Consider the following 46,911-nt stretch of genomic DNA (forward strand, 5'->3'; position numbering starts at 1 on the left):
ACGGTCGAGGGTGCGAACATCAGTCTGCGGATCGAGTTACCGCCCAACGTCGATCAGGCGACCCCGCCCGGCCCGAACCGGCCCGGTACGCCACCCGGCGCCGCCCGGCCGGGGAGCGACGGGGACCGACCCGATCCGACCTCCGAGGCGGGCCACCGTTCCGGACCGCCGGGGATCGCCCGGGCGGCCGCCCCGGCACCCCGCCCCGGACCGGACGACCGCGCCGCCGGTCGTGCGGTCCCGCCACACCGTGAGCCCGGGCGGCCGGACCCGTCGGGCGTGTCGCCCGTACCGCCGCAAGGGGCCCCGGCCGAGCCGGTGGTGGCCCGGGCCGCCGCGGCGGTCGTACCCTCCGCCGATCCGCCGGCGGACGGACCGGCGCTGCGCCGCTCGGCGGAGTCGGAGTCGGAGTCGGACGACCACGCTGCCGGCCCGGGCGGACTGCGCGGCGCGCGGTCGGAACTGCGTCGCCAGATGCGCGAACGGCGGCGGCTGCGGATGGGCGTCCTCGCCCTGGTCAGCGTGCTGCTGCTCGGCGCGGTCCCGCTCTACTTCGGCATCCGTACGCTCAGCCGCGACCCGGTCTTCGACACCCTCGACGCGCTGGACGTGCCGGGCTGGGCGGCGGAGAAGACCGTCGACGACGTGAGCGGCAGCCGGTGGTGCCTGCTCGACTGCCGGCTACGCGAACGCACCGCCTCGTCGCAGCGGTCGCCGCAGGAGACGGCCGAGGCCTACGAGCGGGCGCTGACCGCCGACGGTTGGCGGCCGTGGCAGGTGACCCGCTGCCCCGAGCAACAGGCGAAGGGGAGCTACACCTGCTGGCGCCGGGACGAGCTGACCCTCGACCTCTGGGTGCGCGAACCGAGCTGCGTGCCGCCGCCGGTGGACGGGGCGCCGGCGATCGTCCCGTCGCCCGACCCCTCGACCGCTGCGGAGCAGTGCTCGGGCTCGTTGGTGTCGGTGAAGGTCCGCAACGCGATCGACGACGAGCGGACCCGCCCCCAGCCCAGCACCGACCCGTCGCTCACGGGCGAGGATCCCTTCCCGACGGTCAGCGAGGACCCGCTCCAGGAGCCGACACCCTCACCGTCCTGAGCCGGTTTCCATCACGGACGGTAGGGTCTGGGGCTGGCGGGTCCGCCGCCCCCGCAGGCCCCACCGGTCGCCGGGCGGCGGCGAGGGATTGACGGTCGCGCGTTCCGGGAACGTCGGGTTCCCGGAACTCTGCATGAGGAGGACAGGCGTGGGCTTTTTCGAGGTCGCGGCGCTGATCGCGGCGATCGCGTTCGCGATGCTGGTGCTGATCCTGACGCTGCCCATCCTGCGGCTGCGGCACACCGTGGACGCCACCACCCGGATGATCAACGACCTCAACGACCGGACCGCGCCGCTGCTCGGCGACGTGAACACCACGGTGAAGAACGTCAACACCGCGCTGGAGCAGGTGCAGACCTCCCTGGACGGCGTCAACCTCCAGCTCGCCAAGGTCGACACCATGACCAGCCACGCGCAGAACGTCACCGCCAACGTCGCCAACCTGGCGACTGTCGTCTCCGCCGCCGCCGCGAACCCGCTGGTGAAGGTGGCCGCCTTCGGCTACGGCGTCCGCAAGGCCGCCGCCGCGCGCCGGCACGCCGAGACGGAGCGCGAGGTGCGCGACACCATCAAGCAGCAGCGCCGCGCCGCCAAGCGCGGCAACCGCTGAGCCACCGGAGCAGGAGGGGCGTCGAAGATGAGGCGATTGTTCTGGCTCGGCATCGGGCTGGCCGTCGGCGTGGTGGTGGTCCGCAAGGCCACCCGGACCGCGCAGTCGTACACCCCGGCCGGGATCGCCAGCACGTTGACCGAATCCGCTGGCGGGCTGGCGGAGTCGCTGCGTAGCTTCGTGGAGGACGTCCGGATCGGGATGGCCGAGCGCGAGCAGGAGATTCACGAGGCGTTCGCCCAGGGCGAGGCGTTCGACGACCAGTTCGCCGAGCTGCGGGAGGACCCGCGCATCGGCGACCGAGAGATCTTTCCGGAGGAACACCAGCGATGAAGACGGCGGAGATCAAGCGGCGGTACCTCGCCCACTTCGAGGCGAACGGGCATACCGTGGTGCCGTCCGCTCCGCTGCCTGCCATCAGTGATCCGAACCTGTTGTTCGTGAACGCCGGCATGGTGCAGTTCGTTCCGTACTTCCTGGGACAGCAGGCTCCGCCCTACCGGCGGGCGGTGAGTGTGCAGAAGTGCATTCGTACGCCGGACATCGACGAGGTCGGCAAGACGAGCCGGCACGGCACGTTCTTCCAGATGAACGGCAACTTCTCGTTCGGTGACTACTTCAAGGACGGGGCGATCCCGCTCGCGTGGGACCTGGTCACCAAGTCGCAGGAGCAGGGCGGGTTCGGCCTCGACCCGGAGCGGATCTGGCCGACGGTCTACCTCGACGACGACGAGGCGTTCGGGATCTGGCGCTCGGTGGGTGTGCCGGCGGAGCGGATCGTGCGGCGGGGCAAGGCGGACAACTTCTGGTCGATGGGCATCCCCGGCCCGTGCGGGCCGTGCTCCGAGCTGTTCTACGACCGGGGCCCGGAGTACGGGCGTGAGGGCGGGCCGGCGGTCGACGAGGACCGCTACATGGAGTTCTGGAACCTCGTCTTCATGCAGTTCGAGCGGGGGCCGGGCACCAGCAAGGAGGACTACCCGATCCTGGGTGACCTGCCGGCGAAGAACATCGACACCGGCATGGGCCTGGAGCGGATGGCGTCGATCCTCCAGGGGGTCGACAACCTCTACGAGATCGACGAGGTCCGGCCGATCCTCGACAAGGCCGCCGAGCTGACCGGCAAGCGCTACGGCGCCCGATCGGGCCAGGTGGCCAGCGAGTCGCACCCGGACGACGTCCGGCTGCGGGTGATCGCCGACCACGTGCGTACGGCGCTGATGCTGATCGGTGACGGGGTGACCCCGAGCAACGAGGGCCGGGGCTACGTGCTGCGGCGGATCATGCGCCGGGCGATCCGGTCGGTGCGGCTGCTGGGCTGGCAGGAGCGGGCGCTGCCGGAGCTGTTGCCGGTGGCGCGCGACTGCATGGCGCCGTCGTACCCGGAGCTGGCGACCGACTTCGACCGGATCGCGGACTACGCGTACGCGGAGGAGGACGCGTTCCTGTCGACGTTGCGCGCGGGCACGACGATCCTCGACACGGCGATCACGGAGACCCGCACCGCGGGCAAGCAGGCGCTCTCCGGCGAGAAGGCGTTCCAGCTGCACGACACGTACGGCTTCCCGATCGACCTGACGTTGGAGATCGCGGCCGAGCAGGGCCTGACGGTCGACGCCGAGGGCTTCCGCCGGTTGATGGCCGACCAGCGGGCCCGGGCCAAGGCCGACGCCCAGGCCCGCAAGACCGGGCACACGGACGTGTCCGCCTACCGGGCGGTGCTCGACTCGGGCGGGCCGGTCACGTTCACCGGCTACGGCGAGGTGTCCCGGGAATCGACGGTGCGGGCGGTGCTCGGCGTCGACGGCGCCCGCCAGGCGGCGATCGAGGGCGACACGATCGAGCTGGTGCTCGACGCCACCCCGTTCTACGCCGAGGGCGGCGGGCAGCAGCCCGACCTCGGCATGATCACGGTGGCCGGCGGCCAGGTCGAGGTGCTCGACGTGCAGCAGCCGGTGCCCGGCCTGATCGTGCACCGGGCCCGGGTGGTCCGGGGCGAGGTGCGGGCCGGCGAGACCGGCTTCGCCGAGATCGACACCACCCGTCGGCGCGCCATCTCCCGGTCGCACACCGCGACCCACCTGGTGCACCAGACGATGCGCAACTTCCTCGGCGAGTCCGCCACCCAGGCCGGTTCGCTGAACGCGCCGGGCCGGCTGCGGTTCGACTTCAACACCCCGACGGGGGTCGCGCCGAGCGTGCTGCGCGACGTCGAGCAGCAGGTCAACGAGGTGCTCCTCGCCGACCTGGAGGTGCACGCGTTCGTCACCTCGCTGGAGGAGGCGCGGCGGATCGGCGCGATGGCGCTGTTCGGCGAGAAGTACGGCGAACAGGTGCGGGTCGTCGAGGTCGGCGACTACGCCCGGGAGCTGTGCGGCGGCACCCACGTCTCCCGCTCCGGCCAGCTCGGCCTCGTCAAGATCCTCAACGAGTCGTCGATCGGCTCCGGGGTGCGCCGGGTCGAGGCGCTGGTCGGCATGGACGCCTTCAACTTCCTGGCCCGGGAGCACCTGCTGGTCTCCCGGCTCGCCGAGCTGTACCGGGTGCCCAACGACCAGGTCGCCGACCGGGTCGAGCAGACCGTGACGCAGTTGCGCGACGCCGAGAAGGAGTTGGAGAAGCTCCGCGCCCAGTTGGTGCTCGGCGGCGCGGCGGCGCTCGCGGCGCAGGCCAAGGACGTGCGCGGCGTCGCGTACGTGGGCACCGAGGCGCCGGAGGGCGCGGCCGGCAACGACGTGCGGACCCTCGCGCAGGAGGTCCGCGGCAAGATCGACCCGGCCCGGCCGGCGGTCGTCGCGGTGGCGGCCCGGGCGGGCGGCAAGGCCTCGCTGGTCGTCGCGGTGAACCAGGCCGCCCGCAGCCGAGGCCTGGCCGCGTCGGACCTGGTCAAGGCGGCCTTCTCCGGGCGCGGCGGGGGCAGCCCCGACCTGGCCCAGGGCGGCGGCCTGCCGGCCGCCGAGGCGCCGAACCTGCTCCTCACGGTCGAGAAGGCGATCGCCGAGGCGTGAGGCGAGACCGTAGCGACCAGGGCGGGCCTGTGCGGTCCGCCCTGGTTCGCCGTTCAGGGGGAGTTGTCGCGCGTGAGTGAGTTGTCCCTGGGTGTCCGGCTCGGGGTCGACGTCGGGCAGGCCCGGGTGGGGGTGTCCCGCTCCGATCCGCACGGCGTGCTGGCCACCCCGCTGGTGACCCTCGCCCGCGACCTCGACGCGGCTCCGGACGCGGTACCGGCCGACATCGCCGCGCTCGCGGCGCTGGTGACCGAGCACGAGGCGGTGGAGGTCGTCGTGGGCCTTCCGGTCAATCTCGCCGGCAAGCACGGTCCCGCGGCCGTACACGTGAAGGCGTACGCTGGCCGACTGGCCGATGTAATAGCGCCCGTTCCGGTGGCGCTGACCGACGAGAGGATGTCCACGGTCGTGGCGTCTCGTAGGCTTGCCGAGCGTGGGATCCGGGGGAAACGGCAACGGGCGGTGGTCGACCAGGCCGCCGCGGTGGAGATTCTGCAGAGCTGGCTGGACGCGCAGCGGAGGCGGACGTAATGATCGACGATCTTGACCTCGGGTTCGACGAGCAGGACCGGGGGGAGAAGGGCAAGCACCGGCGCGGCGCCGTGCGCAAGCGCCAGGGGCGCTCGGGCGGCGGCGGGCGGGGCAAGACGTTCCTGGCCCTGCTGCTCGCGCTGGTCCTGCTGGGCGGGATCGGCGGCGGCGCCTTCTACGGCTTCGACCGGATCCAGGGCTACTTAGTCACCCCCGACTACGACGGCGCGGGCACCGGTGAGGTGACGGTCGAGATCAAGCAGGGCGCGCTCATCGCCGACATGGCCAACGCGCTGGTCACCGCCGGCGTGGTGAAGAGCGCCAAGGCGTTCATCGAGGCCGCCGAGGGGAACGCCCGCAGCAAGAACATCCAGCCGGGCACCTACAAGCTGCGCAAGCAGATGAGCGGCGAGAGCGCGGTCACCGCGATGCTCGACCTGAAGAACCGGATCGTCAACGGGGTCACCATCCCGGAGGGCCGGACGGCGAAGAACGTCTACAAGCTGCTCTCCGACAAGACCAAGATCCCGGTGAAGGACTTCGAGGCGGCGGCGAAGGACCCGATCGCGCGGGGCGTACCGGACTGGTGGTTCAAGCGCACCGACAACAAGAAGGTCAAGCCGTCGATCGAGGGCTTCCTCTACCCGGACACCTACGAGATCCCGCCGAAGGCGACCGCCGAGTCGATCATCGAGCTGATGGTCGAGAACTTCCTCAGCGTCACCCAGGAAATGCAGTTCGCCGACCGGGTGCAGAAGGAGCGCGGCGGCATCAGCCCGTACGAGGCGCTGATCGTGGCGTCGCTGGCCCAGGCCGAGGCGGGGAACCCCGACGACCTGGGCAAGGTCGCCCGGGTGGCGTACAACCGGGTGTTCGGCGACTTCAACTGCAACTGCCTGGAGATGGACGTCACGGTCAACTACTACCTGGAGTCGATCGGGAAGCCGACCAAGCGGTCCGCGGACATGACCACGGCCGAGCTGGACGACCCGAAGAACCCGTACAACCGTAAGCTGAAGGGACTTGTGCCCACCCCGATCAACAACCCGGGCAAGCTGGCCATGGAGGGCGCGATGGACCCGCCGCCCGGCAAGTGGCTCTTCTTCGTGGCGATCGACGACAAGGGTCACTCGGCCTTCGCCGAGACCTTCCCGGAACACGAGAAGAACATGGCCAAGGCCAAGGAGGCCGGGATCATCTGATGGCGGCCGTACGGCGGGCGGGGGTGCTCGGCAAGCCGATCGCGCACTCCCTGTCCCCGGTGATCCACCACGCCGGCTACGCGGCGGCGGGGCTGACCGGGTGGTCGTACACCCGGATCGAGTGCGCCGCCGCCGAGCTGCCGGACGTGGTCGCCGGCCTGGGCCCGGAGTGGGCCGGGCTGTCGGTGACCATGCCGGGCAAGGAGGCGGCGCTCGCGGTGGCCGCCGAGGTCTCGCCGCTCGCCGCGGCCGTCGGTGCCGCCAACACGCTTGTGCACCGGCCCGATGGCTCCTGGTACGCCGACAACACCGACGTGGTCGGCATGGTCGAGGTGCTCGGCGAGGCCGGCGTGCGGCCGGGCGCGGCGGTGACCGTGCTGGGCGCGGGCGGCACGGCGCGGGCGGCGGTGGCGGCGGCCGGCCAGCTCGGCGCCCGCGCGGTGACCGTGGTGGCCCGCCGGACGGTGGCGGCCGAGGAGATGCGCCCGGTGGCCCGCGCCGTCGACGTGCCGATGCGCGCGGCGGCCTGGGACGACGACGCGGCAACCCACCTCGGCGCCGACCTGGTGATCTCGACCGTCCCGAAGGGGGTCGCCGACCCGCTGGCCGTCGTGGCGCACTGGCGGCCCGGCACGGTGCTCTTCGACGCGCTCTACGACCCGTGGCCGACGCCGCTGGCGGCCTCTGCTCAGGCCGCCGGCTGCCGGATCGTCTCCGGGCTCGACCTGCTCCTGGCCCAGGCGGTGGGCCAGTTCGAGCACTTCACCGGCGTCACCGCGCCCCGGGCCGCGATGGCCGCCGCACTGGCGGCCGCCCGCGCCGCCTGAGATGCTCCCGGGGCAGCGGAGCGTCCCGTGTGGACGCCGGTGGCATCCTTAGCCGACGGTTAAGACGCGCTTACGTCCCGCTGTCGTCCCCACGTCACGCCGTGGCCGTGGTTACGCTGCTGTCCGTCACCGCCAGACACACAAGGAGTTCACCTTGGCCCGGCACGGACTGCACCGCATCCCCCGGCACCCCGGCCCACGGCGCAAGGCCGTCATCCTCGGGGTGGTCGGCAGCACGGTCGTCGCCGGCATCGTGGCCACCACGATGCCGCTGCTGGCCGCCGACGACGTGTCGGTCCGGGCGAGCGCGGACACCACCGCGACCATGGTGCCGCAGGACGGGGACAACGGCGCGAAGACGACGCTGGCGACCTGCCCGGCCCGCTGTGACGGCAACCCCCGGGGCAACCGGGAGGCGGTCGTCCAGTTCGCGGTGACCACGCTGCCGGCGTCGGCGGTCAACGTGCGGGCCACGCTGCGGGTGCACGCGTGGCAGGAGTTCCCGGCGACGGTGACCGCGCACGCGTCCCCGGTGGACGCCCGCGCGGCACGGCCGACGCCGGCGCTGCCGGGCGCCGCCCTGGACACGGTCTCCCCGGTCACGCGGGGCTTCAACGAGTGGGACGTCTCGGCCCTGGTGCGGGGCAACGGCACCTGGACGGTGTCGCTGGCGCAGACGGGCCTGGAGACCCGGATCTACTGGGCGTCGACGGAGAACCGCGACCCCGACCTGCGTCCCCGTCTGGAGATCAGCTACGAGGTCGCCACCCGGCCCACGCCGGTGGTAACCAGCGCCGCGCCGTCGCCGAGCCCGACGGTCGCGCCGAGCCCCGCGCCCCGGCCGACGCCGAGCGTCAGCCCCACCCGGCCCGCGCCGAGCCCGACGGCGAGCCCCGCGAGCGGGTCGGGCCGGTGCGGCGAGGTGTCGGACCTGCTGGTGCCCTCCTGCGGCGCCTGGTGGGGGATGTACTCCCCGGCCGGGCCGGGCGACGGGTGGGACCACGGCGCCGCCGTCGCGCGGGTGGAGGAGCAGGTCGGGCGGAAGTTCGACGTCGTGCACCGCTACCACGACTTCTCCAACTCCGGCAGCAACGGCGCCTTCCCGGACGCCTACCAGCGGCAGCAGATGCGCGAGGGGCGACTGATGTTCTTCGCCTGGGAGTCGCGGATCTTCTCCTCCGGCACGGTGCTGACCTGGCAGGACGTCTACAGCGGACGGTACGACGCCACCATCGACGCGGTCGCCGGCCGGATCCGGGACACCGGCGTACCGGTGTTCATGGGCTTCGACCACGAGCCGGAGGACGAGCCGGCCAAGGGCAGCGACGCCGACTTCGTCCGCGCCTGGCGGCACGTGCACGACCGGTTCGCGGCGGCGGGCGCCGACAACGCGGTCTGGGTCTGGACGATGATGGGCTGGTCCGGCCACTACGGCCGCTACGCCGGCCTCTACCCCGGCGACCGGTACGTCGACTGGGTGGGCTACGACCCGTACAACTTCCACGTCTGCAACGGCAGCACCGTGTGGAAGAGCCCGGCCACCACCGTCGGCGGCTTCTACCGGTGGCTGGACGAACACCGGATCGGCGCCGGCAAGCCGCGGATGCTCGCCGAGTTCGGCACCAACTTCGACGCCGTGGACCCGGACGCGAAACGGCGCTGGTTCGAGGAGTTCCCGGCGGCGCTGAAGGCACACCCGAAGATCAAGGCGGCGATCTACTTCAACTCCCCGGGGATGACCAGCCGGACGCGTACCTGCGACATGACCATGAACCACGACGCCTCGGCGGTGGCGGGGTTCGCCCGCGCGGGGCGCGACAGCTACCTGCGGCAGCCCACCGGGGGAGGCCGCTGACACCTCGGACGAGGGCGCGGCGGCGGGTCGCAGCGCGATTCGGGCGAGTCGGTCATCCGACCTCCTGCGTGCGCTGTCGTCTTGCTGATCCGGTGACCGCCCAATCGGTGGATATCGCCACCCAGGGTCGGCAAGGCACGCTACGCGGGTTCTCTCCCGACATGGAGGCGTAGCGTGCCCGAAATCCCGCTCTCTCGGCGATCCGCCGGATTCCGCACCCGGGCGGGGGTGGTCGCTCTGCTGACCGCCGCCGCCGTGCTGGCCGTCCCCACCGGGACCTCCGCCGCCGTGGTGCCGGCTCCCGAACCGGCGACCCTGGTCTCGGCGAACCCCGCCGACGCCACGCCCCACGCCAGGGACGGCGAGACCCGCGCCTTCGCGCAGGTCGGCTCCATGGTGTACGTCGGTGGCAGCTTCACCCAGATCCGGCAGACCGCCAGCGCGGCGTGGACGACCCAGCGCTACCTCTTCGCGTACGACCGGGTCACCGGGACGATCTCGACCAGCTTCCTGCCCGTGCTGGACGGCGCGGTCAACACGCTGGTCGCCGGGCCGGGCGGCACGGTGATCGTCGGCGGCGCCTTCAAGAACGTCAACGGCGTCGCCCGGCGGAACCTGGTGGCGCTCGACCCGGCCACGGGCGAGATCGTCGACAGCTGGGTCGGCCGCTCCGACGGCGGCACCGTCCGCGACCTGGCGCTGCACGGCAACTGGCTCTACGTGGCCGGCGCGTTCAACTGGCTCAACGGCACCGCGCACACCGGCCTCGGCCGGCTCAACGCCACCACCGGCGCGATCGACCCGACCTTCAACGTCAACGCGACCGTCGGGCGGCACAGCACCACGTCGTACGTGTGGACCATCGACGTCTCCCCGGCCGGCGACACCCTGGCCGTCGGCGGCAACTTCCTCTACGTCAACGACCTGCCGCGCAACCAGATGGCGCTTGTCGACCTCTCGGGCACCCCGACGGTGCGGGACTGGAGCACGGAGAAGTTCGTCCCGCCGTGCGCGTCCCCGGCGACCTTCGTGCACTACGTGCAGGACGTCAAGTTCGGCGCCGACGGCAGTTGGTTCGTCGTCGGCACCAACGGCGGCTCGGGCTGGCCGGCCGCCTACTGCGACGCGCTGGTGCGGTTCGAGACCGCCGCACAGGGCGCCGGTCAGCTCGGCACCTGGGTCGACTACACCGGCAACGACACCATCACCTCGGTCGAGGTCGCGGACAACGTCATCTACCTCGGCGGGCACTTCCGCTGGCTGAACAACCCGAACGCCAGCGACACCGCGGGCAACGGCGCGATCGACCGCCTCGGCATCGCCGCGGTCACCCCGGCCACCGGCCTGCCGGTCAACTGGAACCCCCGCCGCAGCGGCAGCGCGTCGATGCCGGCCGGCACCAGCAACTGGGGCTCCTCGGTGCCGGTGCTCTGGCGCGGCAGCGACGGCCTCTACTTCGGCCACAACTCCGACGGCATGGGCAACGAGTACCACGGCCGGCTCGGCATGTTCCCGCTGACCGGCGGGCGCACCATCACCCCGAAGAACGCGCCGACCGCGACCAGCGGCAACCTCTACGTCGGCACCGGGGCCGGCGAGGTGGCCAAGGTGCCGTTCGACGGCACCAGCCTCGGCACCCCGACCACGGTCAGCCAGCCCAACTACACCGGGGCCGGCGCGACCTGGCGGGTGGCCGACCGGATCTACTGGTCGCACACCGTCGCCGGCACCCCGACCGGCAGCCGGATCGACATCTCGCTGTTCAACGGCGGCGCGATCGGCGCGCCGTGGGAGGCGTCCGGCTACAACGACTGGTTCAACGCGGCGGCGATGACCGGCGCGTTCTACCTCGACGGCCGCCTCTACTACACCCGGACCGGCGCCAACGCCCTCTACTACCGCTACTTCGAGATCGACGGCAACTACCTCGGCGCCACCGAGTTCACCCTGCCCACCACCGGGGTCACCTGGTCCGCCGTGCGGGGCATGGCGTGGGTCGGCGGCCGGATCGTGTACGGTGCCACCGACGGGACGCTGCGCAGCGCGCCGTTCGACCCGACGACCGCCCCGGCGGTCAACGGGGCGGCGGCGACGGTGGTCCCGGCGGCGGCCGGCGTGACGTGGTCCACGCCATCGACCTTCTTCTCCGTACAGTGACGGTGCACCGATCGTGACGGAGCATCGGTAGATTGTTCATGTTGGGCCGGCGATGGATCAACTGTCGCCGGCCCGCACGACTTGGGGAGGGTCGTTGGTCGGCGCGGGTGGCAACCGCCGAGGGCTCGCGGTGCGGGCCGTCTTCGCGGTCAAGCGCGGCTGGTACACGCTGCGTTATCCCCGGCTGACACTGGGCCGGGGCGTGGAGATCCGCGGCCGGATCCGGCTGCGTCGGGGCGTCCGGGTGAGCATCGGTGACCGCACCCGGATCAACAAGCTGGTCCGCTTCGCCGGTCCCGGCGAGGTGCGGGTCGGCGCGGACTGCCTGCTGAACGCCACCTGGATCGGCACCTGGACGTCGGTCACGATCGGCGACCGGTGCCTGCTCTCCGACTGCGAAGTGCTGGACAACGACTTCCACAACCTGCCGCCCGACCAGCGGCACGACCCGCCCGTCCCGGCCACCCGCGCCCCGATCACGATCGAGGAGAACGTGTGGATCGGGGCGCACGCCCTGGTGATGAAGGGCGTGCGGATCGGCCGGGACAGCGTCGTCGGCGCCGCCACGGTCGTCCGTACGGACGTGCCGCCGCGGGTCGTGGTCGCTGGAAATCCACAACAGACGGTGAAGAAGTTCCATGACTGACACGACTCCCGGCTCCTGGCCCACCGACGCGCCCGGTGGCCCCCCGAGCCGCACCGTCACGCTTACCGACCTGCTGCGCGTCCCGCTGCACCGGATCCGGCTGGTCGCCGGCACCGCCGCGGTCGGGCTGGTCGCGGCGGTGGGCTACGTGCTCCTCGTCCCCACCGCCGTGAGCGCGAGCGCGGTCGTGGCCGTCCGCCCCGTCGTCACCGACGCGTTCACCCCCAGCGGGGCCAACGCCGACCGGGCGGTCAACATGAACGTGGAGAGCGGCATCGCCACCGGCACCGACGTGGTGCAGCGGCTGGCCGACTCGGGCGGGCTCGACCCGCGCGCGGTGCGCGACGCCCTGGAGGTGGAGGTGCCCACCGGCGGGCAGATCCTCCGCTTCGTCTACCAGGCCCCCACCGCCGAGCAGGCGGTCGACGGCGTCAACCTCGCCGCCCAGGCCTACATCGACGTGCGCCGGGCGATGTACGAGAAGCAGCGGGCGGAGATGCTGCGCTCGTACGACGAGAGCATCGCCAAGGTCGCCATCCAGCAGGCCGCACTCCAGAAGCGGGTCAACAACGCCCGGGAGGGCGCCGTCGACGCCGCGGTGACCGAGCTCGCGGGAATCAACAACCAGCTCACCCAGCTCAACGCCGCGCGTACCGAGATCGCGGCGGTCGACGTCAACCCCGGCTGGGTCACCCAGACCGCCGAGCGGGCCCTGGCCTCCTCCGCCGGCAACGGCCCGCTCATCGTGCTCGCCGGCCTGCTCGGCGGGACGCTGCTCGGCGTGGTGCTGGCGTACGCCTGGGAGTCGGTCGACCGGCGGATCCGGTCCGTCGACGACGGCCGGGACGCCACGGGGATGCCGCTGCTGGGCACGGTCCGCAGCCGCCGGTGGCGCGGCCGCAAGGAAGCGGTCGACGCGGACATCCGGTACGTGGCGATGGCCATCGCCGAGCGGGTGCGCCAGCCGGCCCGGGTGTCGCTGCTGACCGCCCGCGAAGAGGATCCGACGGCCATCACCGCCGGGCTGGCGGTGGCCCTGGCGGCCGTCGGCCGGGAGGTCTTCGTCGCCGACGACAGCGGCCGTGCCGAGCGGCTGCGCGGCAACGTGCTCGCCGACCGGGAACGGCTGCCCGCGGCGGCCGACCCGTCCCGCCCGGCCGTCCCGAAGCCCCGGCCGGCCGGCTCGACGACGGACGCCGCCGGCACCCCGGAGCCGGCGGCAGCCCGCCGCCCGTCGCCGCACCCGATCGGCGCCCGCCCCTCCACCGACCCCGACGCGACCGTGACCCTGCCCCGGGTCTCCTCCGGCGCGGCCGCCGGCAACGGCCGGGTGACCGCCACCGACCCGGTGACCGTGGGCGCGGGCAGCGTCCGCTTCGGCACCTGGCGGCAGGGCGCCGACCACGGCCTGGTGCTGTTCAACGCCCCGCCAGCCGAGTCCGACGAGCGCGGTGTCGCCGTCGCCCGGCAGGGCACCGCGGTCGTGGTGGTCGAGCAGGACCGCACCCGGCAGGGCGACCTGCGCCGGCTCGTGGAGCGGCTGCGCGCCGCCGGGGTCACCCCGATCGGATTCGTGCTGACCCGCAGCGGCCGAGGCTGACCGTGCCGGTCACCCGCGCGCCGGCCACGAGCGAGCCGGCCGGCGGCCCGGACGGCGCCCCCGCGGCCCTGCCGCAGCCGCCGTCCCCGCCCCGGCTGCCGCTCTGGCCGCTGGCGTTGATGTTCGGTCTGGTGCCGGTGTGGTGGCTGGCCGGCGCGTTCTACCTCGGGTGGCCCCTGCTCGGGGCGCTGCTGTTCGCGCTGCTCGTCATCCGGGGGCGGGTGCCGCTGCCCCCGGCCGCCGGGATCTGGCTGCTCTTCCTGGCCGTCGTGGTGCTCAGCGCCACCCAGCTCCAGACGCCGGCCTCGATGCTGACGTTCGCCCTGCGGTTCGCCTTCTACCTCACCGCGCTGGTGGTCGGCGTCTACGTCTACGCGGTCGCCCGGGAGCGCCCCGACCAGGCCGCGGTGCTCGTCCCGCTCTGCGCCTTCTGGTTCGCCCTGGTCGCGTTGGGCTGGCTGAGCGTGCTCGCGCCCCGGTTCGCGCTGACCACCCCGATGGAGGTGCTGCTGCCGGGCGGGGTGGCCCGCACCCCGTTCATCCACGACATGGTCCACCTGACCACCGCGGAGTACAGCGCCCGGTCGCTGAACCCGATCTACCGGCCGGCGGCGCCGTTCGCGTACACCAACAACTACGGCAGCGCGTACGCGATGACCCTGCCCTGCGTGGTGGCCTTCACCATGCTGCGCCGGCGCGGCGTGCTGCGCTGGGCGCTGCTGGCCTCGCTGCCGCTGTCGCTGGCCCCGGCCTTCCTCACGCTCAACCGGGCGATGTTCCTCAGCCTCGGCGCCGGGCTGGCCGTGCTCGGCGTCCGGGCCGCCCTGCGCGGCAACGTCCGGGTGGCGGCGTCGATCGTCGGCGTGGTGGTCATCGGCGGCCTCACCACCCTGTTCATCCCCGTCGCCGAGCTCATCGGCAACCGGGTCGAATCCAGCGACACCAACACCGACCGGCTCTCCCTCTACCTGGAGGTGATCCGCCGGGTGCGGGAGTCGCCGTGGCTCGGCTACGGCGCGCCGGTGAACGTCGACACGGTCAGCGCCCAGGCCCCGATCGGCACCCAGGGGCAGCTGTGGATGGTGCTGTTCAGCCACGGCGTACCCGCGCTGTTGTGCTTCCTCGCCTGGTTCGTGGTCGCCGCGCTGATCTGCGCCCGGGCGACGTCGGCCGCCGGGCAGTGGCTGGCCGTGGTGCCGGTCGTCTGCCTGGTGCAGATCCCCTTCTACGGCATGGCCAACCAGAACCTCGCGGTCGCCTTCTTCGCGGTCGCCTTCGCGATGGCGCTCACCGAGCGGGAGGCGGCGGCCCAGCGGTACCGCCGCCTCCTCCCGCGCACCGCGGTGGTGCCCGCATGACCGCCGCCACGAGCCCGCCGCCGGGGCCGACCCCGGCCTCCCCGCCGACCGGGCCGGCGGCCACGGCCGCGCCGACGACCGGGCCGGCGACTGGCGGCTCGCCGGGAGCCGACCGGCCGGCCGACGACACGGAGACCCGGCGCAGCGTGCGCAGCGGTGTCGCCGGGCTGATCGGGGCGGCCACCAGCGGGCTCTTCGGCTTCCTGCTCGCGGTCGTGATCACCCGTGGCTACGGCACGGTCGGCTCCGGCGCCTTCTTCGCTGCGATCGGGGTGGTGACCGTCGCCACCGCCGTGTGCACCCTCGGCGCGGAGACCGGGCTCATGTGGGCGCTGCCCCGCCGGCGCCTCGGCGCCCGGGGAGACGCCGCCCGGGTGCTTCCGGTGGCGCTGGCCCCGCCGCTGCTGGTGGCGGTCGCCGTCGCCGTGGGCGGGGCGCTCGCCGCCGACGCGCTCGCACCGCGCCTGCTCGGCGGCGCCGGCGTCGACGGCACGGCCCTGCTGGCGGTCAGCTTCGCCGCGGTGCCGGTGGTGGTGGCGATGACCCTGCTGCTCGCCGCGCTGCGCTGCGTACGCCCCATCCGGGCGTACGTCGGGGTGCAGTTCTTCCTGCTCCCGGTCGCGCGGCCGGTGCTGGTCGGCGCGGCGGCCCTGGCCGGCGGCGGCCTGCTGGCCGGCATGACCGGCTGGCTGGTGCCGGCGGCGCTCGCCCTGCTGGCCTGCCTGACGCTGGTCGCCGGCCCGCTCGGGGTCGGTCGGGGCGCGGCGCTGCGGCCCGGGCGGGGCGACTGGTCGGCGTTCTGGCGCTTCGCGCTGCCCAGGGCCGCGTCGGCGGCGATCGACGCCGGCAACATGTGGGTGGGGGTGCTGCTCACGTCGGTGCTCGCCGGGCCCGCCGACGCGGGGGTGTTCGGCGCCGTCGGCCGCTACATCCTCGCCGGCCAACTGGCCATGCAGGGGCTCCGGGTGGCGGTGTCGCCGCAGCTGTCCCGGCTGCTCGGGCGGGGGGAGCGGGCCGCCGCGGCAGCCGTGCACCGGCAGTTGACCACGTGGGGGCTGGTGCTGTCCTGGCCGGTCTACCTGCTGCTCGCCGTCTTCGGGCTGGCCTTCCTCCAGCTCTTCGGGCCCGAGTTCACCGCCGGCGCTCCCGCGATGACGGTGCTCGCGCTGGCCATGCTGGTCAACACCGGGGTCGGCAACGTGCAGAGCATGCTGTTGATGGGCGGGCGCAGCGGGCTGCACCTGGCGGCCACGCTGGCCGGGCTGCTGGTCACCGTCTCCCTCGGTCTGTGGCTGATCCCGGGGCACGGCGCCACCGGGGCGGCGGTGGCCTGGGCGGTCGGCATCGCCACCGAGAACCTGACCGCGGTCGCCTGCGCCCGGGTCGTGGTCGGCCAGCCGCTGGTCGACGCGGCGATGCTGCGCGCCGCGGCGGCCACCGTCGTCGGGGTCGGCGCCGCGGCGGCGGTCGGCGTGCTGGCCGGCGGCCGGGGGATCGGTGGCCTCGTGGTGGCCGTGGGCGTGCTGGCCGCCGGCTGCGTCGGCTTGTTGACGTTGCCCCGGGTGCGGCGCCGCATCCGGGTGACCATGGTGCAGGTCCGGGGCGGGCAGGGGGCGGCCCCGGCGGCCGCCGGGCCCGTCCCGGAGGAACCGAAGGGCAGGTGAGGTCCGCAGTGTCGTCCATCCGTGACCGGGTGAAGCAGCTCGTCCCGACCCAGGTGACAGACCGGGTGAAGGAGTCCCTGGTCGAGTACGGGGTGCGCACCAGCGACCGGCGACCGCTGCCGGACTTCCTCATCATCGGCACCAAGCGGGGCGGCACCACCTCGCTGTGGAACTACCTCATCCAGCACCCGCTCGTGCCCCGGCTCTTTCCGGCCTGGAACACCAAGTCCTCGCACTACTTCGAGGAGCACTGGCGCCGCGGCGAGGCCTGGTACCGGTCGCACTTCCCGACGCACCGCCAGCGGGAGGCGCTGGAGAAGCGGCACGGCGGGCCGGTACGCGTCGGCGAGGCGGCACCGCTCTACATGTTCCACCCCCTCGCGGCGCAGCGGGTCGCCGCGCTGATGCCCTCGGTGCGGCTGATCGTGCTGCTGCGCGATCCGGTCGAGCGGGCGTACTCGCACTGGAAGGAGCGGCGGACGCACGGCATCGAGCCGCTCGACTTCGCCGCCGCGCTGGCCGCCGAGGACGAACGGACGGCGGGGGAGCGGGACCGGCTGATCGCCGAGCCGGAGCACTTCAGCGAGCCGTACGACTGGTACACGTACCGGGCCCGGGGCCGCTACCTGGAGCACCTCCAGCCGTGGCTGGAGCGGTTCGACCGCCGGCAGATCCTCTTCCTGCCCAGCGAGGACCTCTACCGCGACGCCCGGTCCACCTACCGCCGGACGCTGGACTTCCTCGGCCTGCCCCCGCACGAGCTGCCCGACTTCAAGGTCTACAACGACCGCCGTTCGGCCCCGCTGGAGCCGGCGGTGCGCGCCGAGCTGACCGCGTACTACCGCCCGTACAACGACGCGTTGCGGCAGCGGCTGGGGCTGGACCTCGACTGGCCGGACCGGGCCGCGTGACGACGCCGGCAACCGTTCCCGCCGACCCCCGGTCCCGGGACGACGGGCTCGGCTGGGTCACCCGGGCGGTGTTCGGCGACGAGCGGATCGCGTTGACGGTGGGCGCTCCGCCGCCGCCCGGCCACCGCGCCGTCGCCCGGTACGCGGTCGTCCCGTCGCTGGCCCGGGCCAGGTTCCTGCTCCCGCTCGGCGCGCCCCGGGCCACGGCCGCCTCGCTGCTGTCGTACAACGCGCTGCGGCCGCCGAAGGTGCGGGCGGTGCGGGCGGCGCTCGGCGCGCTGGCCCGGGTCGGGGCGGTCGACCTGGCCCCGTTCCCCCGGCTCACCGTGGCGCTGCCCGAGGGGGTCGCGGCCGGTGAGGTGCTGCTGGCCGGTCGGCTGGGCGCCACCCTCGGCGCGGCGTCGGTGTACGCGGCCTGCGGGGTCCGCCCGCCCGATCCGAACCACAAGCCGACCCTGCAACTGTTCGCCCCGGACGGCCGGGCCCTCGGTTACGCGAAGATCGGCTGGAACGGGGCGACCCGGGCGCTGGTGACCGCCGAGGCGGCGGCCCTGCGCGAGCTGCCCAGGGCGACCGGCGCGCCCCACCACCCGGCGGCGCCCCGGCTGCTCGCCGAGGAGGCCGACGCGGGGCAGGTGGTCGCGCTCGTCGAGCCGCTGCCGCCGGCGGTGCGCGGGGTGTCCGCCGGCGAACCGCCGCGGGTCGACGCGCTGCTCGCGGTGGCCCGCCGGGGCCGCCCACCGGCACCGCCGCGCCCGCTGGCCGGGTCGACGTTCGCGGCGCGGCTCGCCGCCGAGGCCGGCCGCGCCGCCGCCGGTACGCCGGACGGGGCCCGGGCCGTCGCCGCCGTGGCCGCGTTGACGGCCGGGCACGGCGACACGACTGTCGAGTTCGGGCACTGGCACGGCGACTGGGTGCCCTGGAACCTCGGCGTGCACGCCGGCCGCCTGGTCGCCTGGGACTGGGAGCACAGCGGGCCGGACGTGCCGCTCGGCTTCGACCTGGCGCACGACGCGTTCCAGCGGGCCCTGGTGCTGCGGGGCGAGCCGGCCGCCGCGGCGGCGCGAGCCGTCGACGCCCACCTCGACCGGTACGGCGCGGGGCTGGGTCTCGGCCCGGCGGCCCGGCGGCTGGTGGCCGACGCCTACCTGCTGGAGATGTGGCTGCGCACCTGGCGGCTCGCCGACGCCGGTGCGGGGTGGAACGCCGCGCTGCATCCCGCCCTGCTGGACGTCATCGAGAAACGACATAGCGGCTGATCCGCCCGAAACGCCGAGGCGCACGGTCCGCCGTCGGCTCCGGACGGTGACGACGAAACTCCAGGTCGTGACGATCGTCGATGTCGGCGATCGGCCCGACGTGCCCGATCCGCCACCCGCGGAGATCGACTTGTCGACCGGTCACCCTATTCACCGGCCGGTTGACCTGTGATCTGCTGTCGCGTGGCGGCCACCGAAAGTCCAAGCGAACTTGTGGGGAGTCGCGTGGAAACGACAACCGAGGAAGCCGGCGAGCCCGGCGTCCTGCTCCTGGTGGGCTCCAGCGGCGGCCACCTGGCCCAGCTGCTCGCCCTGCGCCCGTGGTACGAACGCTGGCGGCGGTGCTGGGTCACCTTTGACACACCCGAGGCGGTATCGCTGCTCGCCGGCGAGGAACTCGTCCCGGCGCACCACCCGACCACCCGCAACGTGCCGAACCTGCTGCGCAACGCCGTCCTCGCCTGGCGGGTGCTGCGGTCGCGCCGGGTCGCCGCCGTGGTGACCACCGGCGCGGGGGTCGCCGTCCCGTTCGTGGTGCTGGCCCGGCTCCGGCGCATCCCGACCGTCTACATCGAGGTGTACGACCGCATCGACACCCCGACCCTGACCGCCCGGCTCTGCCGGCCGTTCCTCTCCGTGATGCTCGTGCAGTGGGACGAGCAGCGCCGGCAGTACCCGGAGGCCACCGTCGTGGGGACCCTGTTGTGAGCGTCGAGAACACCGGAACCGCCCCCGCGCACCGGGTCGCCCCCGGTCGCCCCCGGGCCGCGCAGGGCACCCGGGTGCCCCGGCCCCGCCCCGGCGACACCGGCGTGGCCCGGCTGCTGGTCGCCGTCGGCACCGACAAGCACCCGTTCGACCGGCTGGTCGGCTGGCTGGAGGAGTGGCACCGCACCGTCGCCGACGACGTCGGGCCGACCGTCCAGCACGGGCACACCCGGGCACCCCGGATGCCCGGGGCGGTGGCCTTCCTCGGCCACGACGAACTCCAGACCGCGATGGCCGAGGCCGACCTGGTGGTCTGCCACGGCGGGCCGGCCACCATCCTGGAGGCCCGCCGGCACGGTCACCTGCCGATCGTCGTTCCCCGCGATCCGACCCGGGGTGAGCACGTCGACGACCACCAACTGCTCTTCGCCCGCCGCCTCGGCACGGCCGGCATGGTGGCGCTGGCCGAGACCCGGGAGGCGCTGTTCGAGGCGCTCACCGCCGGCGTCGCCGACCCGTCCCGGTTCGCCGTCGCGGCCGACCCGGACGCGTCCGAGACACGCCGGGCGGCGGTCGAGCGGGTGGGGCGGATCGTGGAGGAACTGGTGGCCGCGTCGGCCGGACGGCGGCGCGCGAGGTGGCGGCCGTGGGCGCGGCCGGGCCGGAACGGAGAGCGGCGATGAGCGAACACCCGACCGTCAGCGTGGTGGTGCCCACCCGGGACCGCCCGGAGCTGCTCCGGGCCGCCGTGCGCGCGATCCTCGACCAGGACCACCCCGGCCCGGTCGAGGTGGTGGTGGTGTACGACCAGTCCGAACCGGACGCCTCGCTGGCCGAGCTGTCCCGCCCCGACCGGCTGGTCCGGGTGATCCGCAACGAGCGCGCACCCGGCCTGGCCGGCGCCCGCAACTCCGGCGTACTGGCCGCCACCGGCGAACTCGTCGCGTTCTGCGACGACGACGACGAGTGGCTGCCCGGCAAGCTGCGGGCCCAGGTCGAGGCGCTCGCCGCCCACCCGGAGGCGGAGTTCGTCAGCTGCGGCATCCGGGTCAGCTACGACGGGCACACCGTCGACCGGGTGCTGCCGAAGGATTCGGTCACCCTGGCCGACCTGCTGCGGGACCGGATGACGGAGCTGCACCCGTCCACCTTCCTGATCCGCGCCGCCGCGCTGCGCGACGGGTTCGGGCTGGTCGACGAGGAGATCCCGGGCAGCTACGCGGAGGACTACGAGTTCCTGCTCCGGGCCGCCCGCAGCGCGCCGTTGGTCAACCTGCGTACGCCGTACGTGCTGGTGCGCTGGCACAAGCGGTCCTACTTCGCGCAGCGCTGGGACACCATCTCCGAGGCGTTGCAGTGGCTGCTGAAGCGCTACCCCGAGTTCGGCACCCAGCCGTCCGGCGAGGCGCGGGTCACCGGGCAGATCGCCTTCGCCCGCGCCGCCTCCGGCGACCGGCGGGGCGCGATGCGCTGGGCCCGGCGCACCATCCGGCGCAACCCGCGTGAGCCACGTGCCTATCTGGCCCTCGCCGTGGCCGGGCGGGTGGTCCGCGCCGACGCGGTGCTGCGCACCCTGCACAAGCGGGGCCGGGGCATCTGAGCCCCGCATCGCGTCCGCAGGGCGGGACGCGGCGGGCACCGTACGGCGGCAGCCACCGGGCGTGACAGACTGACCGCTGTGTTGCGCTGGTTGACTGCAGGGGAATCGCACGGTCCCGCCCTCGTCGCGATGTTGGAGGGCGTGCCCGCCGGCATCGAGGTGACCACCGGGGAGATCGCCGGCGAGTTGGCCCGACGCCGGCTCGGCTACGGCCGGGGCGCGCGGATGTCGTTCGAGCAGGACGAGGTCGAGATCATCGGCGGGCTCCGGCACGGGGTGACCCTCGGCAGTCCGGTGGCCATCCGGGTCGGCAACTCCGAGTGGCCCAAGTGGCGCACCGTCATGGCCGCCGATCCGGTCGACGCGGAGGAGCTGGCCAGCCAGGCCCGCAACGCGCCGCTCACCCGCCCGCGCCCGGGCCACGCCGACCTGGCCGGCATGCAGAAGTACGGCCACACCGACGCCCGGCCGATCCTGGAGCGGGCCAGCGCGCGGGAGACCGCCGCCCGGGTCGCCGTCGGCACGGTCGCCAAGGCGCTGGTCCGGCAGGCCCTCGGCATCGAGATCGTCTCCCACGTGGTGGAGCTGGGCCCGGTCGCCGCCAAGCCGGGGCTGCGCCCCACCCCCGCCGACGCCGATCGCATCGACGCCGACCCGCTGCGCTGCCTCGATCCCGAGGCCAGCGCCCGGATGGTCGCCGAGGTCGACGCCGCGAAGAAGGCCGCCGACACCCTGGGCGGCGTGGTCGAGGTGCTGGCGTACGGGGTGCCGCCGGGCCTCGGCAGCCACGTGCAGTGGGACCGCAAGCTCGACGCCCGGCTCGCCACCGCGCTGATGTCGATCCAGGCGATCAAGGGCGTGGAGATCGGGGACGGCTGGCAGCAGGCGCGTTCCCGCGGTTCCGAGGCGCACGACGAGATCATCCCCACCGCCACCGGGGTGCGGCGGGTCACCGACCGGGCCGGTGGGCTGGAGGGCGGCATCACCACCGGCGAGCCGCTGCGGGTGAAGGCCGCGATGAAGCCGATCTCGTCGCTGAACCGGGCCCTCGCGACGGTGGACGTCACCACCGGCGAGCCGGCCACCGCGATCAACCAGCGCTCGGACGTCTGCGCGGTGCCCGCCGCCGCCGTCGTCGCCGAGGCGATGGTGGCGCTGGTACTGGCCGAGGCCGCGACCGAGAAGTTCGGCGGCGACTCGGTGGCCGAGATCCGCCGCAACCTGGCCGGCTACCTCGACGAGCTGGTGATCCGGTGAACGCGGGCCCGCGAACGCGGCCCGCGGCCGGCCGGCGGTGCCGCTGATGGCGCCGGTCTGCGTGCTGGTCGGGGCACCCGGCTCCGGCAAGACCACGGTCGGGCTCGTGCTGGCGGAGCTGCTCGGGGTGGAGTTCCGCGACACCGACACCGACATCGAGCAGCTCGCCGGCAAGCCGATCCCGGAGATCTTCATCGACGAGGGCGAGGAGCACTTCCGTGCCCTCGAACGGGCGGCGGTGGCGGCGGGCCTGGCCTCGTGCGCGGGCGTGCTCGCCCTCGGCGGCGGTGCGGTCCTCGCCGAGGAGACCCGCGCCGCCCTGGTCGGTCACCCCGTGGTGCACCTCTCCGTCGAGCTGCCCGACGCCGTGCGACGGGTCGGGCTCGGTGCGGGCCGGCCGCTGCTGGCGATCAACCCGCGGGCGACGCTCAAGCACCTGATGGACCAGCGCCGCCCGCTCTACACCGAGGTGGCCACCGCGACGGTGACCACCGACGGCCGGGCCCCGGAGGAGATCGCCGCCGAGATCGCCGCGCTGCTGCGGCGCTGAGTGGCAGCGGGGCCGTCGAGTGTCACGGCGGCCACGAAGTGGACAGATCCCGCCCGGGACCTGACGGCTGGACTAGGCTGCCCGCGATGGACGAGGTGACCCGAATTCCGGTCGGCGGCGAGCGCCCGTACGACGTGCTGGTGGGACGCGGCCTGCTCGACGCGCTGCCAGGGCTGCTGCCCGACGCGACCCGCGTGGCTGTGCTGCACGCGCCCCCGCTCAAGGAGTTGGCCGACGCGATCGGTGGGCGGCTGCGCGCCGCCGGCGTCGCGCCGCTGCCGATCGAGGTGCCGGACGCCGAGGCGGGCAAGCACATCGAGGTCGCCGCCGCCTGCTGGGACCGGCTGGGCGAGGCCGGGTTCACCCGTACCGACGCGGTGGTGGGCGTCGGCGGCGGCGCGGTGACCGACCTGGCCGGTTTCGTCGCCGCCTGCTGGCTGCGCGGGGTGCGGTGGGTGCCGGTGGCGACGTCGCTGCTGGGCATGGTCGACGCCGCCGTGGGCGGCAAGACCGGGATCAACACCGCCGCCGGTAAGAACCTGGTCGGGGCGTTCCACCCGCCGGTCAGCGTCCTCGCCGACCTGGCGACGCTGGACAGCCTCCCCGCGGCCGACCTCGCCGCCGGCCTGGCCGAGGTGGTCAAGTGCGGGTTCATCGCCGACCCGGCGATCCTCGATCTCGTCGAACGGGATCCGGCTGCGGCCACCGACCCGGCCGGTCCGGTGACCCGCGAGTTGATCGAGCGGGCGATCCGGGTGAAGTCCGACGTGGTCTCGGGTGACCTGCGGGAGTCGGGCGTCCGGGAGGTGCTCAACTACGGTCACACCCTCGCTCACGCCATCGAGAAGGCGGAACGCTACCGCTGGCGGCACGGGCACGCGGTGTCGGTCGGCCTCGTCTACGCCGGCGAGCTCGCCCGGCTGGCCGGCCGGCTGGACGCGCCGACCGCCGAGCGGCACCGCACGGCCATGGCGGCCCTCGGCCTGCCCACCAGCTATCCGGCGGACGCCTGGCCGGGCCTGCTCGCCACGATGCGGGTGGACAAGAAGACCCGGGGCAGCCAGCTGCGTTTCGTGGTGCTCGACGGGCTGGCCCGGCCGGCAATCCTGGAGGGGCCGGGCGACGACCTGCTGGAGGCGGCCTACCGCGAGGTCGCGGCATGAGGGTGTACGTGCTCAACGGCCCGAACCTCGGCCGGCTCGGCACCCGGCAGCCGGACGTCTACGGGGCGACGACCTACGCGGACCTGGTGGCGCTCTGCGAGTCGACGGGGCGGGAGCTGGGCCTGGCCGTGACGGTCCGGCAGACCGACGCCGAGCACGAGCTGCTGGGCTGGCTGCACGCGGCCGCCGACGAGGGCGCCGCAGTGGTGCTCAACCCGGCCGCCTGGTCGCACTATTCGTACGCCGTCAGGGACGCCTGCGCGATGCTGCGCGGGCCGCTGGTCGAGGTGCACATCTCCAACATCCACGCCCGCGAGGAGTTCCGGCACCACTCCGTCGTGTCGGCGGTGGCGACCGGCGTGATCTGCGGCCTCGGCGTCGACGGCTACCGCCTGGCCCTGCACCATCTGGCCGCCCGGGCCCGCTGACGCCCTCGTCCCGCTGACGCCCTCCCGTCCGCCGCGTGGCGACCCCTCGGGCTACGGAAAGTGACACGCGATCCTGTTACTCCGGGTGACTGGCTCCCCGCCGTCGGCGACATGCCTTCCGGACGCTTTGCTCTGCAGCCACATACGCACCAGTGGTGTGAGCTGGGAGGGCGTCGCCACTAGCAGTCGACGGCAGTTTGGAGATCGCGACTGTGCGTGGCTGGTGCGTCCGTGGCTGCAGAGCAAAGGGGGAGTGGGGAGGGGCGTCCGGCGGCGGCCATCGCTATACGCAGGGTGATGGTGGTGGCGGTGTTCGGTCCGGCCGGGGACCGGCAGCCGTCCTCACCGCGCCGGCTGCGTCGGGGCGCCTGCGGGGCAGCGGCAGGCAGCGGCGGGCAGCGGCACTCGACGCAACTAGTAGACTTGCCAGGTCTGTCCGCCAATTGATGATCAAGGCAGGAAATGGCCTCCACCAACGACCTGAAGAACGGCCTGGTACTCAACCTCGACGGAGAGCTCTGGGCCGTCGTCGAGTTCCAGCACGTCAAGCCCGGTAAGGGTGGTGCGTTCGTGCGCACCACGCTGAAGAACGTGCTGTCCGGCAAGGTGGTCGACAAGACCTTCAACGCGGGCACCAAGGTCGAGACCGCGACCGTGGACAAGCGCACCATGCAGTACCTCTACGCCGACGGTGAGGACTACGTCTTCATGGATCTGGAGACGTTCGACCAGATCACCGTGCCGGGTGGCACCGTCGGCGAGGCGGCGAACTACCTGCTGCCCGAGGCCGAGGCGACCGTGGCCACCCACGAGGCCGTCCCGCTCTACATCGAGCTGCCGACCAGCGTCGTGCTGGAGGTCACCTACACCGAGCCGGGCCTGCAGGGCGACCGGTCGACCGGCGGCAACAAGCCGGCCACCGTCGAGACCGGCGCGACCGTGCAGGTGCCGCTGTTCATCACCACCGGCGAGAAGATCAAGGTCGACACCCGCGACGGCCGTTACCTCGGCCGCGCCTGATGGCCGAGGGGCCCAAGCAGCAGATGCCGGCGCGCCGCAAGGCGCGCAAGCGGGCGCTGGACGTGCTCTTCGAGGCCGATCTGCGGGACCGTCCGCCGGTCGAGGTGCTCGCCGGCTACATCGAGCGGATCGAGAAGCCGCGTCCCGAGCACCTGGGATACGCGGTGAGCCTGGTCGAGGGGGTCGCCGCCCACCTCGACCGGATCGACGAGGTGATCGCCAGCTACGCCGAGGGGTGGACGCTGGAGCGGATGCCGGTGGTGGACCGCAACCTCGCCCGGATCGCGGTCTACGAGCTGCTCTACGTCGACGAGATCGACGACGCGGTGGCCATCAGCGAGGCCGTCGAGTTGGCCCGGCAGATGTCGACCGACGACTCGCCGCGCTTCCTCAACGGCATCCTCGGTCGCATCGCCGAGTACGCCACCCGCTGACGCGACGCACGTCACACCCGACGTGCGTCACACCCGACGGTGACCGTCGCGCGGTGGCCGCGACCCGAACGCGCCGAAAGGGCCCGTGCCGGACGGCACGGGCCCTTTCGCGGTGTCGCGAGTCAGCTGGCGAAGAACGCCCGCGGGTCGGCGACCAGCACGCCGTGCTCGGTGAGCCGCTCGATCAGCCCGGACGGCGAGGCGTCGTAGACGATCGCGAGCGCGCGCAGGTCGTCGGCGCGGATGGAGAGCACCCGGCCGTTGTAGTCGCCGCGCTGCTGCTGGATGGCGCGGGCGTAGCGGGCGACGTAGGCCAGGTCCTCGGAGGCCTCGTCGTACAGCCGTTCGAGGTCGAGGACGATCTTGCTGGTGGGCTCGTGGCGTACGCCGCTGCCGTCGGGCAGCAGCTCCGACACGGGAACGCGGTAGAAGTCGGCGAGCTCGGCCAGGCGCGACACCGTGACGGCGCGGTCACCGCGCTCGTACGAGCCGACCACGACCGCCTTCCACCGCCCGTTCGACTTCTCCTCCACCCCCTGCAGGGACAGGCCCTGCTGCTGGCGGATGGAGCGCAGGCGGGCGCCCAGAGACTTGGCGTATTCAGAGGGCATTCGGACACTCCCAGTGCTGCTCGGGTTCTCCCAGCGATCGCTACGGAGCGTGACGGTACGGGGATTGCCACAACTGGTCAAGTGGTCGTGACCTTACCGTTGGGATCACCGGGGGAGATGTCCGCATTTCGCCGGGCTGACCGTGGGGTCAGCGGCCGACGGCGGTCTGCGCGGTGACCACTGGTAACGTGGCGTGAAGCCCCGGTCCGGGCCGCTCGCGGTCCGGCGCCGGCATCCGACGTCCTTTAACGACCCGTCCCGTGAGGCGGGGAAGGAGGTCCGCCGTGGCCTACCCACCTGCTGCCCAGTCCTCGCCGGCGCGACAACCCTCGGTGAAGGTGATCCTGGCCAGCGCCGACGTCCAGCGCGTCGTCGACCGCATCGCCCACCAGATCCTGGAGAAGACCCAGGGCGCCGCGAACACGGTGCTGCTCGGCATCCCCACGCGGGGCGTCCCGCTCGCGCGGCGGCTCGCCGCCCGGATCAGCACCTTCGAGGACGTGACCGTCCCCGTCGGCGTGCTCGACATCACCCTCTACCGCGACGACCTGCGTCGCAACGCCACCCGGGCGGTCGGGCCGACCCAGGTGCCGCCCGCCGGCATCGACGGGAGGCGGGTCGTCCTCGTCGACGACGTGCTCTTCTCGGGCCGTACGGTGCGGGCCGCGCTCGACGCGCTCAACGACGTCGGACGGCCGGCGTCCGTCCAGCTCGCCGTCCTGGTCGACCGCGGCCACCGCGAGCTGCCGATCCGCGCCGACTACGTCGGCAAGAACATCCCGACCTCCCTCGCGGAGAGCGTCAAGGTCACCCTCGCGGAGACCGACGGCGCCGACGAGGTCAGGTTGTACGGGGGTGTCAACCCGTGATCAGGCACCTGCTCTCCGGCGCCGACCTGGACGCCGCCACCGCCACCCAGATCCTGGACACGGCCGCCGAGATGGCCACCGTCGCCGGCCGGGAGGTCAAGAAGCTCCCCGCGCTGCGCGGACGAACCGTGGTCAACCTCTTCTACGAGGACTCCACCCGGACCCGGATCTCGTTCGAGGCGGCGGCGAAGCGGCTCAGCGCCGACGTGCTGAACTTCTCGGCCAAGGGCTCCAGCGTGGCCAAGGGCGAGAGCCTGAAGGACACCGCGCTGACCCTGCAGGCGATGGGGGCCGACGCGGTGGTCGTCCGGCACCCCGCCTCCGGTGCCCCGCACCGGCTCGCCGACTGGGTCGACGGCTCGGTCGTCAACGCCGGCGACGGCACCCACGAGCACCCGACGCAGGCGCTGCTCGACGCGTACACGATGCGGTCCCGGCTGGGGCGGCTGGCCGGCCTGTCGGTGGCGGTGGTCGGGGACGTCCTGCACAGCCGGGTGGCCCGCTCCAACGTGCTGCTGCTGTCCACCCTCGGCGCCAAGGTCACCCTGGTCGGCCCGCCGACCCTGATTCCCGTGCACATCGGCCAGGCGCTCGCGCCCGGCACCGACGTCTCCTACGACCTCGACGCGGTGCTGCCGCAGTCGGACGTGGTGATGATGCTGCGGGTGCAGCGGGAGCGGATGAACGACTCCTACTTCCCGTCGGCCCGCGAGTACACCCGCCGCTACGGTCTGGACGGGCCCCGGATGGGCCGGCTGCCCGAGCACGCGATCGTCATGCACCCCGGCCCGATGAACCGGGGGATGGAGATCACGCCCGAGGTGGCCGACTCGCCCCGCTCCACCATCGTCGAACAGGTCGCCAACGGGGTCTCCGTGCGGATGGCCGTCCTCTACCTGCTGCTCGGGGGGAACAACCGGTGAGCTCGTACCTCATCTCCAACGTCAGCGTCGTCGGCGCCGCGCCGACCGACCTGCTGATCCGCGACGGCGTCGTCGCGGCCGTCGGCGCCGGGCTGACCGCGCCCGACGCGACCGTCGTGGACGGCACCGGGCTGGTCGCCCTGCCCGGCCTCGTCGACCTGCACACCCACCTGCGCGAGCCCGGCCGGGAGGACGCCGAGACCGTCGAGTCCGGCTCCCGGGCGGCGGCGCTCGGCGGCTACACCGCGGTCTGCGCGATGGCCAACACCTCGCCGGTGGCCGACACGGCCGGCGTGGTCGAGCAGGTCTGGCGGCTCGGCCGGGAGGCCGGGCTGGTCGACGTGCAGCCGATCGGGGCGGTCACCGTCGGCCTGGCCGGCGAGCGCCTCGCCGAGCTGGGCGCGATGGCCGACTCGGCGGCCCGGGTGCGGATCTTCTCCGACGACGGGCACTGCGTCGCCGACCCGAAGCTGATGCGCCGGGCGCTGGAGTACGTGAAGGCGTTCGACGGGATCATCGCCCAGCACGCCGAGGAGCCCCGGCTCACCGAGGGCGCGCAGATGCACGAGGGCGAGGTGTCGACCCGGCTCGGCCTGATTGGCTGGCCGGCGGTCGCCGAGGAGGCGATCATCGCCCGGGACGTGCTGCTCGCCGAGCACGTCGGCAGCCGGCTGCACGTGTGCCACGTCTCCACGGCCGGCAGCGTCGAGGTGCTGCGCCAGGCCAAGGCCCGGGGCGTCCGGGTCACCGCCGAGGTGACCCCGCACCACCTGCTGCTCACCGACTCCCGGGCCGAGACCTACGACCCGGTCTTCAAGGTCAACCCGCCGCTGCGGACGGCGGCCGACGTCGCCGCGCTGCGGGCCGCCCTGGCCGAGGGCGTGATCGACATCGTCGCCACCGACCACGCCCCGCACGCGGTGGAGGACAAGGAGTGCGAGTGGGCGTACGCCCGGCCGGGCATGCTCGGCCTGGAGACGGCGCTCTCCATCGCCCTCGACGTGCTCGGCCCGCAGTGGGACCTGATCGCGGAGCGGATGTCGCGCGTCCCGGCCCGGATCGCCGGGCTGGAGGGCCACGGCGTCGACCCCGCGCCCGGCGTGCCGGCCAACCTGACCCTGGTCGATCCGGCCGCCCGCCGCACCATCGAGCCGGCGGAGCTGGCCAGTCGCAGCCGCAACACCCCGTACGCCCGCATGACGCTGCCGGGTCGCATCGTGGCGACCTTCCTGCGTGGCGAGCCGACGGTCCTGGACGGAAAGGCAGTGCTATGACCAAGCGGAGGCCCGCGATCCTCGTACTCGAGGACGGGCGCACCTTCCACGGGGAGGCGTACGGCAGCGTCGGGGAGACCTTCGGCGAGGCGGTCTTCAACACCGGCATGACCGGCTACCAGGAGACCCTGACCGACCCCTCCTACCACCGGCAGGTGGTGGTGCAGACCGCACCGCACATCGGCAACACCGGCGTCAACGGCGAGGACGACGAGTCGGGCCGGATCTGGGTCGCCGGCTACGTGGTCCGCGACCCGGCCCGGATCGGCTCGAACTGGCGCGCCACCGGCGGGCTGGAGGACCGGCTGGCCGCCGAGGGCGTCGTCGGCATCAGCGGCGTGGACACCCGGGCGCTGACCCGGCACCTGCGCGAGCGCGGCGCGATGCGGGTCGGCATCTCCAGCGTCGAGACCGACCCCCGCGCCCTGCTGGCCAGGGTGCGGCAGGCGCCGGAGATGGTCGGCGCGGATCTCTCCGCCGAGGTCACCACCGAGAAGCCGTACGTGGTGGCGGCCGAGGGCGAGCACCGGTTCACGGTCGCCGCCCTGGACCTGGGCATCAAGCGCAACGTGCCGCGCCGGCTCGCCGCCCGCGGGGTCACCACCCACGTGCTGCCGGCCGGCTCCACCATCGACGACCTGCTCGCCACCGGCGCGGACGCGGTCTTCTTCTCGCCCGGCCCGGGCGACCCGGCCACCGCCGACGGCCCGGTCGGGCTGGCCCGGGAGGTGCTCAGCCGGCGGATCCCGCTCTTCGGCATCTGCTTCGGCAGCCAGATCCTCGGTCGGGCGCTCGGCTTCGGCACCTACAAGCTCGGCTACGGCCACCGGGGGATCAACCAGCCGGTGCTCGACCGGGTCACCGGCAAGGTCGAGGTGACCAGCCACAACCACGGCTTCGCCGTCCAGGTGCCGGGCGCCGTGGCCGGCGCGGTCGTCCCCGACCAGGTGATCGAGACCGAGTTCGGGGGCGTGCAGGTGTCACACGTCTGCCTCAATGACAACGTGGTCGAGGGGCTGCGGGCCAAGGACGTGCCCGCCTTCACCGTCCAGTACCACCCGGAGGCGGCGGCCGGCCCGCACGACGCGGACTACCTCTTCGACCGCTTCGCCGAGCTGATCGAGGGCCGGACCCAGAGCGAGGGGCGCACACATGCCTAGACGGACCGATCTCAAGCACATCCTGGTGATCGGCTCCGGGCCGATCGTGATCGGGCAGGCCTGCGAGTTCGACTACTCCGGCACCCAGGCCTGCCGGGTGCTGCGCAGCGAGGGCATCCGGGTCAGCCTGGTCAACTCGAACCCGGCGACGATCATGACGGACCCGGAGTTCGCCGACGCCACGTACGTCGAGCCGATCACCCCGGAGTTCGTCGAGCTGGTCATCGCCAAGGAGCGCCCCGACGCGATCCTGCCCACCCTCGGCGGGCAGACGGCCCTGAACACGGCCGTCGCCCTGCACGAGGCGGGCGTGCTGGAGAAGTACGGCGTCGAGCTGATCGGCGCCGACATCGAGGCGATCAACCGCGGCGAGGACCGGCAGCTGTTCAAGGACATCGTCGCCAAGGCCGGCGTACGCCTGGGTCTCGACGACCCGGCGGGCCTGGTGCCCCGCTCCCGGGTCTGCCACTCGATGACGGAGGTCGAGGCCACGGTCGCCGAGCTGGGCCTGCCGGTGGTGATCCGGCCGTCGTTCACGATGGGCGGCCTCGGTTCCGGCATGGCGCACACCCCGGAGGACCTGGCCCGCATCGCGGGCGACGGGCTGGCCGCCAGCCCCGTGCACGAGGTGCTCATCGAGGAGAGCGTGCTCGGCTGGAAGGAGTACGAGCTCGAACTGATGCGCGACCGGCACGACAACGTCGTGGTGGTCTGCTCGATCGAGAACCTCGACCCGATGGGCGTGCACACCGGCGACAGCGTCACCGTGGCCCCGGCCATGACGCTCACCGACCGGGAGTACCAGCGGCTGCGCGACCTCGGCATCGCGGTGCTGCGCGAGGTCGGTGTGGACACCGGCGGCTGCAACATCCAGTTCGCCGTCAACCCGGCCGACGGCCGGATCGTGGTGATCGAGATGAACCCCCGGGTGTCCCGGTCGTCGGCGCTGGCCTCCAAGGCCACCGGCTTCCCGATCGCGAAGATCGCCGCGAAGCTGGCCATCGGCTACACCCTCGACGAGATCCCCAACGACATCACCCTGAAGACCCCGGCGGCCTTCGAGCCGACCCTGGACTACGTGGTGGTGAAGATCCCCCGGTTCGCGTTCGAGAAGTTCCCGGGCGCCGACCCGGAGCTGACCACGACGATGAAGTCCGTGGGCGAGGCGATGAGCCTGGGCCGCAACTTCAGCGAGGCGCTGAACAAGGCGATGCGGTCGCTGGAGACCAAGGCGGGCGGCTTCTGGACGGTGGCGGACTCCGTCGTCGCCGCCGCGACGGGCGTCGCCCCGGCCGAGGTGACGAAGGAGAACACCCTCGCCGCGCTGCGGGTGCCGCACGACGGCCGGCTCTACACCGTCGAGCGGGCGTTGCGGCTCGGCGCGTCGATCGCCGAGGTCGCCGCCGCGTCCGGCGGGATCGACCCCTGGTTCCTGGACCAGATCGCCGCGCTGGTCGAGCTGCGCGCGGAGATCGTGGACGCCCCGGTGCTCGACGCGGACCTGCTGCGCCGGGCCAAGCGGGCCGGCCTGTCGGACCGGCAGCTGGCCGCGCTGCGCCCGGAGCTGGCCGCCGAGGACGGCGTACGGACGCTGCGGCACCGCCTCGGCGTCCGCCCGGTCTACAAGACGGTGGACACCTGCGCCGCCGAGTTCGAGGCGACCACGCCCTACCACTACTCGACGTACGACCAGGAGACGGAGGTCGTGCCGTCGGCCCGACCGAAGGTGATCATCCTGGGCTCCGGGCCGAACCGGATCGGCCAGGGCATCGAGTTCGACTACTCCTGCGTGCACGCGGTCCAGGCGCTGCGAAGCGCGCCGATCGGCACGGCCGCCGCGTCCGCTGCCGGTGGCGGTGCGTCCGCTGCCGGCGCGGCAGGCGTCGGTGTGTCCGCCTCCGGCGGCGCGGTCGGCAGCGGTGGCGCCGGCTACGAGACCGTCATGGTCAACTGCAACCCGGAAACCGTCTCCACCGACTACGACACCGCCGACCGGCTCTACTTCGAGCCGCTCACCTTCGAGGACGTGCTGGAGGTCTGGCACGCCGAGGACTCCTCCGGGAAGGCGGCCGGCGGGCCGGGCGTGGTCGGGGTGATCGTCCAGCTCGGCGGGCAGACGCCGCTGGGCCTGGCGCAGCGGCTCAAGGACGCGGGCGTGCCGGTCGTCGGCACCTCCCCGGAGTCGATCCACCTGGCCGAGGAGCGGGGCGCGTTCGGGGCGGTGCTGGCCCGGGCCGGCCTGCGCGCGCCGGCGCACGGCACGGCCACCTCGTACGACGACGCGAAGGCGATCGCCGACGAGATCGGCTACCCGGTGCTGGTCCGGCCGTCGTACGTGCTGGGCGGGCGGGGCATGGAGATCGTCTACGACGACGCCACGCTGCGCGACTACATCGGGCGGGCCACGGAGATCTCCCCGGACCACCCGGTGCTGGTCGACCGGTTCCTCGACGACGCCATCGAGATCGACGTGGACGCGCTCTGCGACGCCGACGGCGAGGTCTACCTCGGCGGGGTGATGGAGCACATCGAGGAGGCCGGCATCCACTCCGGCGACTCGTCCTGCGCGCTGCCGCCGATCACCCTGGCCGGCTCGCACGTGGCCCAGGTCCGCCGGTACACCGAGGCGATCGCCCGGGGCGTCGGCGTGCGCGGCCTGCTCAACGTGCAGTACGCGCTGAAGGACGACATGCTCTACGTGCTGGAGGCGAACCCGCGGGCGTCCCGCACGGTGCCGTTCGTCTCCAAGGCGACGGCGGTGCCGCTGGCGAAGGCGGCGGCCCGGATCGCGCTGGGCGCCACCATCGCCGAGCTGCGCGCCGAGGGGATGCTGCCGGCCACCGGGGACGGTGGCTCGTTGCCGGCCGGCGCCCCGATCGCGGTCAAGGAGGCGGTGCTGCCGTTCAAGCGGTTCCGCACCCCCACCGGCAAGGGCGTGGACTCGCTGCTCGGCCCGGAGATGAAGTCCACGGGCGAGGTGATGGGCATCGACACCGCCTTCGGGCCCGCGTTCGCCAAGTCGCAGTCGGCCGCGTACGGCTCGCTGCCGACCGGCGGGAAGATCTTCGTCTCGGTCGCCAACCGGGACAAGCGCGGCATGATCTTCCCGGTGAAGCGCCTGGCCGACCTCGGCTTCGAGATCGTGGCCACCACCGGTACGGCGGAGGTGCTGCGCCGGCACGGCATCGCGTGCGAGCAGATCCGCAAGCACTACGAGTCGGGCGGCGGCGAGGACGCGGTGTCGCTGATCCTCGGCGGCGACGTGGCGCTGGTGATCAACACTCCGCAGGGCTCGGGAGCGAGCGCCCGCTCGGACGGCTACGAGATCCGCAGCGCCGCCGTCACGGCGGACCTGCCGTGCATCACCACGGTGCCGGGCGCTGCGGCGGCGGTGATGGGCATCGAGGCGCTGATCCGGGGCGACATGCAGGTCCGCCCGCTCCAGGAGCTACACGCCGCCCTCCGGGCCGCCGAATGACCCCCCACCCCCACCCCTACGCGTTGATCATGACGTTGGCGGCGGCCGGCACGGCGTGTCGCAGCGGTAACTCCATGATCAACGAGGGTGGCCGAACGTGATCTTCGAGCGGGTGGTCCGGCCGGGGTTGTTCCGGATCGGGGGCGGGGACGCCGAGGCCGCGCACGAGTGGACGCTGCACAGGCTGGCGGCGTTGTCCGGGCGGCCCGCGGCGTTGGCCGTGCTGCGGGCCCGGTACGCCGTGCGCGCCCCGCGCACCGTGTTCGGCGTCGAGTTCCCCAACCCGGTCGGGCTCGCCGCCGGGATGGACAAGGACGGCGTGGCACTGCCGGCCTGGCCCGCGCTGGGCTTCGGCTTCGTCGAGGTCGGTACGGTCACCGCGCGTCCGCAGCCGGGCAACCCCCGGCCCCGGCTGTTCCGGCTGCCGGCCAGCGAGGCGGTGGTCAACCGGATGGGCTTCAACAACGCCGGTGCCGAGGCCCTCGCGGCCCGGCTCACGGCGCTGCCCCGCCCGATCGGGGTGCCGCTGGGCATCTCGCTGGGCAAGTCCAAGGTGACCCCGCTGGACGAGGCGGTGGCGGACTACCTCGCCTCGTACCGTGCGCTGCGCGAACACGGCGACTACTTCGCGGTCAACGTCTCCTCGCCGAACACCCCGGGGCTGCGCTCTCTGCAGGACCGGGCGCACCTGGACGCCATCCTGGCGGCGCTGGTGGGGGAGAAGCCGGTGCTGGTGAAGATCGCTCCGGACCTCAGCCTGCCGGCGATCGCCGAGTTGCTGGAGGTCTGCCTGGACCGGGGTGCCGCCGGGGTGATCGCCACCAACACCACGCTCAGCCGCGACAACCTCGCCCCGCCCGACCGGGCGCGCGGCGCGGAGACCGGCGGCCTCTCCGGCCGGCCGCTCGCCGACCGGGCCCGCGAGGTGGTCGCCTTCGTACATCAGGAGGCCGGCGGCCGGCTGCCGGTGATCGGGGTCGGGGGCATCGTCGACCCGGACGCCGCCGCGCGGATGTTCGACGCGGGCGCCGCCCTGGTCCAGCTCTACACGGGTTTCATCTACCGGGGCCCGACGCTGGTCCGCGCCGCCGCCCACGCCACCCTCCCGTCCCCCACCCCGTGACCCCGTCGGCCCCGCCCGCTCCGCCGCCCCGCACTCCCGACCCTTCCCGCGATCTTGCACTTTCTGCCCCGACGTATCGCCCTTAACGGGCATGTCGCGGGCCGCAAGTGCAAGATCGCCGGGGCCGGGGCCGGGGCCGGGGCCGGGGCCGGGGCCGGGGCCGGGGGCGGGGGCGGGGATGGGGTAGGGGGTCGGGCGGGAGCAGAGGTTTGGGCTGGGGCGGGGGAGAGAAGGGGGTGGGGCAGGTGACGCCGGAGGAGATCCTGGCCGTGGACCGGGCGCATGTCTGGCATCCGTACGGGGCGCTGCCGCCGGCCAGTCCGCCCTACGTGGTGGACGGCGCCGAGGGCGTACGGCTGCGGCTGGCCGACGGCCGGGAGCTGGTCGACGGGATGTCGTCGTGGTGGGCGGCGATCCACGGCTACCGGCATCCGGTGCTCGACGCGGCGGTGACCGACCAACTCGGCCGGATGAGCCACGTGATGTTCGGCGGGCTCACGCACGAGCCGGCGGTGCGCCTGGCGGCCACCCTGGTCGAGCTGGCGCCGGACGGGCTGGAGCACGTCTTCCTGGCCGACTCCGGCTCGGTCGGTGTCGAGGTGGCGATCAAGATGTGCCTCCAGTACCAGCGGTCGATTGGCCGGCCGCAGCGTCGCCGGCTGGGCACCTGGCGGGGTGGCTACCACGGCGACACGTTCCACCCGATGAGCGTCTGCGACCCGGAGGGCGGCATGCACCACCTCTGGGGCGACGTGCTGCCCCGGCAGGTCTTCGCTCCCGTGCCGCCGGGCGGCTTCGACACGCCGCCGGACCCGGCCTACGAGGCGGCCCTGGTCGAGGCGGTCGAGCGGCACGCCCACGAGTTGGCCGCCGTCGTCGTGGAGCCGGTGGTCCAGGGCGCCGGCGGGATGCGCTTCCACCACCCGCACTACCTGCGGGTGCTGCGCGAGGTGACCCGGGCGCACGGGGTGCTGCTGATCTTCGACGAGATCGCCACCGGCTTCGGCCGCACGGGCGCCATGTTCGCCGCCGAGCACGCCGGGGTGGCGCCCGACGTGATGTGCGTGGGCAAGGCGCTCACCGGGGGGTACCTGACGCTGGCCGCGACGCTCTGCACGGCGGAGGTCGCCCGGGGCATCTCGGCCGCCGGGGTCCTGGCGCACGGCCCGACGTTCATGGGCAACCCGCTCGCCTGCGCGGTCGCCAACGCCTCTCTCGGCCTGCTGCGCGCCGGGGACTGGGCCGGGCGGGTGGCGGGGGTGCAGGCGGGGCTGCGGGCGGGGCTGGAGCCGTTGCGCGGCGCGCCGGGGGTGGCCGACGTGCGGGTGCTCGGCGCGATCGGGGTGGTCCAGCTCGACCACGAGGTGGACCTGCCGGCCGCCACCGCCGCCGCGGTCGCCGAGGGGGTCTGGCTGCGGCCGTTCCGCGACCTGGTCTACACCATGCCGCCGTACGTCACCGCGGACGCGGACCTGGCCCGGATCGCCGCCGGGGTCGCCGCCGCGGTGCGGGCGGGCTGAGCCGCCAGGTCGCCGTCGCACCGGCGGCGGACCGAGCCCGCCGGTCACGCTCCGGCGGGAGTACGCGGGCGGCGCGCCGCCCGACCGACGAGATGCTCCGGTGGTGGACGCCCCGGGGCGCCGAGGAGAGGGAGACAACCGGATGGAGAGCTTCGGAGCCCGCCTGCACCGGGCCGTGGCCGAGCGGGGACCGCTCTGCGTCGGCATCGACCCGCACCCCGGGCTGCTGGCCCGCTGGGGGCTCGACGACGACATCCGGGGGCTTGACCGGTTCGCCCGGACGGTCACGGAAGCCCTCGGTGACCGGGTCGCGGTGGTCAAGCCACAGTCGGCCTTTTTCGAGCGGTTCGGCTCGAAAGGTATGGCGATTCTAGAGTCAACTATCCGACAGTTACGCGAAGCGGGCTCACTCGTTCTGCTCGACGTCAAGCGCGGGGACATCGGCTCCACGGTCGCCGCGTACGCCTCCGCGTACCTCGACCCATCCAGCCCCGTCCATGTCGACGCGGTGACCGCCAGCCCGTATCTCGGCGTCGGCGCGCTCGCGCCGATGTTCGATCTGGCCGCCGAGCACGGGGGTGGAGTGTTCGTTCTGGCGCTCACCTCGAACCCCGAGGGCGCCTCGGTGCAGCGGGCCCGTACGGCCGACGGGCGCACCGTGGCGCAGGCCGTAATCGACGAGATTTCCCAGCTCAACGCGGGTGCGCAGCCGCTCGGCAGCGTCGGGCTGGTGGTCGGCGCCACCATCGGTGACACGGGTCACGACCTGTCCGCGGTGAACGGCCCGCTGCTCGCCCCGGGCCTCGGCGCGCAGGGCGCCACCGCGGCGGATCTCCGCGTCGTCTTCGGCTCCAGCCTGCCCGCCGTGCTGCCCTCGTACTCGCGCGAGGTGCTGGGCGCGGGCCCGGATCCCGAGGCGCTGCGGAGGGCCGCCGACCGGGCGTTGAGCGACTGCCGGGCGGCCCTCGCCGGCAACTGACTGACTGACGGCTCGGTCACTTTGCGGTGATCATCGCGCGCCCACGTTGCCGAATGCGTCGTTGACCGCTAGTTTTCCCCGCGCTGGGAACCACGGACCCCTTGGTTCACAGCGACACCACGTTTCACAGATGCGGCGGCGCGTCCCGCCCGTCGCGATAGGGACCTGAGGAGAACTGGTGCCGCTCCCGTCACTGACCCCCGAACAGCGCGCTGCCGCGCTGGAGAAGGCCGCGGAGATCCGCAAGGCCCGTGCTGAGCTGAAGGAGCAGCTCAAGCAGGGCAAGACCACCCTCGGAGCCGTCCTCGAGCGTGCCGAGTCCGACGACGTCGTCGGCAAGCTCAAGGTCTCCGCTGTGCTGCAGGCGATGCCGGGTATCGGCAAGATCCGGGCCACCCAGATCATGGAGCGGCTCAAGATCGCCGACAGCCGTCGCCTGCGTGGCCTCGGCGAGCAGCAGCGCAAGGCACTGCTTGGAGAGTTCGCCGCCAACTGAGACTGGCTGCGTGTAGAAACAAGCAGTGAGCACGGATGACGAGGCGCGCCCGGCGGCTCGGCTCACTGTCCTGGCGGGGCCTTCGGGCTCCGGCACGGAGAGTGTCGTCGAGCGCGTCCGGGCGCGTTCGCCGTCCGTCTGGATTCCGGTGCCGGCCACCACGCGCCCCCGCAGGGAGCGCGAGTTGGACGGCGTCGACCGGCTCTTCCTGTCCCCGGCCGAGTTCGACCGGATGGTCGCCGCCGGGGAGCTGCTGGAGTGGAGCCGGGCGGGGCCGCACCGACGCGGCACCCCCCTCGCACCGCTGCGCTCCCGGCTCGACGCCGGTCAGCCGGTGCTTGTCGGTCTCGACCTGTCCGGCGCGCTGCTGGCCCGGGCGGCACTGCCCGACGCCCGGCTGGTGCTGTTGCATCCCCCCGGGGTCGTGCCCCCGCCGGCCGTCCTGGCCGTCTTCGCCCACACCCTCGCGCACGACCTGACCGGGCGGGTCGTCGACGAGCTGGTAGGCTTGTCCGGTTCTTCTTTCCTGGCTCCGGCGCCACCGCACCTGCGCGGTTGACCGCCAGCACCGCCCAGCGGTGCGATAGACGCAGAGGTTAATTCGTGGGATCCATCGCAAACCCCGAAGGCATCACCAACCCGCCGATCGACGAGCTCCTCGAGAAGACGACCTCGAAGTACGCGCTGGTCATCTTCGCCGCCAAGCGCGCGCGCCAGGTCAACGCCTACTACAGCCAGCTCGGTGAGGGCCTGCTGGAGTACGTCGGCCCGCTGGTCGAGACCACGCCGCAGGAGAAGCCGCTCTCCATCGCCATGCGCGAGATCAACGCGGGCCTGCTCACCGCCGAGCCGACCGACCAGCCGTAATCCGCCGCGCGCCGATGTCCCCCCGGATCGTCCTCGGGGTCGGCGGTGGCATCGCCGCCTACAAGGCGTGTGAGCTGCTGCGACTCTTCACCGAGTCGGGCCACCAGGTCCGAGTCGTGCCGACGGCGTCGGCGCTCCGCTTCGTCGGGGCCCCGACCTGGGCCGCGCTCTCCGGTCAGCCGGTCGCCGACGACGTCTGGTCCGACGTGCACGAGGTCCCGCACGTCCGGCTCGGCCAGCAGGCCGACCTCGTCGTGGTCGCGCCGGCCACCGCCGACCTGCTGGCCAAGGCCGCCCACGGCCTCGCCGACGACCTGCTCACCAACACGTTGCTGACCGCCCGGTGCCCGGTGGTGCTGGCCCCGGCCATGCACACCGAGATGTGGGAGCACCCGGCCACCGTCGCCAACGTCGCGACGCTGCGGTCCCGGGGCGTGCGGGTCGTCGAACCAGCCGTCGGCCGGCTCACCGGCGCGGACACGGGCAAGGGCCGGCTGCCCGACCCGGCGGAGATCTTCGCGGTCGCCCGCCGGGCGCTGGCCCGGGGCGTCGCGGCTCCCGCCGACCTGGCCGGGCGGCACGTGGTGGTGACGGCGGGCGGCACCCGCGAGCCCCTCGACCCGGTCCGTTTCCTCGGCAACCGCTCCTCGGGCAAGCAGGGCTACGCCTTCGCCCGCTGCGCGGTGGCCCGGGGCGCCCGGGTCACCCTGGTCGCGGCCAACGTCTCGTTGCCCGATCCCGCCGGCGTCGACGTGGTCCGGGTCGGTACCACGATCGAGCTGCACGACGCCACGCTGGCGGCGGCCGCCGACGCCGACGCGCTGGTGATGGCGGCGGCTCCGGCCGATTTCCGTCCCGCCACCTACGCGCCTGGCAAAATCAAGAAGTCGGACGACGGCAGCGCGCCCACCATCGAGCTCGTCACCAATCCGGACATCGCGGCCGAGTTCGGCCGGCGCCGTCGACCCGAGCAGGTGCTGGTGGTGTTCGCCGCGGAGACGGGCGACGCCGAGGCCAACGGCCGGGCCAAACTCGCCCGCAAGCGGGCGGACCTCGTCGTCGTCAACGAGGTCGGGCCCGACAAGGTCTTCGGCGCCGACACCAACGTGGCGACCGTCATCGGCACGGACGGTTCGGTCAACCGGATGCCCGAGCAGTCGAAGGAGGACCTCGCCGACGGCGTCTGGGATCTCGTGGTCGCCCGGTTGCCTGGCCGTTCCTGACGGCTGGAACCGGGCACGACCGAAGGGGCCCGGCTCTGACGCGGATGATTACACTGCCGCGGAACGACTTCCACAATTTAGGAGTGCCGTGACACGCCGCCTCTTCACTTCCGAATCGGTCACGGAAGGCCACCCGGACAAGATCGCCGACCAGATCAGCGATGGAATTCTCGACGCCCTGCTCGCCGAAGACCCGCGTAGCCGCGTCGCGGTGGAGACCCTGATCACCACCGGTCAGGTGCACATCGCGGGCGAGGTGACCACCAAGGCGTACGCCGACATCCCCACCATCGTCCGCCGGACCATCCTCGACATCGGCTACGACTCCTCGAAGAAGGGCTTCGACGGCGCCTCCTGCGGCGTCAGCGTCTCCATCGGCGCGCAGTCGGAGGACATCGCGCAGGGCGTCGACAACGCCTTCGAGCTGCGTACCGGGGCGTCGGAGAGCGCCCTGGACGCGCAGGGCGCCGGCGACCAGGGCATGATGTTCGGCTTCGCCTGCTCCGAGACACCCGAGCTGATGCCGCTGCCGATCGCGCTGGCGCACCGGCTGTCCCGGCGGCTCTCCCAGGTGCGCAAGGACGGCACGGTCCCCTACCTGCGCCCCGACGGCAAGACCCAGGTCACGATCGAGTACGAGGGGCTGCGCCCCGTCCGGCTCAACACGGTTGTCGTCTCCAGCCAGCACGCGGCGGACATCTCGCTCGAATCGCTGCTCACCCCCGACGTGCGTGAGCACGTCATCGCCCCGGAGCTGGAGAGCCTCGGCCTGGACACCGAGGGCTACCGGCTGCTGGTCAACCCGACCGGCCGGTTCGAGATCGGCGGGCCGATGGGCGACGCCGGCCTGACCGGTCGCAAGATCATCGTGGACACCTACGGCGGCTACGCCCGGCACGGCGGCGGCGCGTTCTCCGGCAAGGACCCGTCGAAGGTCGACCGCTCGGCGGCGTACGCGACGCGTTGGGTGGCCAAGAACGTGGTCGCCGCCGGCCTGGCCGAGCGGTGCGAGGTCCAGGTCGCGTACGCGATCGGCAAGGCCCACCCGGTCAGCCTCTTCGTCGAGACGTTCGGCACCGAGACCGTGCCGGTCGCCTCGATCGAGAAGGCCGTCTCCGAGGTCTTCGACCTGCGGCCGGCCGCCATCATCCGGGACCTCAACCTGCTCCGTCCGATCTATCAGCAGACCGCCGCCTACGGCCACTTCGGCCGGGAGCTGCCGGATCTGACCTGGGAGAACACCGACCGGGCCGCCGACCTCAAGTCGGCCGCGGGAGCCTGACCGGCACCAGGCGCAGCGACCGGCGACCCGCGGACGGGTCGCCGGTCGCTCGTGTCTGCGTCGACGTGCCCCTGGCCCACCTGGACCGCCCGTTCGACTACCTCGTCCCGGCCGAACTGGACGCCGACGCCGTCCCCGGGGTCCGGGTGAAGGTCCGCTTCGCGGGGCAGCTCGTCGACGGCTGGCTGCTGGAGCGGGCCGACGACTCGGGGCACACCGGCCGGCTGGCGTACCTGGAGAAGGTCGTCTCGCCCGAGCCGGTCCTCGCGCCGGAGGTCGCCCGGTTGGCCCGGGCGGTCGCCGACCGCTACGCCGGCAGCCTCGCCGACGTGCTCCGCCTCGCCGTGCCGCCCCGGCACGCCCGGGTGGAGAAGGACGTCCGTGCCCGGGCCGCCGCCGCGCCCGGCGAGGAGAGCACCGCCGGCGACGCCACCCCCGCCCCCGCCGGCAGCACCACCATGCCCGACGGCCTCGCCACCACGCCCGACGGCAGCGCCACCACATCCGATGGCGACACGCCCGACGGCAGCACCACCACGCCCGACGGCGGCGGTGACGCGCGCGAGATCACCCCCGCCGCGTCCCACGGTGCCGCCCCGCCGGGCTCCGCTCCGGTGCTCGTGCCCGGTCGGGAGGCCTGGCGGGACTACCCCGCCGGGCCGGCCCTGCTCCGGGCGCTCGCCGACGGACGGGCCCCCCGGGCGGTCTGGTCCGCGTTGCCGGGGGCGGACTGGCCGGCCCGGTACGCCGAGGCCGTCGCCGCCACGGTCGCCGGCGGCCGGGGCGCGGTGGTGGTGGTCGCCGACAACCGCGACCTGGACCGCCTCGACGCGGCCCTGAGCGACGCCCTGGGCCCGGGGCGGCACGTCTGTCTCTCCGCCGCGCTCGGCCCCGCCCGGCGCTACCGGGCGTTCCTCGCCGCCCGGCGCGGCGACGTGCCCGTGGTGGCGGGCACCCGGGCCGCGATGTTCGCGCCGGTGGCCCGGCTCGGCCTGGTGGCGATCTGGGACGACGGCGACGACCTGCACGCCGAGCCCCGGGCCCCCTACCCGCACGCCCGGGAGGTGCTGCTCACCCGCGCCCAGCTCGGCGACGCCGCGGCCCTGGTGGGCGGGTACACGCGCACGGCGGAGGCGCAACTGCTGGTGGAGACCGGGTGGGCCCGCGAGGTGACGGCGGACCGGGCGACCGTCCGGGCCCGGATGCCGGCGATCGCGCCCACCGGCGACGACCCGCAACTGGCCCGGGATCCCGGGGCGGCCACCGCCCGGCTGCCCAGCCTGGCCTGGACGACCGCCCGGGAGGCGCTCCGGGCCGACCTGCCGGTGCTGGTGCAGGTGCCCCGCCGGGGTTACCTGCCCTCGGTGGCCTGCGCCGAGTGCCGCACCCCGGCCCGGTGCCCGCACTGCGCCGGGCCGCTCGCGCTGCCGTCGGCCGAGGGCATCCCGGCCTGCCGCTGGTGCGGGCGGGTCGCCGCCGCGTACGCCTGCCCGGAGTGCGGCGGGCGGCGGCTGCGCGCCTCCGTCACCGGTGCCCGCCGCACCGCCGAGGAACTGGGCCGGGCCTTTCCCGGCGTGCCGGTACGCACCTCCGGCCGGGAGGAGGTGCTGGCCGGCGTCCCGGACGGCGCCGGCCTGGTCATCGCCACCCCCGGCGCCGAGCCCGTCGCCGAGGGGGGCGGCTTCGGCGCGGTGCTGCTGCTCGACTCGTGGGCCCTGCTCACCCGGGCCGACCTGCGGGCGGGGGAGGAGGCGCTGCGCCGGTGGCTGGCGGCCGCCGCGCTGGCCCGGCCCGCCTCCGCCGGTGGCAGGGTGGTGGTGGTCGCCGACGGCGCACTCGCCCCGGTGCAGGCGCTGCTGCGCTGGGACGCCGGCTGGTTCGCGGCCCGGGAACTGGCCGAGCGGCGGGAGCTGGGCTTCCCGCCGGCGGTGCGGATGGCCAGCGTGACCGGCCCGCCGGCGGCGGTGGCCGACCTGCTGGCCGAGGCCCGGCTGCCGGCGGAGGCCGAGCTGCTCGGGCCGGTGCCGGCCGACGGGGAACGGGAGCGGATGCTGGTCCGGGTGCCCCGGTCCCGGGCCGCCGCGCTGGCGGGGGCGCTGCACTCGGCGGCGGGGGTGCGCACCGCCCGGAAGGCGGCCGACCCGGTCCGCCTCCAGGTCGACCCCTTGAGCCTCTTCTGACGGCGTCGCCGCCGGCCGCCCACGGGTCCAGGTGCCGGGCCGCCGTCACGGCCCCGTCGGCCGGCCCACGGTCGGACGCCGTGTCCGCCGGGAGGCCGCCGGACGGGTGATAGCATCGCCCGTCATGCCCGGGCGCACGGATCGCGCGACGATGGCGGGAGCGCGTCGGTTCGGCGCGATGACGATGATGCCCAAACAGCCGGTGATCAGGGGTGAACCAGTCGTGACCGTTCGTCAGTCGATCGTCTTCAACGGTGACCTCGGCAGCGGCAAGAGCACCGTCTCCGTGGAGATCGCCGAGCGGCTCGGCCTGCGCCGGGTCAGCGTCGGCGACCTCTACCGCCAGATGGCGCAGGAGCGGCAGATGACCGCGCTCCAGCTCAACCTGCACGCCGAGCTGGACCAGGCCGTCGACGGCTACGTCGACCAGCTCCAGCGGGACATCGCCGCCTCGGGCGAGCGGCTGATCATGGACTCCCGGCTGGCCTGGCACTTCTTCACCGACGCGCTCAAGGTGCACATGATCACCGAGCCGGGCGAGGCCGCCCGCCGGGTGCTCGCCCGCCCCTCCGGCCCGGCCGAGAGCTACGCGTCCCTGGACGAGGCCAAGGCCAAGCTGCGGGAACGCAGCGAGAGCGAGCGGGGCCGGTTCATCGTCCGCTACGGGGTGGACAAGGCCCGGCTGCGCAACTACGACCTGATCTGCGACACCACCCGCGCCTCGGCCGCCGAGGTCATCGCGCACATCGTCGACGCGTACGAGGGGCGGCTGTGCGCGGACGTGCTGCGCGACGCCCCGCCGCTGCTGCTGCTCGACCCGGCCCGGGTCTACCCGACCGAGGACGTCACCCACCTGCGCGACGTGTGGGAGTCGGAGTTCGTCGGCGAGGTCGCCGCCGCCGGTGACGAGGCGCTGGAGCCCCTGCGGATCGGCTACACCGGGGAGTACTTCTTCGTCGTCGACGGGCACCGCCGGCTCAGCGCCGCCCTGCAGAGCGGTTTCCGCCTGGTGCCGGCCCAACTCGTCGCCGAGGTGGACGAGCCGGTGGTCGGCGGGATGAGCGCGGTGGACTACTTCGCCGCCCAGGCCCGGCCCGGTCTGATCCACGACTGGGAGGCCGCCCACGGCATCGAGCTGCCGCTGCCCGAGCACGCCCTGCTCGCCGGCGACGCGGTGCTGGCCGGGGAACCGGGCACCGCCTGACCCGTACGCCCGCAACCCGGCCCCCGCCGTGACCGTCGACACGCAACCGTGGGCACCGCGACCCGGTACGCCGGCCGGGGCGGCTCCCGGCACTCCGTAGACTGGTACCGCACCAGTCCGCCCGCCGAAGGAGCCATGCCGAGTGACCGTCCAGCCCATCCGTCTGTTCGGGGATCCGGTGCTGCGCACGCCGGCCGATCCGGTGGTCGACTTCGATGTCGAGCTGCGCAAGCTCATCGCCGACCTGACCGACACGATGCGCGAGCAGAACGGCGCCGGCCTCGCCGCGCCGCAGCTCGGTGTGGGCCTGCGGGTGTTCACCTTCGACGTCGACGACGTGGTGGGCCACCTGGTCAACCCGGTGCTGGAGTTTCCGGACTCCGAGGAACAGGACGGCCCCGAGGGCTGCCTGTCCATCCCGGGCCTCTACTTCGACACCAAGCGCCGGCAGAACGTCGTCGCCAAGGGCTTCAACGGCTACGGCGACCCGATGCAGATCGTCGGCACGGGGCTGATGGCCCGCTGCGTGCAGCACGAGACCGACCACCTCGACGGGGTGCTCTTCGTGGACCGGCTGGACCCGGCCGGGCGCAAGGAGGCGATGAAGGCGATCCGGCAGGCGGAGTGGTACGACCCGGCGGCCCCGCCGATGGTGAAGCTCAACCCGCACGCCTCCAGCAGCCCCTTCGGACTGGGTCGGTGAGCCCGTGCGCGTGATCTTCGCCGGCACGCCGGCCGTCGCCGTTCCCGCCCTGGCCGCCGTGGCCGCCTCCCGCCACGAGCTGGTCGCCGTGGTCACCCGGCCGGACGCACCCGCCGGGCGCGGCCGCGGGCTGTCCCGCTCCCCGGTCGGCGCGTGGGCCGACGAGCACGGGATCGAGGTGCTCACCCCCGCCCGACCCCGAGAGCCGGAGTTCCTCGACCGGCTGCGCCAGCTCGCCCCGGACTGCGTCCCCGTGGTCGCCTACGGCGCGCTGGTGCCGCCGGCCGCCCTGGAGATTCCCCGCCACGGCTGGGTGAACCTGCACTTCTCGCTGCTGCCCGCCTGGCGCGGGGCCGCGCCCGTGCAGCACGGCGTGCTGCACGGCGACGAGCTGGCCGGGGCGAGCGTGTTCCAGTTGGAGGAGGGGCTGGACACCGGCCCGGTCTACGGCACGCTGACCGACGAGATCCGCCCCACCGACACGTCCGGTGACCTGCTGGAGCGGCTGGCCCACTCCGGCGCCGGCCTGCTGGTGGCCGTCCTCGACGCGATCGACGACGGCACCGCCCGGGCCGAGCCGCAGCCCGCCGACGGGGTGTCGCTGGCGCCGAAGCTGACCGTCGACGACGCCCGGGTGCGCTGGTCGGATCCCGCCTTCGCGGTGGACCGGCGGGTGCGGGCGTGCACGCCGGCCCCCGGCCCGTGGACGACGTTCCGGGGCGAGCGGGTCAAGCTCGGTCCGGTCACCCCGGTGCCCGACGGCCCCGAGCTGAAGCCGGGCGAACTGCTGGTGGAGAAGTCCCGGGTGCTGGCGGGCACGGCCACGGCCCCGGTGCGGCTCGGCGAGGTCCGGGCGGCGGGCAAGCGGGCGATGCCGGCGACCGACTGGGCGCGGGGCGTCCGGGTCACGGCGGGGGAGGAACTCGCGTGACGGGCCCGGAGCGGCCCACGGGCGACAGGCACGCCGCCGACCGACGCGGCGAGCGGTCCGGTGGCGGTGAGCGGTTCGGGGGCCGTGAGCGGTCCGGCGGCGAGCGGTTCGGTGGCGAGCGGTTCGGTGGCGGCGACCGGTTCGGTGGCGGCGGTCGCGGCGAGCGTCCCTCGGGCGGCCAGCGCGGCGACCGGCCGGCGCG

The 46,911-nt window shown here is 73.8% G+C and carries 43 protein-coding genes; 42 read left to right on the forward strand and 1 reads right to left on the reverse strand.

Going from position 1 to position 46,911, the window contains the following annotated elements; translation table 11 throughout:
- The first annotated feature begins 474 nt into the window (after positions 1–474).
- From ABZ809_RS30895 to nusB, 24 genes are all read left to right on the forward strand, one after another.
- Positions 475–1,098 carry a hypothetical protein gene (locus tag ABZ809_RS30895; protein ID WP_357566198.1) on the forward strand — a complete coding sequence of 208 codons (624 nt, stop codon included), beginning with the start codon at positions 475–477 and terminating at the stop codon, positions 1,096–1,098.
- A gap of 148 nt (positions 1,099–1,246) precedes the next feature.
- Positions 1,247–1,708: a DUF948 domain-containing protein gene (locus tag ABZ809_RS30900; RefSeq protein ID WP_357566163.1), complete on the forward strand. Its 462-nt coding sequence runs from the start codon at positions 1,247–1,249 to the stop codon at positions 1,706–1,708.
- 27 nt (positions 1,709–1,735) lie between these two features.
- Positions 1,736–2,041, forward strand: coding sequence for a hypothetical protein (locus ABZ809_RS30905; protein ID WP_357566164.1), 306 nt, complete (start codon positions 1,736–1,738; stop codon positions 2,039–2,041).
- Positions 2,038–4,716, forward strand: coding sequence for an alanine--tRNA ligase (gene alaS / locus ABZ809_RS30910; protein ID WP_357566165.1), 2,679 nt, complete (start codon positions 2,038–2,040; stop codon positions 4,714–4,716). The genes ABZ809_RS30905 and alaS overlap by 4 nt, the downstream gene beginning before the upstream one ends.
- Before the next feature lie 72 nt (positions 4,717–4,788).
- The gene (gene ruvX / locus ABZ809_RS30915; RefSeq protein WP_357566166.1) at positions 4,789–5,247 is read left to right on the forward strand and encodes a Holliday junction resolvase RuvX; all 459 of its coding nucleotides are present in this window, start codon (positions 4,789–4,791) and stop codon (positions 5,245–5,247) included.
- A complete protein-coding gene (gene mltG / locus ABZ809_RS30920) occupies positions 5,247–6,449 on the forward strand; it encodes an endolytic transglycosylase MltG (protein WP_357566167.1) in 1,203 nt (400 codons plus the stop codon). Before ruvX ends, mltG begins: the two co-directional genes overlap by 1 nt.
- Complete coding sequence (locus ABZ809_RS30925; RefSeq protein ID WP_357566168.1) at positions 6,449–7,276, forward strand: shikimate dehydrogenase; 828 nt, start codon at positions 6,449–6,451, stop codon at positions 7,274–7,276. The genes mltG and ABZ809_RS30925 overlap by 1 nt, the downstream gene beginning before the upstream one ends.
- Before the next feature lie 154 nt (positions 7,277–7,430).
- Positions 7,431–9,131: a glycosyl hydrolase gene (locus ABZ809_RS30930; protein WP_357566169.1), complete on the forward strand. Its 1,701-nt coding sequence runs from the start codon at positions 7,431–7,433 to the stop codon at positions 9,129–9,131.
- Positions 9,132–9,359: 228 nt separating this feature from the next.
- Entirely contained in the window at positions 9,360–11,288 is a 1,929-nt protein-coding gene (locus tag ABZ809_RS30935) for a hypothetical protein (RefSeq protein WP_357566199.1), read from the forward strand.
- A 94-nt stretch (positions 11,289–11,382) separates the two neighbouring features.
- Entirely contained in the window at positions 11,383–11,934 is a 552-nt protein-coding gene (locus ABZ809_RS30940; RefSeq protein WP_357566170.1) for an acyltransferase, read from the forward strand.
- Positions 11,927–13,534, forward strand: coding sequence for a lipopolysaccharide biosynthesis protein (locus ABZ809_RS30945; protein WP_357566171.1), 1,608 nt, complete (start codon positions 11,927–11,929; stop codon positions 13,532–13,534). Before ABZ809_RS30940 ends, ABZ809_RS30945 begins: the two co-directional genes overlap by 8 nt.
- A gap of 2 nt (positions 13,535–13,536) precedes the next feature.
- Positions 13,537–14,892 (forward strand): O-antigen ligase family protein, encoded by a 1,356-nt coding sequence (locus ABZ809_RS30950; RefSeq protein WP_357566172.1) that lies wholly within the window; start codon positions 13,537–13,539, stop codon positions 14,890–14,892.
- Positions 14,889–16,556, forward strand: coding sequence for a lipopolysaccharide biosynthesis protein (locus ABZ809_RS30955; RefSeq protein WP_357566173.1), 1,668 nt, complete (start codon positions 14,889–14,891; stop codon positions 16,554–16,556). The genes ABZ809_RS30950 and ABZ809_RS30955 overlap by 4 nt, the downstream gene beginning before the upstream one ends.
- 8 nt (positions 16,557–16,564) lie before the next feature.
- Positions 16,565–17,467 (forward strand): sulfotransferase domain-containing protein, encoded by a 903-nt coding sequence (locus tag ABZ809_RS30960; RefSeq protein WP_357566174.1) that lies wholly within the window; start codon positions 16,565–16,567, stop codon positions 17,465–17,467.
- Positions 17,464–18,726, forward strand: a complete 1,263-nt coding sequence (locus tag ABZ809_RS30965) for a hypothetical protein (protein WP_357566175.1) — start codon at positions 17,464–17,466, stop codon at positions 18,724–18,726. Before ABZ809_RS30960 ends, ABZ809_RS30965 begins: the two co-directional genes overlap by 4 nt.
- A 225-nt stretch (positions 18,727–18,951) precedes the next feature.
- Positions 18,952–19,434 (forward strand): UDP-N-acetylglucosamine--LPS N-acetylglucosamine transferase, encoded by a 483-nt coding sequence (locus tag ABZ809_RS30970; protein ID WP_357566176.1) that lies wholly within the window; start codon positions 18,952–18,954, stop codon positions 19,432–19,434.
- A 74-nt stretch (positions 19,435–19,508) separates the two neighbouring features.
- Entirely contained in the window at positions 19,509–20,117 is a 609-nt protein-coding gene (locus ABZ809_RS30975; protein WP_357566200.1) for a glycosyltransferase, read from the forward strand.
- Positions 20,114–21,034, forward strand: coding sequence for a glycosyltransferase family 2 protein (locus tag ABZ809_RS30980; RefSeq protein WP_357566177.1), 921 nt, complete (start codon positions 20,114–20,116; stop codon positions 21,032–21,034). The genes ABZ809_RS30975 and ABZ809_RS30980 overlap by 4 nt, the downstream gene beginning before the upstream one ends.
- Positions 21,035–21,112: 78 nt before the next feature.
- Complete coding sequence (gene aroC / locus ABZ809_RS30985) at positions 21,113–22,291, forward strand: chorismate synthase (RefSeq protein WP_357566178.1); 1,179 nt, start codon at positions 21,113–21,115, stop codon at positions 22,289–22,291.
- A 46-nt stretch (positions 22,292–22,337) separates the two neighbouring features.
- Positions 22,338–22,841 carry a shikimate kinase gene (locus tag ABZ809_RS30990; protein WP_357566179.1) on the forward strand — a complete coding sequence of 168 codons (504 nt, stop codon included), beginning with the start codon at positions 22,338–22,340 and terminating at the stop codon, positions 22,839–22,841.
- 86 nt (positions 22,842–22,927) lie between these two features.
- Positions 22,928–24,004 (forward strand): 3-dehydroquinate synthase, encoded by a 1,077-nt coding sequence (gene aroB, locus ABZ809_RS30995; protein ID WP_357566180.1) that lies wholly within the window; start codon positions 22,928–22,930, stop codon positions 24,002–24,004.
- Positions 24,001–24,432 carry a type II 3-dehydroquinate dehydratase gene (gene aroQ, locus ABZ809_RS31000; protein ID WP_357566181.1) on the forward strand — a complete coding sequence of 144 codons (432 nt, stop codon included), beginning with the start codon at positions 24,001–24,003 and terminating at the stop codon, positions 24,430–24,432. The genes aroB and aroQ overlap by 4 nt, the downstream gene beginning before the upstream one ends.
- Before the next feature lie 462 nt (positions 24,433–24,894).
- Positions 24,895–25,452 (forward strand): elongation factor P, encoded by a 558-nt coding sequence (efp, locus tag ABZ809_RS31005; RefSeq protein ID WP_357566182.1) that lies wholly within the window; start codon positions 24,895–24,897, stop codon positions 25,450–25,452.
- 23 nt (positions 25,453–25,475) lie between these two features.
- The gene (gene nusB / locus ABZ809_RS31010; RefSeq protein WP_357566201.1) at positions 25,476–25,886 is read left to right on the forward strand and encodes a transcription antitermination factor NusB; all 411 of its coding nucleotides are present in this window, start codon (positions 25,476–25,478) and stop codon (positions 25,884–25,886) included.
- Positions 25,887–26,008: 122 nt separating this feature from the next.
- On the opposite strand, the gene ABZ809_RS31015 is transcribed toward nusB, so the two are convergent.
- On the reverse strand, positions 26,009–26,497 hold the full coding sequence (locus tag ABZ809_RS31015; RefSeq protein ID WP_013285505.1) for a helix-turn-helix domain-containing protein: 489 nt from the start codon (positions 26,495–26,497) through the stop codon (positions 26,009–26,011).
- Between the two features lie 284 nt (positions 26,498–26,781).
- Between ABZ809_RS31015 and pyrR the strand changes: the two genes are divergently transcribed.
- The 18 genes from pyrR to ABZ809_RS31105 form a co-directional block, all read left to right on the forward strand.
- Positions 26,782–27,366 (forward strand): bifunctional pyr operon transcriptional regulator/uracil phosphoribosyltransferase PyrR, encoded by a 585-nt coding sequence (pyrR, locus tag ABZ809_RS31020; RefSeq protein WP_357566183.1) that lies wholly within the window; start codon positions 26,782–26,784, stop codon positions 27,364–27,366.
- Complete coding sequence (locus ABZ809_RS31025; protein ID WP_357566184.1) at positions 27,363–28,289, forward strand: aspartate carbamoyltransferase catalytic subunit; 927 nt, start codon at positions 27,363–27,365, stop codon at positions 28,287–28,289. The genes pyrR and ABZ809_RS31025 overlap by 4 nt, the downstream gene beginning before the upstream one ends.
- Positions 28,286–29,563, forward strand: a complete 1,278-nt coding sequence (locus ABZ809_RS31030; RefSeq protein ID WP_357566185.1) for a dihydroorotase — start codon at positions 28,286–28,288, stop codon at positions 29,561–29,563. Before ABZ809_RS31025 ends, ABZ809_RS31030 begins: the two co-directional genes overlap by 4 nt.
- The gene (carA, locus tag ABZ809_RS31035) at positions 29,560–30,723 is read left to right on the forward strand and encodes a glutamine-hydrolyzing carbamoyl-phosphate synthase small subunit (protein WP_357566186.1); all 1,164 of its coding nucleotides are present in this window, start codon (positions 29,560–29,562) and stop codon (positions 30,721–30,723) included. The genes ABZ809_RS31030 and carA overlap by 4 nt, the downstream gene beginning before the upstream one ends.
- Positions 30,716–34,201, forward strand: a complete 3,486-nt coding sequence (gene carB, locus ABZ809_RS31040; RefSeq protein WP_357566187.1) for a carbamoyl-phosphate synthase large subunit — start codon at positions 30,716–30,718, stop codon at positions 34,199–34,201. Before carA ends, carB begins: the two co-directional genes overlap by 8 nt.
- A gap of 97 nt (positions 34,202–34,298) precedes the next feature.
- Positions 34,299–35,324 carry a quinone-dependent dihydroorotate dehydrogenase gene (locus tag ABZ809_RS31045; protein ID WP_357566188.1) on the forward strand — a complete coding sequence of 342 codons (1,026 nt, stop codon included), beginning with the start codon at positions 34,299–34,301 and terminating at the stop codon, positions 35,322–35,324.
- A 245-nt stretch (positions 35,325–35,569) separates the two neighbouring features.
- Positions 35,570–36,844 (forward strand): adenosylmethionine--8-amino-7-oxononanoate transaminase, encoded by a 1,275-nt coding sequence (locus ABZ809_RS31050; RefSeq protein WP_357566202.1) that lies wholly within the window; start codon positions 35,570–35,572, stop codon positions 36,842–36,844.
- 142 nt (positions 36,845–36,986) lie between these two features.
- A complete protein-coding gene (gene pyrF, locus ABZ809_RS31055; RefSeq protein ID WP_357566189.1) occupies positions 36,987–37,823 on the forward strand; it encodes an orotidine-5'-phosphate decarboxylase in 837 nt (278 codons plus the stop codon).
- 178 nt (positions 37,824–38,001) lie between these two features.
- Entirely contained in the window at positions 38,002–38,319 is a 318-nt protein-coding gene (gene mihF / locus ABZ809_RS31060) for an integration host factor, actinobacterial type (protein WP_350924709.1), read from the forward strand.
- Positions 38,320–38,344: 25 nt separating this feature from the next.
- Positions 38,345–38,878, forward strand: a complete 534-nt coding sequence (locus ABZ809_RS31065; protein ID WP_357566190.1) for a guanylate kinase — start codon at positions 38,345–38,347, stop codon at positions 38,876–38,878.
- A 44-nt stretch (positions 38,879–38,922) separates the two neighbouring features.
- Complete coding sequence (rpoZ, locus tag ABZ809_RS31070; RefSeq protein ID WP_007075826.1) at positions 38,923–39,186, forward strand: DNA-directed RNA polymerase subunit omega; 264 nt, start codon at positions 38,923–38,925, stop codon at positions 39,184–39,186.
- Positions 39,187–39,200: 14 nt separating this feature from the next.
- On the forward strand, positions 39,201–40,409 hold the full coding sequence (gene coaBC / locus ABZ809_RS31075) for a bifunctional phosphopantothenoylcysteine decarboxylase/phosphopantothenate--cysteine ligase CoaBC (RefSeq protein WP_357566191.1): 1,209 nt from the start codon (positions 39,201–39,203) through the stop codon (positions 40,407–40,409).
- An 88-nt stretch (positions 40,410–40,497) separates the two neighbouring features.
- On the forward strand, positions 40,498–41,691 hold the full coding sequence (gene metK, locus ABZ809_RS31080; protein WP_357566192.1) for a methionine adenosyltransferase: 1,194 nt from the start codon (positions 40,498–40,500) through the stop codon (positions 41,689–41,691).
- A gap of 65 nt (positions 41,692–41,756) precedes the next feature.
- Positions 41,757–43,871, forward strand: coding sequence for a primosomal protein N' (locus tag ABZ809_RS31085; protein ID WP_357566193.1), 2,115 nt, complete (start codon positions 41,757–41,759; stop codon positions 43,869–43,871).
- A gap of 223 nt (positions 43,872–44,094) precedes the next feature.
- Positions 44,095–45,075 carry an AAA family ATPase gene (locus tag ABZ809_RS31090; RefSeq protein ID WP_357566194.1) on the forward strand — a complete coding sequence of 327 codons (981 nt, stop codon included), beginning with the start codon at positions 44,095–44,097 and terminating at the stop codon, positions 45,073–45,075.
- Between the two features lie 142 nt (positions 45,076–45,217).
- A complete protein-coding gene (def, locus tag ABZ809_RS31095; RefSeq protein ID WP_357566195.1) occupies positions 45,218–45,778 on the forward strand; it encodes a peptide deformylase in 561 nt (186 codons plus the stop codon).
- A gap of 4 nt (positions 45,779–45,782) precedes the next feature.
- Positions 45,783–46,709: a methionyl-tRNA formyltransferase gene (gene fmt / locus ABZ809_RS31100; protein ID WP_357566196.1), complete on the forward strand. Its 927-nt coding sequence runs from the start codon at positions 45,783–45,785 to the stop codon at positions 46,707–46,709.
- A partial coding sequence (locus ABZ809_RS31105) for a hypothetical protein (protein ID WP_357566197.1) occupies positions 46,706–46,911 on the forward strand: 206 nt, incomplete at its 3' end. The genes fmt and ABZ809_RS31105, both read left to right, overlap by 4 nt.

It is taken from the genome of Micromonospora sp. NPDC047074 (genome assembly GCF_040643815.1).
Taxonomy (GTDB): Bacteria; Actinomycetota; Actinomycetes; order Mycobacteriales; family Micromonosporaceae; genus Micromonospora.

What these genes read in the sequence shown, in the direction of transcription:
- ABZ809_RS30895 (WP_357566198.1), top strand. Translation starts at nt 475, where the DNA reads ATGCGCGAACGGCGGCGGCTGCGGATGGGCGTCCTCGCCCTGGTCAGC.
- ABZ809_RS30905 (WP_357566164.1), top strand. Translation starts at nt 1,736, where the DNA reads ATGAGGCGATTGTTCTGGCTCGGCATCGGGCTGGCCGTCGGCGTGGTG.
- alaS (WP_357566165.1), top strand. Translation starts at nt 2,038, where the DNA reads ATGAAGACGGCGGAGATCAAGCGGCGGTACCTCGCCCACTTCGAGGCG.
- mltG (WP_357566167.1), top strand. Translation starts at nt 5,247, where the DNA reads ATGATCGACGATCTTGACCTCGGGTTCGACGAGCAGGACCGGGGGGAG.
- ABZ809_RS30925 (WP_357566168.1), top strand. Translation starts at nt 6,449, where the DNA reads ATGGCGGCCGTACGGCGGGCGGGGGTGCTCGGCAAGCCGATCGCGCAC.
- ABZ809_RS30945 (WP_357566171.1), top strand. Translation starts at nt 11,927, where the DNA reads ATGACTGACACGACTCCCGGCTCCTGGCCCACCGACGCGCCCGGTGGC.
- ABZ809_RS30955 (WP_357566173.1), top strand. Translation starts at nt 14,889, where the DNA reads ATGACCGCCGCCACGAGCCCGCCGCCGGGGCCGACCCCGGCCTCCCCG.
- ABZ809_RS30980 (WP_357566177.1), top strand. Translation starts at nt 20,114, where the DNA reads ATGAGCGAACACCCGACCGTCAGCGTGGTGGTGCCCACCCGGGACCGC.
- ABZ809_RS30990 (WP_357566179.1), top strand. Translation starts at nt 22,338, where the DNA reads ATGGCGCCGGTCTGCGTGCTGGTCGGGGCACCCGGCTCCGGCAAGACC.
- aroB (WP_357566180.1), top strand. Translation starts at nt 22,928, where the DNA reads ATGGACGAGGTGACCCGAATTCCGGTCGGCGGCGAGCGCCCGTACGAC.
- aroQ (WP_357566181.1), top strand. Translation starts at nt 24,001, where the DNA reads ATGAGGGTGTACGTGCTCAACGGCCCGAACCTCGGCCGGCTCGGCACC.
- efp (WP_357566182.1), top strand. Translation starts at nt 24,895, where the DNA reads ATGGCCTCCACCAACGACCTGAAGAACGGCCTGGTACTCAACCTCGAC.
- nusB (WP_357566201.1), top strand. Translation starts at nt 25,476, where the DNA reads ATGCCGGCGCGCCGCAAGGCGCGCAAGCGGGCGCTGGACGTGCTCTTC.
- ABZ809_RS31015 (WP_013285505.1), bottom strand. Translation starts at nt 26,497, where the DNA reads ATGCCCTCTGAATACGCCAAGTCTCTGGGCGCCCGCCTGCGCTCCATC.
- carA (WP_357566186.1), top strand. Translation starts at nt 29,560, where the DNA reads ATGACCAAGCGGAGGCCCGCGATCCTCGTACTCGAGGACGGGCGCACC.
- carB (WP_357566187.1), top strand. Translation starts at nt 30,716, where the DNA reads ATGCCTAGACGGACCGATCTCAAGCACATCCTGGTGATCGGCTCCGGG.
- pyrF (WP_357566189.1), top strand. Translation starts at nt 36,987, where the DNA reads ATGGAGAGCTTCGGAGCCCGCCTGCACCGGGCCGTGGCCGAGCGGGGA.
- coaBC (WP_357566191.1), top strand. Translation starts at nt 39,201, where the DNA reads ATGTCCCCCCGGATCGTCCTCGGGGTCGGCGGTGGCATCGCCGCCTAC.